This is a genomic window from Paenibacillus ottowii (assembly GCF_006874425.1).
Lineage (GTDB): Bacteria > Bacillota > Bacilli > Paenibacillales > Paenibacillaceae > Paenibacillus > Paenibacillus ottowii.
Genome location: NZ_VIJZ01000002.1, coordinates 1 through 57,671, shown reverse-complemented (window position 1 = coordinate 57,671; position 57,671 = coordinate 1). Strand labels below are relative to the sequence as shown.

The window sequence follows — 57,671 nt, the reverse complement described above, 5'->3', positions numbered from 1 at the left end:
GTCAAGTGGGGGAACAATGAAAGTAAATCCGGCCAGTCATGAAGAAATTAAAACATGGTTGCTATTTCATTGTTGTATCTGCCATCCCGCCATAATAATGCGTACTAGCATGATCCATCGGCTTGGTGTTCAATATGATAGCAATTATCTCCATGCCGAAGACTACGAGCTGTGGAACCGATTAGCTTTCCAGGTACAAATGGCGAACCTGCCCATAAACGTATTGTATTATCGTCAACATAATGGACAAGTATCCAATCAGCATAGAGCTATACAGGATGCTACCGCGCGGAGAATTCGTCAAAGACAGTTTAGCAAGTTAGGCTTGGAATTATCAGATGAAGAGAATCAGATTATGCTGGACATTCTAGGGTTCAAGATTAATCCCTACGATTATAATAGTTACAGCAGAGCCTTAGGTTTTGCCAACTGGGTGCTAGGTCAAAATAGTAAGCATTTGATTTATAACCAAGAAATGTTAAACACGGCGTTTTCACGATGCATATCCCATATTCCGTATTAAGCAAGTAATCCGGTTGGATCGGTGATACTCTTTTGGCACATTAGTTGGTTGAATATAGAATAGGAGGACTCTGCTGGGTATCTGGTATGAGTCTTTTTTGTTTATGGAAGGAATCCCTTTTGTTCTAGTAATTCTTCTGTGGCTTTCCATAGTTTTTGCTGCATCTGAGGATCACTGCCAGGTAACACTGGTTTAATAGATTTCCCGGTTCTGACGTTAAAGTATCCACCTGTTTTTTTATGATATTCCGGCTCTACAATCAATCGGGTGATGATATCTGCTCCTCTTCGCGGATCCCCAAGGCGGAAAAACTTCAGCAATCGTTCCAATAGAGGGGCAAACCAAAGTTCTCGTCCCAAACCGCTAACATTGAATCCTGGATTTAGTGCATTTACACTGATTCCCGTATCCGACCACCGTTTTGCCAGTTCAGCAGTGAACATAATATTCAATAATTTGGTTTTACCATAAATGGGGGATGAGCCCCGAGCATTAAAGGGAGTTGTATCTGTTAAATCCTCAGGGAGCTTTAAAACTCCGTGACGGCGTGAAGCTTCGGAGGCAACATTGACAACTCTGGCCTTACCTACGTTCTGAAGGCACGGTTTTAGCGTATAAGTTAACAGCCACGGCGATAAATAATTTATGGCTATCATTTCGGGTAATCCCTCAGAGGTAATGCGTTGCTCAAAAGCATGGATTCCCGCATTGTTTAACAGCACATCAATTTTAGGGTATGCGGCGGTTATTTCACTCCCGATACGTTGAACATCCTTCAGTACTGATAAATCTCCATAAAAAAAGTCAACTTTTGCTGACGCGTTAACCAGCTCAATCTTTTTTCTTGTAGCTTCAGCACGTTCCTTACTCCTGGCAGTCAAAACAAGATCAAAGCAACCACGTCTTCCCAATTCAATTGCGACTAGCTGTCCAAGGCCACTCGTGGCGCCTGTTATGACAACAACAGCACTTTTGGACATCGTCATTTCTCCTTCATGTGTTACAATTTATTGGAGCAGTCAATCCGGTGAGTTAGCATATTTGATTGACATATGTCCACTATAATAATTTAGTTGATATATGTCAATCAAATTTGTGCTGATGATTTTTTGATCGAGAGGAAGGTGATTGAGGATGAAATATAATAAAGTCAAAGATGAACCGAGGGCGAAATTGGAGATTGAGTTAGGGGAACAGCTTAACGCACTCATCAGTGCTTCACATGCCCTGAATGTCAGAGCTGCTGCGAAATTTGATTCCTCCTTACAACCTGCCGCCTTCCATATTGTTCGTTGGCTGTATTCTTATGGCCCAACGAACGCTGCGACTTTAGCGGAATCAACTGCGATGGATCGAAGTTCAGTGAGTCGTCTTGTCAAACAGCTCCAGTCTTTGGGATATTTGAACAGAGAGACATCCCAAAGTGATGGACGGGGAGTTGTGTTGTCTCTTACCGAGCATGGACAGCAAAAATTAATTGATGCACTTAAGGAGAAAGAGTCGGTTTTCTATGAACGAATTTTGAACTGGAAAGATGAAGAGCTCCATGAATTCATCCAATTGCTTAAGCAATTTAACGGATTCGACCACCGGAGCGGAACATAATCTTAAAGAAATGAACGCCATGTAAACATTCACAAACAATATCGTCACTTTCTAAAGCAATTATTGAGCTAATAGAGAGAGAGAGAACAATGAAATCTACCTGAAAGTGTATTTTTTATGTCAGACAAAGCTCCCCTTACTTTGACAATCATTAAGCCGTATGTTTAATGATGAGGATAAACAATAAGACTCCTTACGGTTCCAGCAACTATGAAAATCTTTCTCAGATAAAGCAAAAAATTGACTCTGATTCACCATGTATATGGTTGGATTCTATTAGAATCCAAAGAGTGGGTTAAAGCAGGATCAGCTATAATTAAATATTAGAAAGTTCCTAATGTGAGTGTAAGTAAACATCGCCGAGCCGACGGTTAGGATCTGCAAATGAAACAGTAACATAATCTCCGTTCGTACCATACCGTGTAATCGAGATATTGGGTCAGTTCCAGCATCTTTAAGGTTAGCTGTATTTACAGTAACAATATAGGACGGGTACTCTGATGTATCATTTAACACAAAACAAGCAGGAAGAATTCTTCCTGCTTGTTGCTTGTAAAGGATTATTAACGTCTACGTTGTCTATCATTCACGCTAAACAGATTAACAGCCAGTGCGTTACCTCTTGCACGCGCAGTGGCTCTTTGATTGGAACGGATGTTTAATCTTCTTCTTCTTAATTCACGGTTGGAGTGTCTTCTGCTCATATTATCACCTCCCTTCAAAGAATGAAGGTGTGGTAGAATCTTAGTGATGTCTATGCTTACGCTTGGAAATTTTGATATTCAATGCATTGGTTGCGAGGGCATTTCCGCTTCCAGTTCTCGCAGCTGCCGCTTGAAAAACTTTAACGACCAGATATCTGTTTTTTCCGATGCGATGCTTATACGTTTTAACTCTATTTCTGATCATCTGCACATCTCCTTTGCTTTAGGTCTGCTTTATACATATGTCAATTGTGCTAGAAATGTATCAGCATAAATCTACTAAAGACGAAAAGAAGCTAGTACCTATGTATCTAAGTGTTTAATAAAAAAGCTCATGCTTGCCTGCGTTCGCCTTCCCACCTTTACGTTATATTAGGAAGGATACAGTGGGTTCACATGAGTCAAATTTCCATATGATTAGCTTATGAAAGGAACAGAAAAGAGCAGACGGAACTGTCTCGAATAATGGGGCGGATATTATAGTGGAACAATGTAAGTTACCAAAAAGGAAAGATTAACTGTTAGACGCATACATAATAAAGATACTAACAATATAAAACCGGCTCACCTAGGTGGCCGGTTTTATATTGTTAGTAGTATAACGGGGAAGAAAGCACGATAAATCAGTGGAAGTCCCGGAAGAGTCCAATAACCTTGCCCAATATGCTGACGTGTGTCAGGCGAAGTGGTTCAAAGGCTGGATTTTCAGGTTGAAGCCGGATATGGTCTTTTTCTTTGTAAAAGGTTTTAACTGTAGCTTCGTCTTCATCTGTCATAGCTACAACAATGTCTCCGTTATCAGCGGTCTGCTGCTGACGTACGATTACATAGTCTCCGTTAGCAATACCAGCTTCAATCATGCTTTCGCCTACAACAGATAACATGAATATTTTATCCTCACCAACAAAGTGTTGGGGAAGAGGAAAGTAATCTTCAATATTTTCTGTCGCCGTAATAGGAAGACCAGCGGTTACTTTGCCGACGACGGGAACACGACTAATGGAGTAATTAATCAAGTTGCTGTTATCCGACTCGTCTTGACCGAGTAATTCAATAGCCCGTGGCTTCGTAGGATCGCGGCGAATGAGTCCTTTTTTCTCCAGACGATCCAAATGACCGTGAACTGTAGAACTGGAGGCCAATCCGACTGCCTCGCCTATTTCGCGTACAGAAGGGGGGTATCCCTTTAGACGCACTTCATTGCGGATAAATTCAAGAATGGCCTGCTGGCGGCTCGAAATCTTAGACATACCGTATCAACCCCATTTAGTAACGTTTGGGAAAATTATAGCATAGAACCTCCGTTCGTACAAACATAAGTTCTAAATAATCCCTAAAAATATTTACGAACTTTTGTTCTCTTTTCTATTGAACAAAACAAACGTTCGTGTTATATTGTGAAAAACATAAGAACAAACGTTTGGAGGACGTGGCCAATTATGAAATATAGCACTTATCAAAGTATTTTCTCGATGAATTTAGAAGATTTACAGGTGACCCGAAAAGAGGGGAAGTTGCGTTTGTTACAGATATATACCAATACTCTTTTACTTAAGCTTCTTGTACTTGTCATTGTCGTTTGGGTTGCAGGGGCAGGTGTACTTACGGTTTTTGCAGCTCCTTCCGTTTCTAAGGAAGAAGTGATTAAGCTAACCGTACAACCTGGAGATACATTATGGGAGATTGCAGTGAATCACAAGCCGGAACGAATGGATACACGGGTATATATTGAAGGAATCGTGCGTATTAACGGTTTGGAAGGTGGAGGAGTACAGGCAGGTCAGGTACTTAAGCTTCCACACTTCTGATTTACAGACTATAGAGCTTGTCAGGGAGCGCCATGCGGGAGCCTTGACAAGCTCTTTTCTACATGTCAAAGTGTATTATATCTTTGCTTTTATGGAGGGGACACAATTTGGATATAGACAGCTTGGTACAGCGCATTAATGAATTAGCGCGCAAAGCGAAAGCCGAAGGATTGACGGAAGAGGAAACCACAGAGCGCGCCAATCTTCGGGAAATTTATTTAGGCAACATTCGTCGTAATTTTCGGCAGCAGCTTGAAACCATTGAATTTGTGGACGATGATACGTCGAAGGGAAATGGCGGGCTGAAGCATTAAGGTCGCTGAAGCCTGCATCATTTGCCTTTTGTTTTAGGTATCTTTCCTGGTATCTATATAGATCAGCTTTAAGGCAATTGTTTTCATGTAATATTTATGGGAAGGGAATTGAGAGATGGCCCGATCATTTGAAAGAAAAGTACGTAAAAACACAGCACATTTAAATAAAATACGCAAGAAACAAGGCATTCAAACCATTAATGGTGCAGGTTCAGCAATGGACATTTTCCGTGGCCGTAATATTACTGTACCAATCATGCTGGCTGGTCTTGCCGTATTGTACATGCTTATGAGTTACTTTTTGACTAAGACCGGCATGCGGGGAATGGATTGGCTTGTATTTGGCTTGTATTTGATGCTGGCTGTGATCTTCTTCATTCGTCGTCCTTATTTAAAGGTAGGAAAAGACACCCTTTATATGTTAAAAGGTGGTAGAGAACGCCCGATGACAGCAGGGGACATGAAAGCGATCAAAATTGAAAAGGGCTACGTTACCGTTGAAAGAAAAGGCAAGGGCGGTAATTTTATCTTCACAAAATCACTGGGACGCTATGACACGGATGCCATTGCAGAACGCCTTGAAAAGTTTGCACTATCCAATCAGATACAGGTAGAAAAGAAATAACGGATTTAGCCTGTAGCTGTAAGTAAGGCCGTATGATGTTATTTTTTTATATAACATGGTGCGGCCACTTGCTTAATATGCGCACATAATGATCTGATACGTGACCAAACAGACAGACCTACATATACAGTGGAAAGAGAGTGGATAATTCATATGACGATTCAGGCGATAATGTTTGATCTTGATGACACCCTTCTGTGGGATGAACGTAGTGTAGAAGAAGCATTTGATGCAGCGTGCCAAACAGGCTACCGAGAAACAGGTACTGATCCCAAAACTCTGGAAGAAGCTGTTCGCAAGGAAGCGCGCGCTTTGTATGAGTCCTATGAAACCTTTAGTTTTACTCAAATGATTGGTATTAATCCGTTTGAAGGACTGTGGGCGAATTTTACAGCAGGTGAGCAACCTGAATTCCGTCAACTGGAACAGTTGGCTCCTGTATATCGAAAGGAATCATGGCGCAGAGGGCTTCAGCAGTTGGGGATAGATAATGAGGAGCTGGCGCAAAAGCTAGCTACCCAATTTGCTTCGGAAAGACGTGCACGTCCACATGTATATGAAGAAACGTTTGAGATACTGGAACAATTGAAGGGGCAATACAAGTTGTTATTGCTGACAAATGGTTCCCCTGATCTACAACAGGAGAAACTGGATGGGGTTCCTCAATTGGCTCCTTTTTTTGATCATATTGTCATTTCAGGTTCATTTGGTCGGGGCAAACCTGATCCTTCGATATTTGAGCATGCCTTGGGACTTTTAGGTATTGAACCTGAACAAGCTCTAATGGTAGGAGATAAGCTGACGACTGATATTCAAGGAGCTTTGGCAGCCGGTGTACATTCGGTGTGGGTGAATCGGAACGCTAAAACCAATAGCACCGAGATTAAGCCTAAGTTCCAAATCAAGCATTTGTCTGAATTGCACGGAATTATTCAATCGCTAAAGTGAGAAATCCACAGTCTTCAAAAAGATATCAAGAAACTCCCTTCGCTCGATATGATACAGAGCAGAGGGAGTTTTCTTATGCGCACCCTAAATTATGATTAAGCTTTAATGAATGTTGGATCTTCGAATGGTTCGGCAATCCAGCCATTTTCTTCGATGAACAAGCGGACTGCGACGATCTTTTGATTTCCCATTAAAGTGAAGAAGTGCGGAGTATTTTCAGGTACGGAAATAACGTCACCTGGTGAAAGCTCTACATTAAAATAGCCGATCTCTTCAGAGCCTTTAATGATGAAAATCCCTTTACCAGCAACGATGGCACGGATTTCATCCTCGGTATGAGTGTGAATTTGCTCGAACTTGGCCAGCAGCTCGTCCAGATTCGGCGTTGCTTCAGATAAGGTGATAACGTCCCATATTTTATATCCGCGACGTGCGGCTAAATCCTTGATTTCGGATTCAAATGTGTTAAGAACAGCGGCTTTTTGATCATCTGTCAGTGTAAAGTTTTCTTGCAGTTCCCCTGACAGCTTGGAAGCATCCCAGTGTTCATACAATACCTGGTGACTCTCCAAAAATTCACGTACTTCTTCCTCACCGCTAATTCGCTCATTCGTGTTACGTATTAAAATTTCTGCCATATATAATTCACCCTTTTCCACTTGGATTAATGTTATATAAAGAATACCATGTCTTGAACTGTTGTACAATATAGGATTAAAACATTGATAAGGGGAACGTCTATAACTAAAAAATACAGTTTAAAGACGTTCGTCTATAACGATGCATACTTTAAAAATAGATCAGTCAAGTCGTTTATGGAAAAGAACAGCCTGTATAAAACGTATGTTTTTACTTCAATCTATCTAAATGATACGGTTTCTGCTAAACTAGGATTTAACGTTTTGCGGGGGTGAAGAAATTTTGGATAAAGTTAGCTTGCAGGATGCGTTACAACGAAGAATACTGCTTCTTGATGGTGCTATGGGCACTATGATTCAGCAAGAGGACCTTACTCCCGCTGATTTTGGTGGGGAAGAACTCGAGGGCTGCAACGAGATGTTGGTCTTAACGAGACCGGATGTCATTCAAGGGATTCATGAAGCATACTTGGAAGCCGGAGCAGACCTGATTGAAACGAATACATTTGGAGCAACGTCCGTTGTTTTGGCGGATTACGATATACCAGAACGTGCCCGTGAAATTAATCTGGTGGCAGCCAAACTGGCGCGTAACGCGGTGGATAAATACAGCACTGCGGACAAGCCTCGTTTTGTTGTAGGAGCTATGGGTCCAACCACGAAAACCTTGTCTGTCACAGGCGGTGTTACATTTGCAGAGTTGATTGAAAGCTATCAGGAGCAGGCTTTGGCGCTTATTGAAGGCGGGGTAGATGTTCTTCTATTGGAGACTTCACAGGATACGCTGAACGTTAAAGCGGGAAGCATTGGAATTCGTCAGGCTTTTGAGCAGACAGGGATTGAGCTTCCGTTAATGATTTCTGGCACGATTGAGCCGATGGGAACAACGTTGGCCGGACAAAATATTGAATCCTTTTGCATCTCACTCGAACACTTAAATCCAATCTCGATTGGACTGAATTGTGCTACAGGTCCAGAGTTTATGCGTGATCATATTCGTTCTTTGTCTGAAATGTCCTCTGCAGCTATTAGTTGTTATCCAAATGCGGGTCTGCCCGATGAAAATGGTCAATACCATGAATCGCCGGATTCATTAGCTCGTAAAATGGCTGCTTTCGCTGAAAAAGGCTGGTTGAATATCGCAGGTGGCTGCTGCGGTACCACACCAGAGCATATAAGGGTTATGAGTGAAAGTATGGCGCAGTACGAGCCTCGTCAGCTCGTAGGTCATCATCCTCCCGCTGTATCAGGTATTGAGCCTGTGTATATTGAACAGGACAATCGTCCATATATGGTTGGTGAGCGAACGAATGTTCTTGGTTCCCGTAAATTCAAACGATTGATCGTGGAAGGCAAATATGAAGAGGCGTCTGAAATTGCTCGCGCTCAGGTAAAAAGCGGTGCACATGTCATTGATATTTGTGTGCAAGATCCGGATCGCGATGAGATGATAGATATGGAAGCATTTTTGAAACTGGTCGTAAACAAAGTGAAAGTACCGTTGGTGATTGATACCACGGATATTAAAGTTATCGATAAAGCTCTTCAGTATTCGCAAGGTAAGGCCATTATTAACTCCATTAACTTGGAGGATGGTGAAGAGAAATTTGAGAAAATGGCCCCTATTATTCATAAATATGGTGCTGCTGTTGTTGTCGGAACGATTGATGAACGCGGACAGGCAATTGCGCGTGAGGATAAGCTTGAGGTGGCCAAACGTTCTTATGACCTGTTGGTGAACCGTTATGGTCTGGCAGCAGAGGATATCATTTTTGATACGCTCGTATTTCCGGTAGGAACAGGGGATGAGCAATATATTGGTTCCGCGAAGGAAACGATTGAGGGCATACGTATCATTAAAGAAGCTCTCCCCGGGGTTCATACCATATTGGGCATCAGTAACGTATCCTTTGGTTTACCGGAAGCGGGTCGTGAAGTACTTAATTCTGTCTATTTATACGAATGCACCAAAGCAGGATTGGATTATGCGATTGTAAATACAGAGAAGCTTGAACGCTATGCATCTATCCCTGAGCATGAACGGAAATTGGCAGAAGATCTGATCTATAATACAAATGACGATACGTTATCTGCATTTGTAGCAGCTTTCCGTAACAAGAAAGTGGAGAAAAAAGAGAAGATATCAAACCTTTCGCTCGAAGAACGACTGGCTTCCTATGTCGTGGAGGGAAGTAAGGAAGGACTGATCCCGGATCTGGAGCAAGCGCTCGCCAAATATTCTTCCCTGGAGATTATTAACGGACCGCTGATGAAGGGAATGGAAGAAGTAGGGCGGCTCTTTAACAATAATGAGCTGATCGTTGCGGAGGTTCTGCAAAGCGCTGAAGTAATGAAAGCATCAGTTGCCTATTTAGAGCCGTTCATGGAGAAAAATGAATCCTCGGTAAAAGGTAAGATTTTGTTGGCTACGGTCAAAGGTGATGTGCATGATATAGGTAAAAATCTGGTGGAGATTATTCTATCCAACAATGGTTACCATATTGTAAATCTGGGTATAAAAGTACCACCAGAACGCATCATTGAGGCTTATCGTGAAGAAAAGGCTGATATGATCGGACTATCCGGTTTGCTAGTTAAATCGGCACAACAAATGGTGCTAACCGCACAGGATTTGAAAAATGCGAACATTGATATTCCAATAATGGTTGGTGGAGCTGCCTTAACGCGCAAGTTCACTAAAAATCGTATTCGTCCTGAGTATGATGGACTAGTTGCTTACGCAAAAGATGCTATGGATGGTCTGGATATTGCCAATAAGCTTATGGACCCTGAATCCCGTAAAAAAATGGCTGAGGAAATGAAGGCTGAGCGTGAGGCCGAAGCGGCAACAGTTGTGGAAACCAAGCCGCTCCCTAAGCTTACTCGGGCTGTACGCTCTAGCATTGCTCAGGATTTGCCTGTGTATATTCCACCGGATACGGATCGCCACGTATTGCGTAACTATCCGTTGAATTATATTCTGCCTTATGTGAATATGCAGATGCTGATGGGGCATCATCTTGGTTTAAAAGGGAATGTTGAGCAACTGCTAGCTTCGGGGGACCCGAAAGCGATTCAGTTGAAGGAAACTGTGGATAGCATTATGTTTGAGGCTGTGACAGACGGAATCATTCAAGCGCATGCTATGTATCGTTTCTTTCCAGCACAATCCCAAGGAGACCAAATTCTGATCTATGATCCGTCGGATGTGAGCAAGGTACTGCACACATTTACGTTTCCGCGTCAGCAGGTAGAGCCTTATCTATGTCTGGCTGATTTTTTGAAACCAGTGGAATCAGGGGTTATGGACTATGTAGGTTTCATGGTTGTTACCGCTGGCCATGGTATTCAGCAGCTATCTACCCAGTGGAAAGACAAAGGGGATTACCTGCGCTCACATGTACTTCAAGCGGTAGCGCTCGAAGTGGCAGAAGGGCTGGCAGAACGGCTTCACCACATAATTAGAGATAGCTGGGGTTTCCCGGACCCCGCCGATATGACGATGAAGCAGCGGCACGGCGCCAGATATCAAGGGATACGGGTATCCTTTGGCTATCCGGCATGCCCGGATCTGGAGGATCAGGGACCGTTGTTCCAATTGTTAAAACCTGAGGACATTGGCATTGAGCTAACGGAAGGGTTTATGATGGAACCGGAGGCTTCAGTATCAGCCATGGTGTTCAGCCACCCTCAGGCGCAGTATTTTAACGTCGAAAAGGTTTAAAAGGTTTAACACCTCTATCAGATGGGATAGCAAATACCCTCCGAGCTTCGGAGGTTTTTTGCTGGTCAGCAGGAAGAAGGTAAATGTCATGGAATTATATTTTCTCGGTACGAATGCAGGGGTACCTACAATTCAGCGAAATGTAACATCCATTGCTCTTCGTTTATTAGAGGAGCGTAGAAGCATGTGGTTGTTTGACTGCGGCGAAGGCACTCAACAGGAAGTATTGCGTTCGCCGCTCAAGCTGAGCAGACTTGAAAAAATATTTATCACTCATTTGCATGGGGATCATCTTTTTGGTCTGCCGGGCCTTTTATCGAGCAGGGCATATCAGGGAGGCACGGCACCTCTGACGGTTTATGGACCGCCTGGGCTCCAGCAATATATCGAGCTATCTTTAGGGATCAGCCAATCTCGTATCAATTATCAACTGCATATTGTCGAGCACACGGGCGGAGTTCTGTTCGATGACGGGCAATTTCGGGTGGAATCAGCATTGCTGGATCATCGGATTGACAGCTATGGTTACCGTATTATAGAAATGGATAAGCCCGGTAAGCTTAACCAAGAACTGCTGGAGCGATATGGGATCAAGCCTGGCCCGGTGTATGGTAAATTAAAGCGTGGAGAAAGCGTGGAAGTAGAGGGCGGAGTTATTCTGCATCCTCAGGATGTATTGGGTTCACCTAAAAAAGGGCGTATCATCACTATTTTAGGTGACACCAGACCTTGTCCAAATACAGTACTGCTGGCACGAGATGCAACTGTCGTCGTTCATGAAGCCACTTTTCTGCATGATCTGGCGGATACGGCGTATGAGTATCATCATAGTACGGCACTCCAGGCAGCGGAAGCTGCAAAAGCCGCAGGTGCAAGCCAGTTAATTATGACGCATTTTAGTTCTAGGTATAAAGATCAGGAGCAGCTTCAGCCTTTGCTGGAGGAAGCAAGAAGCCTATTTCCCAATTCATCGCTTGCGGAGCAGCATGTATTGTTACCGATAGCCGATACCGGTCAATAAACGATTGGAGATACGATATGTGCAAAGGTGCCGGGGCTTGCTCCGGTGCTTTTCTTTTTCACCAGAAATTATTTTCCGGGAAAGCGCAGAATGCGACAAGAGGTGAGACGGTAAGAGAGTAGGGAAGACGAAATTGTTCTACCACATATGGAGGCGTGTCATATTTGAGTTTCTATATATCGAATTTAAAGGATTTAGTTGCTTGAGTTTACTCAGGAAATACAGGAAATTTCCTTTGAAGACGTGGCATCTTCGATGGAATTCGACGAAGAAATGATCTTATGTAATGTGAGACCGACGGCTTTTAGCGAGGAATGACGCTATTTTGGATGGTTTACCAGCAATTCATGGACTTCATATGCATGTTTGACTTAAGATAGATGAGATGAGTGGAAAGGACCTCTATTTAATGATCTAAGTATTTCAGGTGGTTAAATAAAAAGGGAGAGTACCATTCATGGAGTGAATTAATTATGTTCAATGTTATGATGAAATTGAAGTGGGGGAGGGGATTGCAATAAAATCGTTACTAATTGATCTGGATGGAACACTTTATCATGGGAAGCGGATGATCAAGGGTGCGGATCTGTTCATTTCCCGATTGCGTTCGGAGCAGATACCTTATGCATATGTCACAAACAATGCTTCGCGCACACCCGAATCGGTAGCCGAGCATTTGGTTCGTATGGGAATTGAAGCAGTTAGTCATGAAGTATACACTTCGGCGTTAGCAGCTGCACAATATGTTGCCCAGCAAAGTCCTGGAGCTCATGTATATTGTATTGGTGAAACGGGATTACGCGAGGCACTCATGGGAGCTGGCTTGCAGCTTGTTCAAGACCATCCTGATTATGTGGTACAGGGGATTGATCGTCAATTTACATATGAAACGCTGGCAGCTGCCATGCGTTGGATTCGGGAAGGCGCTACATTCATTTTGACAAATCCGGATCTACAATTGCCTTCGGATGACGGACTTACACCAGGTGCAGGTACAATTGGAGCTGCTATTGAAGCTGCGTCACAGGTCAAACCGGTCGTCATTGGCAAGCCTTCAAGTGTGCTAATGAATTATGCACTGAATCGCTTGAACATTAGAGCGGATGAAGCTCTGGTTGTGGGCGATAATATGCTTACAGATATTGCGGCAGGTGCAGCAGCAGGTTGCAAGACAGTTTTGATTCTTTCGGGCGTGACGACCCGCGCTAATTTGGATGAACATATTCGTGCCGTTGGAGTGAAACCTGACCTGATGTTTGAAAATTTGGAAGAACTGCAGGGATGGATGAAAGAAGAGCTAAAGTCATAAAAATATATGTCTTAGAAATGTGTGAGAATTAAAAGCTATGTAGCTACGAAAGGAAAGATGTTGATATGCCGGAACTTCCCGAAATGGAAAACTACAGAATCTTATTATCAAAACAAATTTTGGACATCCCGATTACTGAAGTGACGGTTACCCGTGAAAAGTCCATTAATTCTGAAGTAGAAACCTTTAAAAAACAATTGCTGGGTGCGACTGTTGTATATTTAGAGCGTCGGGGCAAGCAATTGATTTTTCATTTAAACACGGGTAAACGGTTGGTACTTCATCTGATGTTGGGAGGATTATTGTATCTGGGAACGGAGGAGCAACGTCCAAACCGTACAGTTCAGATCGAATTGAATTTCAGTGGAATGAAGCTTTATTTTATCGGACTGCGCTTAGGCTATCTCCATTTGCTGACGGCTAAAGAAACAGATGAAGCTCTGTCAGATCTGGGACCTGATCCGTTAGATCGCCGGATGACATTGGAGAATTTTACAGCACGTCTAAAAGGACGACGCGGAATTTTGAAAACAACACTGGTCAATCAGCAGATCTTTTCGGGGATCGGCAATTGCTATTCGGACGAAATTGCTTATATCGCCGGATTTACCCCGGGTTCCAAGATACAAAACATTGTACAGTCTCCTGAAAAAGTGGAAAAGCTATATCATGCTACTCAATCCGTACTTCGTGAAGCTACTGCGGAGGGCGGTTATATTGAAATGCCTCTGATGGAGGGAGACACACTAACAGGTGGCTTTGATCATCAGTGTCGAGTGTATGACCGTGAAGGAGAAGAATCTCCAAGCGGTGGGAAAATTGTAAGAGTCGAGCTGGCGGGAAAAAAAGCATTTTATTGCCCGGTGCAGCAGCATGATGCCTAAATTGCTCATCGGCTCCCACGTGAGTACGCGTGGTGGCTTTTCCAAAGCTGCTATACGTGCGCGAGAGCAGGGAGGACGTTCATTTCAATATTTTCCGAAAAATCCTCGTAGTCTTAGGCTAAAGGAATGGAGCTCCACAGATGCCGCTGCTTGTAAAGCTTACTGTTCAGAGTACCAGCTTCAATCCATTGCTCACTCGCCATATCCCGTTAATCCAGCTCATGGTCGCGAACGGGGTCAGGAACTTTATGACCTGATGGTTACTTCATTACGCAATGATCTGGATATTGCTGAAGCCTGTGGATCGAAGGGGATAGTTGTTCATTTTGGACATCTGCATTCGTCTGACCCGCTGGAGGGCTATCATAACATTATTAACTGCCTTAATGATGTGCTGGGTGGCTGGCAGGGAAATGCTAAAATATTAATTGAAAACCAAGCTGGGGATCACGGTCCTATGGGAACTACGCTGGAGGAAATGGTCCAAATTCGCCAACTGTGTCGAGATTCTGGCAGCATCGGATTTTGCCTGGACACTTGTCATGCATATGCAGCAGGTTTGTGGAACGGTGGAATAGACGAAGCATTGCTTGAAAAAGGAGATCGTCTTGGCTATTGGTCAGCGCTCTGCGGAGTTCATTTGAACGATTCCAAATACCCGTACGGCTCAAAAAAAGACAGACATGCGCGCGTGGGGCAAGGTTACATTGGTACTGAAGGTATGCGCTGGATAACAGAACAAGAAGCTGTAAGAGGTATTCCCGTCGTTTTGGAGAGTGAAGCGGGATCTGATGGTACACATCAGGAGGATATTCAAATGATTCAAAGCTGGCAGTAAAATGTACAGAGGATAATAGTACTAAGCGACTTATGTAAGCTTACTTTTTGGGAAGAAGGAGGAGAAGTTGATGTATTTGTTTATGGACGATTATCGACCTTGTCCTCCAGGTTTTAAGCTGGCAAGGGACGCGGATGAGTGTCTGCTTCTGCTTCATGAATACCCTATATCGATCCTGTCGTTAGATTATGATTTGGGTCCAGGCCAACCGACGGGAAAGGATGTAGCTGCTGCTATTGCAAGTAAACAATTATATCCGCGCGAAATTTACTTGCATTCCTCCAGTCCACAGGGGCGGCAAGCCATGTATGAACTGCTTTATGCGAATAAGCCGGAGGGAGTCACTGTGCATAACGGACCCATTCCTGAGGCGCGTATGCAAGAGATCATAAGCGAGTCCAAGCGATGAAAGAGGTCGGACAAAAGGAGGCACGCCGTGCCATATGGGAGGGATGCAAGCTGGCTTTGTTTGTATACACTCCCATGTGTGGGACATGCGCGGCTGCCCGTAGAATGTTGGAGGTAGCAGAGCATTTGCTTCCCGAAGGAACAGTGGTACAGAGCAATATTAACTATATTCCTGAACTAGTGCAGGAGTATCGGATTTCCAGCGTCCCGGCGCTTCTTATATATAATGGTGAAAACAAAAATCCTGAAATCATCTACAAAATGGAATCTGTAGAACACTTGCTGAGCAGGATAAGGAGCGTGATGGAATGATATCCATGAAAAACATTACATTACAGCGCGAAGAAAGACGTATCTTGGACGATGTAAGCCTGGAAATACGAGATGGTGAACATTGGGCTATTTTGGGTCGAAATGGTTCCGGCAAAACAACATTGTTGGAAATGATGACAGGGTATATGTTTCCAAGTCGTGGCACAGTTGAGGTGCTTGGGCATACGTATGGTCAATGTGATGTGCGGGAAGTTCGCAAGCAGATCGGATACATTAGCCAGACATTACTGGAAAAGCTGGCGCTAAAAGATCCCGTTTGGGAAGTAGTGGCTACAGGTGCGTATGCTTTTTTACGTTTTTATCAGGAGATTCCGACGGAGGCAAAAGAAAAAGCCGTATCTCTGCTGGAAGGTATGAATTTAGGCGATCTTATTCATCACCCGTTGGGCACATTGTCGCAAGGAGAACGAAAAAAAGTGATGCTGGCCCGCTCGCTGATGGCTGAACCTCGTCTGTTGATTATGGATGAGCCTTGTGCAGGGTTGGATTTATTTGAACGGGAAAAAATGTTGGTCGAGATTGATCGGCTTCGCAAGCGGGACTTATCAGTGGTCTATGTAACTCATCACATTGAGGAGATTGTCCCCCTCTTTACGCATGTTGCATTGATTCGGGATGGCAAGATTGCAGCTGCTGGACCGAAAAAAGAAGTTTTAACGAAAGAATTGATTATGCATACTTATGAAATTCCAGTTGAGTTGGAATGGGATGGAGAACGTCCCTGGATTCGGGTGTGCGCTGGAGGGTAACGTTATTTTGGAGGAACTATACATGAATACAGATGAGCAGGGTGAGTCCACTTTGTCGACATCGAGATTTGTTTGTACGGCCAACCATGGTTTTGCACCCTATGCTCAGGAGGAGCTTAGAAGATTATTTGGCTCTGTGAAAAGCACGATGCTTCTACCTGGTGAAGTTTTTTTAGCAACATTACCTGCTGGAGAAATGGAAACAGTGAGGACGATTGCAGGCCAACCACCGATGTTTCTGCGTCATTTGTTCCCTGTTCATTTTCAGGAGGAAGGAACGGATCTAGTTCAAGTGCAAGAGCGCCTGGTTGCATTTATCCGTAACCGTAAGGAACTGATAGATCAACGTGTTTCTTTGCAAGTACGCAAGGGAACTAATAGCAGTTGGACTGAAAGCGCAGGTGCGCTCAAGCTGGCCTTGAGTGAACAACTAAGTGATCTACCTATGGAGTTGGTAGTGCAAGGCGCCGATGTTATTGTGTCCGTTTTTGCAGATACGGATACGTGGTACGCTGGCGTATCACATCCTCAGGACAACCTATCGGATTGGAGCGGAGGTGCGGTTCGTTTTCAGAAGGAAGAAGGACAGATTTCTCGTGCTAAATTCAAGCTATTGGAAGCAGAAGCGACATTCGGCATTGACTTTAGCGCTTTCCATCAGGGGCTTGATATTGGGGCAGCACCGGGCGGATGGACTTCCTTCTTGTTGGAGCGGGGACTGAAAGTTACTGCTGTTGATCCAGCCAAGATGGACCCCTCACTGATGAAGTACGCTAATTTAACATTTCTGCGTAAAAATGCAAGTGAAGTTAAATTTAAAGAGAATTCGTTCGATTTGCTGGTTTGTGATATGAGTTGGAGTCCAAAACAGATGGCAAGGCTCGTTACTGATCTACTATACAGTTTGCGCAGTGGTGGTACGGCTATCGTAACAGTCAAGCTAATGCATAAAAAGCCTTTGGCGCTCATTCATGATGTGATTGCTTCATTTGAGGAATCCGGCATGCAAATTCAGCGAGCTAAGCAGCTTTTCCATAACCGAGATGAGATTACCCTGTATATGATTAAGTATGGAAAATAATTCTTTACAATAGATTAGGTATGCTATATAATAAGTCCAAATTGTTCCTTTAAAAAATCATTATGTTAAATCAAGGGAAAGCATCCCGCGAATATTGTTTTCATGAACTCATGAAGACTGCATTTTGCGATGGCTTTCCCTTTTTTGCGTTGTCTGCGTATAGAAGGGAGGTAAGAGAATGATGAACCAACCATCACATTTAGAATTTGGGTCAATAGTCGGTGAGCGTTACCGAATTATTCGCACGTTAGGTTCCGGAGGCATGAGCCGCGTGTTCATGGCCGAAGATTTAAAGCTGCCGGGTAAGCAATGGGCAGTGAAGGAGTCGGTAGCCGATGTAAAAATGATGAAGTTTATACGGACAGAAGCCGAAATGTTGATTTCGCTAAGCCATCCACGTCTGCCGAGAATTGTTGATTTTTTTGAACATCCTCCATCCGGTGCGATATATCTGGTCATGGACTATATCGAAGGAATTACACTAGAAGCATACATGAAGGGCTACCAAGGCTATATTCCACAGGAGCAAATCATTCCCTTCGCTTTGCAGGTGCTGGATGTACTTGATTATTTGCATACCCGTCAATTGCCAGTTATTTATCGGGATCTCAAACCGGCGAACATTATGCTGACACCGGATATGGAATTTAAGCTGATTGATTTTGGGATAGCGAGGAGTTATAAGGATGAACTGGATCAGGATACGATAAAGCTGGGCACAGTGGGCTTTGCCGCCCCTGAACAATATGGAACAGGTCAGACAGATGCTCGCTCGGATTTGTACAGTCTGGGGGCTTTACTATTGTATCTATGTACGGGTGGTAAATATAGCGAGTGGACAACAGGAGTTGAAGGGTATATTCGTGGGGAATTGCCTCGGCATTTGATCCCGATAATACGAAAGCTGCTACGGCATCATCCTGAGGAACGATTCCAGTCTGCTGAGGAGGTCATTGGAGAACTGAGGCGCAGTGCAGACTTTAAGTCTGTTCAACCGGGAAAATCTGTTAGTAATGATTCGATCGATTATGCGGGTACAAGGGTAGTAGCTGTACTGGGTGTGTCTTCCGGTTCTGGTGCAACGCACACAGCAATTGCGGTGAGCCACTATTTGGCTCGAAGAACCCGCTCCGTAGCATTAGTTGAACTGCATAGTACAGCTAAGGCATTTGCCCGACTTCATGAAGCCGTAGAAGGCATAGCTGCTGGGCAAGCGAGTTCAAGTCGGCGTTTTGAAGTCGACGGAGTCCATTATTGGCGGCAAACATCTCGTGCGGATGTCATTTCTTTGCTGGGCGGCTCCTACAGATTTATCGTATTGGACTTGGGGAGTGGGCAGGACAATGAACGATTGGAAGAATTTTTGAGAGCCGATTACCCGCTAGTTGTTGGCTCAGGAGCCGAATGGAGAGTTCAGGATATAACGGGTCTAGCCCGATCTCTTCAGCGTCATCCGCAACGCAAATGGAATTACTGCTTGCCATTGGCAACCTCAGAGTCTGTCCGCAGGTTACGAAAGGAGCTGGATCACGATAAAGTATTTGCGCTGCCGTTTCATTCAGATCCTTTCGAGCGTGATGATGAAATGGATCAGGTATTGGACGAACTTTTTCGTGGAGTCATTACAGTTGCTCGTAAAAAACGTTTTAGGTTCCTTAAACGGCAGCGCTAAATCGATAGGTATATATTAAAAAGAGAAAGGGGAGAAGCTGTGTGTCCAAGCTAAGAAAAAGCAGCAAGCAAAAACTATATGCAGGCTGTATTGGGGCAGGAATGGTAGGCATTATCTTTGTGGGCTACCTAATGGTAAATACCCATCAAATGAGTGAGATCAGGAAACAGGCAGAGGTCGAGGCTGAACAGAAATGGAAACTGAATGAACAAGAGCAACGGACGGCGAAAACAGGCTGGGCGGTTGTTCGTGACATTTCACCAGGCGAACAGATTACATCTAAAGATTTGAAGGGAATTAAAGTTCCTGGTTCTCAAGCTCCGTCTAATTTATTAGCAAATAGGAGCGAAGTTTCTGGCACCACAGCCAAGATAGAGCTTAAAAAAGGATCTGTGCTTACAACGGCTATGATTACAGCTGATGAACCTACACCTAAGGATCTACGCAACCGTGAGCTGAAAGTGGTAGTACTACCCAGCAGCCTGAAGTCAGGGGACGAAGTGGATATCCGCATTCAATTTCCAACAGGCCATGATTACATCCTATTATCCAAAAAGAAGATATTCCGACTGGAAGGTTCAATCGTATGGGTCACTATGAATGAGCAGGAAATACTCTCGCTTTCGAGTGCGATTGTAGATGCCTATCTACATAAAGCATCCATCTATGCTTTAACATACGTAGATCCCCAATTTCAGCCCAAGGCAATCCCGACTTATCCACCTAATGCGCAGGTGTTAGCGTTAATGAATAGTGATCCGAACTTGATCCGTGTTGCTGAACAGAAACTGTCCAAGCAGCTACGAGATTCTCTAGAAAATGCTATTAGTTCTTCAAACAATGTGATTTCAACACCTGTGGAGAGAAGCCTTAGTGAGGAGATTGCATCTCAGGATGCAGGCGCAACTATTGAAGACGCAGCAAATGGAATTGTCGATTCAAGAAGTGAAGAACAGGATCACAAAGAACAGACGAAGATTCTAACGCAGGGCGGTAGCTCTGATCCGTATGCCCAATAAATGAGAGAAAAGGAACGGAAGTATGAAAACATGGATATTTGCCGGTCTTTGTGACAAAAGCGATACCTTATTAAACATAAGCAGTGTATTGGCAGCTTCCGGCCAACAGGTACTGCTTGTGGATGCTACACGGCAGGGGCGGTACCGGTATAGCATAGGAATGCTCGATAAACCACTACCTATTACGAAGTTTTGTGGATTTGATGTAGCGATTGGATTTACAGCGTGGGAAGATCTGCATATCGGTATGCTGGCTGATCAAAAGTCAGAACAGACTTATGACATTGTTATCTTGGATATAGAGCTACCTGATTTTTGTCCGATTTCTGTTTGGAAAAAGGCGGAACTGCGAGTTTGGGTTAGTGATTATAGCCGCATGCTCATGCACAACGGACAGAGTTGGCTTGACCATTTGTTTGATCAACCTGACTTTCCCAAAGACCTTGTATTTCACAAGCTATTTATACAGGCAGTGGATTGCGGTGTGGAGGAGTCGTATTTATGGGAATACATGAACCGCTTTCCTGCCTTATGGCAGCAAGAACCGTATGTACTACCATGGGATGAGGGGCAGCTTGCTCTAAAGCTGGAAAATGAGCATAAAAAACAGCTTTTGCTAAAACCTCTATCCAGAATATATAAGAGAGAATTATGTCGTTGCATTGGAGAATGGATGAGTTGGGAGATAAAAGAGAGTCGTCGTGCGCTAAAGCGTGCGGAAAGGAGGAGAGCATGAGCACTATTTTGTTTTGGAGTCCCATTAAGGGAGCAAGTGGAAGTAGCTCATTAGCTGCAGCAGTAGCCATTACACTAGGTAATTTATATAGAGGAAGACTATTATTGACTCATTTGGGCTGTAGGCATACCGGTATTGAATCAGGATTTCCTATCCAGGAGTACAGTATGGACGATCCAAGTCTACAAATTCAGGAAGGAGGCTGGGATGCTGTTTCACGTTTAGTTCTAAGAGGGACGCTGTCTAGAGAAAATATTCGTAACTATACGGCACCAGTACTGGAACACACACTGGATATGCTTGAGGGAACCTCCGGTTTTGGAGCTACACCGCCGCTACTTTCCCCTAATCTTGTAAGGGTGGTGATCGATACAGCGAATCAATATTACGATTTAACGCTGATTGATGCAGGAAGTGGAGTAGGCTGGGGGGCTGTACAACATGAAGCATGCGCACAAGCCAAACTGGCCGTTCTTTCGCTCACTCAGAATATGCGTGAGTTGGACGCTTATTTTGATTCTGTGTCTCCGTTATCCACATATTCGTCATTACCCTTATTAATTGTCCTTGGAAAATATGATGTGCGTTCACAAGCAAATGAAGCGAATATCCGCAGGAGATATGGCTACAAGGGTACTTTGCACACAGTTCCTTACAGCACCAAATTTATGGACGCATGGAACCGAAGGGATGTGATTGGTCATGTGCAGCGCGAGGTACGAAGTGGAAAAGAGCAACAGCGAAAGCTTTTTAAGTCTGTAGGTTGGGCGCAGGGCGTACGGCAAATAAGCAAAGCTATTTTGGAGACGGTGGAGTCCGATCTTCGGCTCAAGGCTTTGGAGAGGGGCGCTTAATGCTGTCTGCTTATGTGATCAACGGATTAATAACTACTTGTATTTTGTTGTTGTGCACCGTACCAATTATTGTTAAATATCGAGGGAAGTTTCACCCGCAACGTTCAGCTCTTCAAGTAGAAGCAAAGAGCGAAGATGCCACATTCGAAGCATTGCTAGAGTATATCAAAAATGCGCTTCATGAACTAAGTCATAGCCAGATGGCGGATGCAGGATTACATGAGGAGGAATATAGGCGACGTATCCATCAAAGGGCGGAGCTACGAAGGGCGTTAAAGAACTGTGCCAATGGCAGCATTGGAGATAAACGCTTTGTTAAAAACCTGATGAGTGAGCTTCTGGTTAACGGTTACGGGTTGAACGAGAAAATCGCCGATACTGTAATGCCATTCTCCAGACCTGAGTTGTTTAGCACACAGGATCAATTCGAAATTATTTTTTACCAATACCAGCAGAAGTTTGGCGCGGATGCACTATCACGTTTATTGGATACCTATGACTTAGCCGAAATGAGGTACTCACAGCCAGGTGAAGAGGATGGAAGCTACTTCGTAACGACAGAGGATATCCGCTATATCTATGACTGTGAATATCGTCCCCTGTCTTTTATGGAGAAAGTGGATATTATTGTGCAACGGATGTATCAGCATTACAAAGGCTTTTCTGTCATTGATGATATTCGCGACCAGAGGATTGATGGTGTAAGTGGGGGTGTCAGTGGTATGCCGGAAGGTGGTATTTCTTCATCACCACATTGGCCTTCGGATAGGTATGTGTTTGAACAAACGTCTGCGCCCACAACGAATGGATATGAGAGCATATGGATTTTCTACAAAGGTAAAACTATCCATCTTTCATTCCTTTCCTTCGGATCGGAACGTGAGCTTAAAAGGGTGTGTCAAAATATTTACAAATACAATTATCCGGGACAGCTTTCTGAAGCGAATGGTTATAAGGTCAACGAAATGAAGGATGGATCACGGGTAGTAGTAGTGCGCCCTCCTTTCTCTGAATCATGGGCCTTCTTTGTCCGTAAATTTGATATTCAAAGCACATCGCTGGAACAGTTAATTAGCGGGGGAAACGCTGATTTTCCAATTCAGCTGCTATCTTATCTAATGAAAGGCAGTCGGATTACTGCAATTACAGGCGTGCAGGGTTCAGGCAAGACAACCTTGTTAATGGCGATGGTCAAACATATTTACGCTTCGTATACGCTTCGCGTTCAAGAAATGGCTTTTGAGCTGCATTTGCGTAGCATTTACAGTCGCCGTAATATTCTTACCTTTCGAGAAACAGATCATATTTCAGGACAACAAGGTCTTGACTTGCAGAAAAAAACAGATGGAACCGTCAATATTTTGGGCGAAGTAGCGAGTGATGAAGTAGCTGCCTGGATGATTCAAATGTCACAGGTTGCCAGTCTATTCACTATTTTTACTCACCATGCTAAAACATTTCGTGATCTTGTATTTTCACTTCGTAATTCACTGCTCAAAACTGGGGTATTTCAGCATGAAGGCATTGCTGAAGAACAGGTAGTGCATGTCATTAATTTTGATGTGCATCTCAAGCGTGATGCGGAAGGGCGGCGTTATATCGAACGGATCACAGAATGTGTGCCGCGTAATCCAGAGCATACGGAAGTAGATCCCAATGCTTCATCAAGCTATAGCTATCGCCATGTCATGGAGTATAGAAATGGAAGCTATATACCCATGGAGCCTTTAACACCTACAAGTGTAGAAGAAATGGGTGAGCAGATGAATGCAAAGGATGCAGCAGATTTCCGCAGCTTTTTGACCCGTTATTGGGAGGAAAACTATGAGTCTTAAAGAAATTATGTTGTGGGTTTTGCTTATATCAGGTGGGGGATTTGCAGTACTATTTATAGCTTTGAATTGGTTGCATAAGCATCAAAGCTATGCAGTACGCAGAGGTCGAATTCATTCTGTACAGGAAGGGCGAAAAGGAAAAGCGTTACTTTCACGGGAACTGCAAACTCTGATGCACAAATTGTACACGCTGTGTATGAGGGTTCCTATCACATCCGGATACATCACGAGTGTACGTAAACGACTAGCTGGTCAGCATGCATACGATGAGTATAAGCTTCGTCTTCAAACCATGAAGATGATATTGTCCGTCTGGTGTGCTTTTGCTTGTAGCAGCGTTGTGCTGTTAATGATGAAACCAGGAATAGAGTTTGCTATATTGGCCGTTCTATGTGGAGTGGTAATTAACAGCCTTATTATAGATGTAGCTACTAGCCAAGTGGAAAAAAGGCTACTTGCGCAAATGATCGAGTTGTTTGCCAATGTACGTCATCACTATCATCAGCACGGTATGGTAGAAGAATCCATATCTGAAGCGGCCGATATAGCAGGAGCAGAGGCTGGAAGACATGCACGACTCATCCATGAGGCATTAACAGATGCTGATCCGCATGAGGCACTCGAAAGATATTATGAATCGGCTCCCAATCGGTTTTTAAAAGCCTTTGCCGGTATCTCGTATATGGTAATGGAGTTTGGTGATCGGATTGAGGAAGGTGGTTCCATCTATTTAAAGGGACTAAGCAGTCTTGCACGTGAAATCCAGTTGGAGTTGCTGCGGAGAAATAGACTGGACTATCTGCTAAAAAGTTTGAACGTGATCGCACTGGCCCCCGTCTTCTTTACTACCCCAATCGAGAGATGGGCGAGATCCAGCTTTCCATCCATGGATGAGTTTTATCAGGGGAAATTGGGCTATATCATCAAATTGATTGTGTACATTGTTATCATCCTATCCTACTTTCTGTTGCAGAAACTGCAACAGTCCGACGAGACAGGATATCGTGCGGGTAAAGGACGGAGAGTGTGGGAGCAGAAGTTATACCGTTTGCCCGTCATTCGAAATATGGTGGATTCTTTAATGCCTCGGCAGCATATGTCATCTTATTTCCAGATAACCCGACTATTAAAGGAAAGTGGTGCGGAGGTAAAGCTCGAGTGGCTCTACATACGCAGAATCGCTCTTTTTATCTTAGGATTAGTGCTTAGCATCGGTACTATATTTGTTTTACATGAAGCTGAAAAAACGCACATCCTTTATGCACCAGTACAATCAGGCCAAATGTTTGGACGTTTAAGTCCGATCGAGGAAAAGGAAGCTTTGAAGCAAAGTGAAATTGACCGCGCAATCATGCAAACACTGAACATGAAAGCGGACAGCACATATGAGCAAACGTACGCTACTTTAGAGAATTTTGCTAATGGCACAGCTACTCCAGAGGAGCTATCCAGGAATACTCAACGAATCCTCCAGGAACTGAAGGAGTGGAATGATGAATACATCAAGTGGTGGGAAGTACTGATTAGTATGGTTGCTGGGTATGTAGCCTATCAACTGCCCATGCTTTTATTATATTTGCAGCGGAAAATGCGTCGTTTGGATATGAAGCATGAGGTATATCAGTTTCAAACGGTTATTTCCATTTTACGGGCCATGGAACGAATGTCTGTTGAGGAAATATTGGAGTGGTTGAACAGATTCTCAGTGATCTTCAAAAGACCTCTGCAAAAATGTCTGCTTCATTATGAACATGGACCAGAGGCAGCTCTCGATTTGCTGAAAGAAGAAGCGCCTTTGCCGGAATTTCAACGTCTAGTGGACAAGCTCTATTTGTCTTTAGGCAAAATTACGATTCGAGAGGCATTTGATGATTTGGAATCCCATATGTCCTACTATTTTGAACAAAGAAAACAGGAGTATGAAAAAATAATAGACAGCAAGGCGATCTGGGGGAGGATGATTGGGTTTGCGCCGATGTATGGTCTTATCTTTTTATATTTGGTGATTCCGCTGATCGGTATGAGCTTTGTTCAAATGGATAGCTATTATGAGCAAATACAAAAAATTCAGTAAGTAATTTCATTGATGATTAATCCAAAATTAACAAGTTGAGGAGAGAAAAAATGAATAACGCATCAACAGCATTAAAGGTAGCTGCTGGGATATTTTTGACCATCGCACTAATTACGATTGTAGTGATACTGTTTATCTCAGCTCAGGAAGCCACTAAAACGGCACAAAACAATTTTGCCGATATCCAGACTGAATTGTCTCAGGCCTCTTTTACGGTATACGACGGCACTACGATTAGTGGTTCCCAGGTAACCAATGCGCTGCGGAAATTTCAGGGAAAGGACCAGTTCGGTATTCAGATTAAAACTGGAAAAAACATGGCAGGACAGTGGTACGGAAATGCTTTGAATATTAGTCCAGACAGTGAGCAGTATGGTGCCGTGAATGGCGGCAGTGATAAGACGGGGAAAATTGCGAATACACTAAATGAGAAGGAGAATGAATACGTAAATCCAAGTGGTAAATTCAAGGCTGAAATTGTTAAAGACAAATCAAACGTGGTACGTGGGTTGCTGTTTACTCAGTCTTAAGTAGTACAGCAAAGATCAATAGTCATAAGGGAGATGTCAGCATGTCTGATCACGCTTCAAGTATGCTACAGCTTGGTGTGTCAGTTATTTTATTTATAACCGCATGTGCAACGGCAGCAAACTTGTCTTGTCAACTGGGAAGTGCACTTGAATTAAGGTCGCAGCAGGAGGAACAATCTGAGGGACGAATATCCCGTACTATTAAAGTGGAGACACCGCAACGGATTAAAGGGACTCAAGTCATCCAAACCATTCGTATGAACTTACAGGAGGGAATCTCTGTTCAAGTTGACGGTTTAGAGTACAATGTGTACTCTGAACCGTTTGAGCCGGATGTATCTGCCTTGGATGCTTCCTCTGCATATGCCATATACCCACAGCGAAATGGGAACGGAGATATAACATCAGTACGTTTTGAAAAATTGGGGGAGGACTAAAGTGGTTCAAACAATATCCAAACTGTTGGGGGCGCTGCTCGCTGTATTGCTTTTGTATATCGTACCCGCAGCTCAAGCTGCTGAACGGCAGGATGATATATCCGGGTTAAATGCATATCATTCAACTGTACATTTTGTTGATATGGTCAGAACCAAAGGTTACATTACACCGACGATGTATAACGATTTTATGCATGATCTGGAGCTGACAGGCAATACGTACGAAGTTAACTTGGAGCATATGCACAAAAAATATGTACCGAACTATGTAGACGCAGCGAAGCCAGACAGTTTTCTGGGTAATTATGAAGCTGTATACGATGGTTACTATAACCCACAAATCTTACCTGCACTGTTTCCAGATCATTCGCAGCCTAAGTCGGAACAGACGCGTCGGTATACCTTGATGGCTGGTGACTATTTTGCAGTACGATTACATAATATGAATCGGACTCCTGCGGATTTATACAAATCATGGCTTCTGGGTGGATTAGATAACGGTAAGCCGGCAGTAGCAGCTTCTTACGGGGGCATGGTTTTGAATGAAGATTACTGATTTTGCAGTTATTTTTATCCTGCTCTTTTTACCCTTTGGTGTGGTTAGTGATATACAGGTGCAGAATCAACGTGAAGTGCAGCAGCTAGAAATGAAATATACGTCTGCTCTTCGTACCGCAGTTCAGGATGCAGGTGTTGTGCTCTCACAGAATGAACGCCAGGAACGTGAGGCAGGATACGGATCAGATAAGTTTTTTCGTGTAGATAAAGAGGAAGCATTGACCACGTTCCTACACACTCTTTACCTTAATATGGGCATTGATGGGGATACAGCGGCACAACGTGCATTATTGGATTACATACCTGTCATTGTGGTTCTGGATTATGATGGTTATTATACGTTTGCTTCAGCAACCTACCAAGACGTGCATGGACAAGCCACCATAGAACACAAGTGGAGCGTAAAAAAATCCTATGCCTATGTCGATTCTGCAGGAAATAGTGTGGGGTTTACCCTGGATAATTATTTACATGCCTATAATGCCCAGAATCATAGATGGATTGAGGGTTTTCAGAAGGAGTTTGAGGGCCAGACCCCCATTTCGTTACTGAATGATTCAAAAACATTTGAGCAAATACGCCGTTCTACCATCGTTAGCAGCGTTCAGGAGGACTTGGCGCGAATAATTAATATCCACAACGAAAAAGCAGCACATAATAGTATTTCCTATACGTTCACCCTACCACTTATTTCACAGGAGGAGTGGTATAACACGATAGATGATGTGGGGATGATTGCATTTATTCAAGGCATTCCAGTTGGAGATAGGTATTACAATAACTACGGGTTTGGTGGTGGGAGAGTCGTCAGAAAAAAACCTATTATCGGGGCCATAGAACCGGATACTGGAATCAAATATTTTTATAGAGATTCATGTCCAGCTCCCTTTAAAGCGGTTGAACATTTTACAGATGAACAATCTGCGGCAGCTGCGGGATACTTCGAATATCCATATGATAATGGCTTAAAATAATCCACTAAAAGCTGCTAGACATAGCACTGAAGCAAAAAACTAAATTCAGCCGAAGCTTCTATCAAAATATCATTTTTGTGGGCATGATTATCTTATTACTTGCTTTTCAGTCTCAACTCGAGATATTGGAGAAACAGAAGGAGGAAATTACACTTAATCTTGCAGGAGTGTATAGCTCAGGTAAGTTCACCACAATGAATAATCGGATTACAAAACGGGGTGCCAAAGCGACTACGAAGAGCAATTTATTTGGCCGTGTAATCTGACCTGCGACAAGGAGCAAGTCAAAAATAAAAGGCTATTACAAAAGAAAAAGAAAGAACACAAGTCTTACAAGGTAGGTGTGTTTGCCTGCGCCAACAACTATATATCACATATACGCCATCCTTAGTAAAAACGAGCCTTATCACTTGTAAAATACCATATTCATTCATTAGACCGGCAATGCGCGATTAAGCTAACGAAAAAATTTAGTTCAATCATGAATCGACGGGAGCTAGCCACAAACGGCTGTCAGTTTTCATTGAAGTAACGGACCGGGAAGGAGTTTAATTACAGAGACGAACAACAGGGCACTCTTCAAAGTAGAGTGCCCTACCACAAAAATGTTTTCATTATATATAACATATTATTACAAGAGTAAAATGATTAGTTTAGTTTCTGTACACCTTTGAACCATACGGCTTTAATGGACAAGGAATCCGAGATGTTGGTTATGGGATCACCGTTTACTAGTATAAGGTCAGCGCGCGCACCCTCGGCAATACGGCCGCGATCGATAAGACCAAAGCAACGGGCTGGTTTCGAGGTAGCCGACTGAAGCGCTTCTATCGGAGTAAACCCAGCCTTCACCAGCAATTGCATTTCATGATGGACGCTGGCTCCATGAGCAAGGCCTCCAAGATTCGGAATGGGAACCGGAGCAACATCCGTCCCTACCAGAATATCAACTCCGGCACGGTGTAGGTCCATCACATTCTTAAAACTGTCCTCCATATTGCCTTGTGGAAACGTATTGAAACTGGAGTTTAAGATATCGATCCAATCCGGGCTTAATTTGGAGTGAACACGTGGATCATTCGCCAATTCCGATGCCGGATTTCCAGTAATCGATGAATTCAACACCAAGCACGGTGTAACAAAAGCGCCTGAACTCGCTATGGATTTCACTAACTCGGACGTGTACTCGGGTCTGTCAATAAACAAGTGGCCCAAACCGTCGACTCCAAAATCGATGGCTTCTTGCGATGAACGAGCCGTTAAGACGTGGGCGATGACCAACTTATCGAACTTGTGTGCTTCTGTCACGGCTGTTTTTAAAATCTCGTCGCTTAGTACAGGCAGACAAGGTGCACCCATGACCGTTCCTTCTTCAATCATGATCTTAATATAGTCAGCTCCATTTTCCATTTGAGTATGCACATGTTTAATCGTCTCTTCCACCGTGGTCACTTGTGGTATTTCTTCGTGATCGTGAGCGTATGCAGCCAACATCGCTTCCCGGTCTTCTTTCGATAACTTCTCTAGTTCCTTTAATACGAATTCCGGTATTTCGTCTCCATCCGGCAGTAATTCATCTGGGTGTCCGCCCGGAGCGGTGATCGCTATGCCAGCAGAACGGACGTCTGCGACGTCATTCACATTTTTTAACTGAATCTCGCGCCCTCTTTTAGTAAAATCGCCGTTCATTTCGAGTTCTGTTGTAACGCCGAATTTTAAGGCATCGCGTAATCCTCCGATTGAGGTATGGACATGGGCATCAATCAGACCAGGCATTAGGGTCGCATTTTCCCCATCGATAATCGTTGCATCGGCCGGAATGTCTCCACCCACTGAAATAATGGACTCCCCTTTAATGACAACATATCTGGGGGTAATAATTTGATGTCCATCAAAGATACGTACATTTGTAATCGCCGTAACTTGGTCTAATGCAGCATTTTGAGCTACCTTCTCCATTTGAATTCCTCCCAAGTGTTTGCTGTCCAACAATTCGAAGTATAACTGTTAGATATCTAACTGTCAATAAACTAATGTTTGTTTGACACGAAAGTTAGATCTCTGTATAGTTTATTTACTTACAGTTAGCTTTCTAACAATATGGGGAGGTACAATCATGAAGCCTCGCAAGTATACGCCTTATCTGGATTTGTTTCAGGTTATTGGCCTTAAGTTAAAGAAAAAAGCGGACGGTAGCATAAAAGAGTTAGGATTAACCGCTCAACAAGGAAAAATAATTTTGTATATTTACGAGAATCAAGAGACTGGATTGATTCAGAGGGAGCTTGCTGATCGGTTCCATCTGCGCGGGGCTAGCATTACAAGTGTGCTTCAAGGTCTTGAGCAAAGAGGATTTATCGAGCGTAAAATCCCAGCTAATAATGAACGACAAAAAAATATTTATGTTTTACCAAAGGCCGTTGAATTGATTGAAGAATTTAATGACTCCTTCCAAAAGGTGGAGGACGAAATCGTTCAAGTCCTTACCGAAGAGGAGAAGCAAACCTTGAAGGAATTGTTGACCAGAATTAATGAACGCTTATAATTGCGATTGGATCTGCATCGAAGGTCACCTGGATTCTCTATTTCATTAGGCTATGTAATATTGTCCAATAAGCGGAGATTAAGGCTCAATAGTGAATACAATGAATGATTACGCTATCGGAAGAAGATAGTTGAATGAATGACAACAGCGGCAGTCTAAGACTTTATTTATCAAGTCTTAGACTGCCGCTGTTTCTTTAATTGGATCAGTCTAATACTTTATTTTCTGCTGACAACGGGGTTGTATTGATAGGATTAACAGTTAGCAGTTCCCAAGCATTTAGCATTAATCCCATAGGTATATTACTCTAGTGAAGGGGGGAGTATATATACTAATATCTGCAATTTTTTAACAAGGAGGCTTTTGCATGAATGACCATCTCGTTATTTTAATCAGAAGTTTTTCAGCATTCTTTATCTTAATGATAATTGGGAGAATATTAGGGAAGCAAACCCTTTCCAATATGAACTTTCATGAATTCGTAACGGCAGTTATATTAGGAGCTATGGCGGCTAACTTTGCATTTAACGAAAAAATAGAAGTTATCCACCTATTAATAGCCCTGTCCGTTTTTACAATTACTTCTTATGTTTTAGCCAAGCTTTTTTTGAAATTCAGAAGCTTTAAGATGTGGACAGAAGGAACCCCCACCGTTCTCATCGAAGGAGGGCTCATTCTCGAAGATAACTTGAAAAAAAATAATATGACATTGGATTCTTTAAACCAACAGCTTCGCGAGAAAGATATTTTTAATGTAGAAGAAGTGGAGTACGCCCTACTTGAGATTAACGGAAAATTGTCTGCCCAAAAGAAGAAGGAACTGCAAGCCGTGACATTAAAAGACCTACAGTTGAATGCAGGCAATGCCCCACAGTTCCCAATTGAGCTTGTAATCGACGGACAGCTTTTGCATGGCAATTTAGACTCCAACCATATTTCTGAATCCTGGATGAACTCCCAACTCAAAGCACGCGGCAAAAAGTTAGAGGATGTATTCTATGCCGTTAAAGGCAGCAACGGCCAACTTTATGTGGATGATTATAAGGATAATATTCAGCATCCAATTGATATGGAATAGTATTGATTTTCAGAAAATAACTACTTGAGATTCAATGTAATCAGATAATTGTATTTGGCAGCGTGCTTAAGCTCATCCAAGATGATACCGTACACCGTGTCCTTATAGATGCCAGTAGGCAATCCAAACCAGATGTTGCGGTATCGTTCTACCGCACCCAGCTCTCCCATCAAGGCGCGCTGCAGACCTTCGACATAGGAGTGCACCTTTTCATATTTCTCACTACTGATACCTGTAATCTCCTGTCCTGTTAAAGCCCAATACATCTCTCTGAACATTTTGTTATGGGCGCGCTCATCGTTACGGATGCTTTCAATAATAGCCACCTGCTCCTGTGAGGGAGCCAAATTGATCAATTCACTGTAGAACAACTCATCGTTACGCTCCCCTTGTACCGCTTCCTTTATCATTTGTACTGCTTCCTGAAAGCTTGTGTTCCAGATCGGTACAAAATCGGCCCGCATATAATATGAATTTCCCCAGTAAAAAGGTACTTGATACAAGTTTATTCCTCCCAATGTTAGTTTTTAGAAAGTATATGCACATCTGCCCATGTCGGTTCCAACATTAGAAAATGGATGTTCCGCACACTCCTAGTCGCTCTTTTCTTGTGAAGTAATGCTGGCGACTATTTGACTTACTAACATACTGGGTTGATCATACTGATGACCATATGAAAAACCTTAAAATTCGCTGTTTTCATATTCCGATAAGGTGACTGGATGTGCTACAATAAAGCTTTGAAAGAAATCAAATGTATTATATAAGAACAGTCGGCAGCGCCGATGACAATAAGGAGCCAAAAACAGCTTATGAGTTTATTGACTGTAGAAAATGTATCCCACAACTTTGGGGACCGTGCATTATTTAAAAATGTTTCCTTTCGATTGCTTGCGGGGGAACGTGTAGGATTGGTAGGAGCTAACGGTGTTGGTAAATCGACACTCATGAACATTCTGACTGGAAAATTGCTTAAGGATGAAGGCAAAGTGGAATGGACTCCACGTGTGCGTTATGGTTATCTGGATCAGCACACCAAGCTGACACCAGGTAAAACAGTACGTGATGTGTTAAAAGATGCTTTTCTTCCTCTGTTGGAGCTGGAAAAGGAAATGATGCAGATTACGGACAAAATGGGAGATGCTTCTCCCGAAGAGTTGGAAGTTCTGCTGGAACAGATGGGAGAAATTCAAGAGCAACTGGATATGGGGGATTTTTATCTCATTGATGTGAAGGTTGAAGAAATGGCGAATGGATTAGGGCTTTCTGCCATCGGACTGGATCGGGATGTAGCTGCACTTAGTGGTGGACAACGGACAAAGGTCCTGCTTGCTAAGTTGCTGTTGGAAAAGCCGAATGTATTGCTGTTGGATGAGCCTACCAACTATTTGGATGTGGAGCATATTGAATGGCTTACGAGATATTTGAAGGATTATCCTTATGCTTTTATCCTAATCTCACATGATACTGAATTTATGAACCAAGTCGTTAATGTCATCTACCATCTTGAATTTGCTAAGATGACCCGTTATTCAGCTAACTATGAAAAGTTTCTTGAAATGGCGGATCTGAACAAAGCCCAGCATATTGATGCATATGAGAAGCAGCAGGAATATATTAAGAAACAGGAAGATTTTATTCAGCGCAATAAAGCGCGCGCATCTACATCAGGGCGTGCAAAAAGCCGTGAAAAGCAGCTTGACCGGATCGAACGTATTGATAAGCCTGAAGAAGCTGCAAAGCCAACCTTTCAATTCAAAGAAGCCCGTGCGAGCGGGAAAACGGTTTTTGAGGGTATTGATTTTGAAATAGGTTATACACATGCCCTTCTGCCTAAAATGTCCATGACGATCGAACGTGGCGAAAAGATCGCAATTGTCGGCTGCAATGGTGTCGGTAAGTCTACGTTGCTCAAAACCATTTTGGGAAAAATTCCGCCAATCAGCGGAAAGACCTATCAAGGTGATTTCTTGCAGCCTGCTTATTTTGAACAGGAAGTAAAGGCTGGAAAAATTACGCCGATTGACGATGTGTGGAATGAATTCCCACATTTGAATCAGCATGAAGTACGTGCGCATTTGGCACGCTGCGGTTTGAAGAATGAGCATATTACACGGCCTCTATCTGCGCTTAGTGGTGGAGAGCAGGCTAAAGTCCGTCTTTGTAAACTATTAATGCGTGAGAGCAACTGGGTACTGTTTGATGAGCCAACAAACCACTTGGACGTCAAAGCAAAGGATGAATTGAAACGCGCATTGAAGGAATACAAAGGGACCGTATTGCTTGTATCCCACGAACCGGACTTTTACGAAGATTGGGTAACCAAAACGTGGAATGTGGAAGAGTGGTCTAGTAAAGTAAACTAAAATCCAGTTCTAGCATATTTCACACAATATAGGGTTTGCAGAATTAGGAAAATATGCTAAGCTATCGTTAGCTGATACAATAAAATAGTCACACTAGGGGAGCCGCCCATGCGGCTGAGACGGAATAAATGGATTTCGGACCCTTTGTACCTGATCTGGGTTATGCCAGCGTAGGGAAGTGAGCACCGTACAAACAAGAGACGCTCTTTACTTTTGTTCGTGCGGGGAACGATATACGTTTACGGATATATTAGTCCGTTTGATTTTGAACGTTCGTCTAACCACTTCCTTAGGGAAGTGGTTTTTTGTGTTTCGTTCTTTTCATTAGTTCGATCTTCCGTAGACGAATTTACATAGGGTCTCCTTTCATTATTGCTGGCACATGTGGCTAGCTCTGTATGATATTACCTATATGGAGCTGCAACAATATAAGTTCAGCTAATACGATTATATTTTTTAGCTCAAGTGAGGTGAAATTGAAATCGAATTACACGTAATCACGATGGAAAGTGTGTCCTGTGTAGATGTCCCTCAAGTGGCTGCCGCTATTTATCCTTACATTCACTATGTACACGTACGTTCAAAACAGAAAGGCGCGTCTGCTTTGCTTTCTTTGACTCGTAGCATGCTGGAGCAGAAAGTTCCTTTGCAGAAAATTGTAGTAAATGATCGTGTGGACGTAGCTTTACTTACCTTGGCAGGAGCTGTCCAGCTACCGGCTAATGGGTTATCTGTAGTAGATGCAAAAAGTCTACTGCTAGAGGGCACACGCTGTGGAGTATCTGTTCATTCATTGGAGGAGGTACAGGCTGCCGAGCAGGCAGGAGCGGACTATGTACTGTATGGTCATGTATATGAGACCTCTTGCAAGGCCGGACTTGTACCGCGAGGGATAGCACAGCTAGAACGCATATGCGGATTGTCGGACATCCCCGTGATTGCGCTCGGCGGCATACAACCGCACCATGTTCCAGAGCTTTATCATGCAGGAGCAAGCGGAATTGCCGTGATGTCTGGTATTTGGGAAGCTGAGTCCCCCATTGCAGCAGCGATGGAATATAGGCGAATGGTGGATCTTGTAATTCGCGAATCTGAAGCTAGAAAACGGACTAAAGAAAGTTGAATACTCACCAGATAGGAGACAGGGGATAAATGTCAGAGACACATACAGAGACCAAAGCGATAGCACACGCTGAGTGTTTGGTCATAGGTGGAGGCGTGATCGGCAGTTCCATTGCTTATCATGTGGCCAAGGAGGGACGAAGTACAATTATGCTGGAACGATGGATCCCCGGTGAGGGAGCATCTGGAGCAGCGGTGGGAATGCTGGCAGCGGAAAGTGAAGAATTCACAGATCATGAGCTGGCGCGATTTGCCCGTGCAAGTCGAGATGCATTCCCTGAACTTGTCAGTGATTTGGAGCGTTTATCGGGTATTTCAGTGCAATTTCGTACAGAAGGCTTTGTGACTCCTTTTCGTTCGGAAGCAGAGGGGCAAAAACGCTGGAATGCTGCTAAGATGCGAGAGGATGATTGTCACGTTTGGTGGGATGCCAGGGAAGTGGCGCGACGGATTCCGGGCTTGGCAGATCAAGTAATTGGTGCTATCTATCGTTCGAAGGAGACACAAGTGGCCCCTGTCCAGCTTTGCCGTGCTTATGCAGGGGCAGCTGCGGTGCTGGGAGCAACAATATGGTCTGGAACTCAAGCTAAGGAACTGGTCATACAGGGCGGTCGAGTTTGCGGTGTGCGAACGGACATTGGTTTCTTTTCCTGCGATCAGGTCGTGATTGCCGCAGGTTTGGACAGCTCAAAATTGCTAGGGCAGATTGGATTTGATTATCCACTTTATCCGGTCAAGGGCGAAGCGGTAGCTGTATCTTTGAAAGATCATCCGTTGGATTATACCATTTATGCCGACGATGTTTACCTCGTACCTAAACAGAATAACGAGCTTTGGATTGGCGCCACGAGTCTTCCACATCAATATGACAAAGAGGTGACCGCGGGAGGATTAAAGGGGCTGTTGGAACGTGCATCTGTTTGGTTACCGTGTGTACACGAAGCTGCTTTTATACGTGCTTGGGCAGGCTTACGTCCGCAGGCAGCAGCGGAGCGACCTTTTATTGGTCCTGTTCCTGGGGTGGAGGGCGCCTATGCTGCAGTCGGGCATTATCGCAACGGTGTCCTGCTTAGTGATGCGACTGGGCGAGCGATGGCCGCTATGCTTAAAGGGGCAGATGCGGCTGAACTTGGAATAAGCAAATTTCCTTCTGAACTTCTCAAGGAGGAAAGTTTATGAAGCTGACCATTAACGGACAGAGCATGACCATTTCTAATCGAATCACTCGTGTAGATCAGTTGCTGCATGAACTTGATTTAAAGGTGAAAACCGTAGTGGTAGAGCTGAATCGGCATATATTGACCCGTGAAGATCATCATGAAACGGTGCTTAAGGATGGAGATTGCTTGGAAATTGTACATTTTGTAGGAGGCGGTTGATCATGTTAACCATTGGAAAAGCATCTTTTACCTCTCGGCTGTTACTGGGAACAGGGAAATTCTCGGATCTGGACATCCAATTCCAAGCTGTAGAGGCTGCTGAGACTGAAATATTAACGTTCGCCGTACGCAGACTGAATTTGGAGGAACGGGACAAGGAGCATTTTCTCGATACACTGGATTTGAGCCGGTATACACTTCTTCCCAACACAGCAGGAGCAACTACAGCAGAAGAGGCAATCCGTATTGCCAAGTTGGCAAAAGCCTCCGGCTTGTGCGATATGATTAAGGTGGAGGTCATTGGGGATAGCAAGACGCTGTTGCCTGACCCTTTTGAAACGTTGAAAGCTAGTGAAAAGCTGCTAGAGGAAGGTTTTGTTGTACTGCCCTACATATCGGATGATGTGATACTAGCGAAGAGGTTACAAGAGCTCGGAGTACATGCCGTTATGCCTGGGGCGTCACCCATTGGTACAGGACATGGGTTGCTCAATCCATTTTCATTAGAGTTGATTATTGAACAAGCGGAAGTTCCGGTCATTGTCGATGCTGGTATTCGCTCACCTGGTGACGCAGCAATGGCAATGCAGTTGGGAGCAGATGGTGTTTTGCTGAATACAGCTGTCTCGGGAGCGAAGGATCCTGTGAAAATGGCTGAGGCCATGAAGCTGGCTGTACGTGCAGGTAGATATGGTTTTGAGGCAGGGATGATTCCTGTAAAACGTTATGCTTCAGCAAGCAGTCCGATAGAAGGTATGGTTCAGGGATGAGGATAACTGAAAAATCCGGTGCTGAACCATCACAAAGTGACCGTTATTCCAGACAGGAAAGGTTTGCACCCTTTGGACCGACAGGACAACGCCGGCTTGCTTCCTCTCATGTACTAATCTTAGGTGTTGGAGCGTTGGGTACAGGTATTGCAGAAACGCTAGTTCGTGGAGGAGTAGGTACGGTAAGTCTCGTAGACCGGGATTATGTGGAATGGAGCAATTTGCAGCGCCAGCAGCTTTTTCAGGAAAGTGATGCTGCGCAAAGATGTCCCAAAGCAATAGCTGCCCAGCGAAGATTAAAGGATATTAATTCGGAAACAGTCATACATGCACATGTCTTGGATGTTGGGGTAGAAGAGCTGGAAGAGTTGATCCAAGGAGTGGATCTCATGATGGACGCAACCGATAACTTCGATACCCGGCTTCTTATGAATGATATGGCACTCAAGCATCGTATTCCTTGGATTTATGGAGGATGTGTGGGTAGCTACGGTGTAACTTACACTTTTTTACCGGGTCAAACGCCTTGTCTACATTGTCTGATGGGAACTGTACCGTTTGGAGGGGAGACTTGTGATACGTCCGGCATTATTCCGCAGGCGGTACAAATGGTCACGGCTAACCAGACTACAGAAGCTTTCAAACTTCTTGGTGGATATCCCGAGGAATTGAGAGGGAAGTTGCTTTCGTTTGATTTGTGGAAAAATGAGTATGTAGCAATAGCAGTGGATCGTCTTAAAAAGGCGAATTGTCCTTCTTGTGGTAGCCAACCGACGTATCCCTATTTATCGGTCTCTCATCGGCAGAAAACAGATATTTTGTGCGGCAGGGAGACCGTTCAAATCAGACCCGCGAACCGGGCACATCTAGATCTCGCAGAGATAGCAGATAGATTTGCAGCATTGAGCGAGGGGAACGTAGAGTGGAATTCGTATCTGGTTTCCTTTAGTGTAGACGAGTATCGCTTGGTTGTTTTTGCGGATGGCAGAGTATTGATTCATGGGACAAAGGACGTGGCGAAAGCAAGAAGTCTGTATCATCGCTATTTGGGCTAAAAACTATATAAACCATAAGCAGAAAACCATTCTTCAGGGAATGATTTTCTGCTTTTTTGTTACACTAATACAAATATGTTTAATGGCTTATAACAAACTTGTTCGTGTTCAAATATGTAACGCGATGTCCAAATCAGGTCGGTGAAAAGATGAGCCCGTTAATTGTACTTGTAGATGAAAATGAAGCGCCCGCTGTAATCGTTCGTCCATTGGAGCAGGCGGGTTATCAGGTGGTTCATGTTCGCAATATGTCATACGTAAGCTCTTATGCAGCTCAGAATCCTGTAAGTCTGCTACTCCTGAACATTAAAAATGAACAGGCGGATAGTCAAGGCTTGATTCGCGTTTTGCAGCAGAGCTATCCTCATGTACCGATCCTTGCAATGATTTCTTCAAATGAGGAGGCACATATTGTCTCCTGCTTTGAACAAGGAGCACATGATGTAATGGTAGTGCCCTTTTATCCTAGAGTTCTTCAGGCTAGAATAGCTAATTTATTACGAATTTTTGGTGTTGAACGTGATGTGAAGAAGGCAATCGAAGCAGGAGATTTACATATAGACACGGCAAGCAGAACGGTGAGGAGAGGGGAGCGAAAACTGGAGTTAACTCCGAAAGAATTCGATCTTTTGCTGCATCTGGCAATACATCTTAACCAAGTTTGTAGCAGACAGCAAATATTAAAGGACGTTTGGAAACATGATTATATCGCTGATACGAACGTAGTAGACGTGTACATCAGACATCTGAGGGTTAAAGTAGATAAAGGGCAAAAATTTAAAATGATTCGAACCGAACGAGGCATTGGCTATTCACTCAGAACGCCAACCGAAGCAAATTAGTTAGCATAAATGATATAAAAAAAAGCCGGAACGTTTCGTTCCGGCTTACCTATTTCTAATGAGTTTTACATTACAGCACGCGACGTGCTTTAATGTATGTTCTTTTCCAGTTGCCAGAGTTCAAATCGGAGATGGTTACGCCAGGTCCGCCGTAGGTGTGTAAAATTTTACCCCCGCCCATATAGACTGCCACGTGAGTAATGTTGTGTCCTGTGGCACGACTACCGCTTGAAAAGAACACCAAATCGCCTTTTTTCAAATTGGATTTGGATACGGCACGTCCGACTTTAGATTGTTCAACAGAAGTGCGCGGCAAATCGACTCCGTATTTCTTGAAAATGTGCTTCATAAAAGAAGAACAGTCAAAATTGCGAGTGGTGCTGGTAGAAGCTCCAAACTTATAGGGAGTGCCCATATATTTTTTACCATAGTCAATTACTTTTTGACCTACAGAAGTAGTTGCAGTGGCAGCTTGTACTGTATTTGTTCCCTCAATGGCAAAAGTACCAAAGCCGATCGTGGCAGCGACTCCTGCGATAATTACCTTTTTTATGATTTTATGCATATTCATGTTGTAAGTACCTCCAAAAAATGATTTGTGCAATATTTTGCTGAGTTGCTAACTAACTGACAGCGTTGAGTATAACAGTTTTGAAGCCGCCTAATAGTTGGAAAACGATGCTCAAATGCTTGTGGGACAAGGCATACATCGTGATTATTAAAAAACGATTAAAAATTACAATTTGTAAAAAATAAATGGATTCTTGAACATGGGTAAACGGAAAAACCCTTGATTAACAAGGGTTTTGAGTGGTTGAATAGTCTTTGTAATAGTTACAACAATGTCATAATTAATCTTTGCTTTGAATAACCAGTAGCAGACCACTTTTGATGGAGATCGTGCCTTTTTCAGCTGTTAGCTTATTACTTACACCACGTGATTGTCCCATTTTAAGGGTGGCATTGTGAAGTGGATACATAAAACCTTCCAGTTCTATACCTGTTACTTCGGGAGTCAAAGGAATGAGCGATGTATATGTATAGCCCATAGGCTGGATTTCCAGCGTTGATCCGGTGAGCTCAATAAAATTATGTTCGTCCATGATAGCGCAACTAATGTGATGCTGCATGGCCCGTACTAATATTTGAACATTGGCTAAGGTGTGGTCCATTCGAGTGCCAGTAACACCGAGCAAGAGTACATGATCTGCTTGTTCTTCCATAGCAATTTCTAAAGCAAGCTCTGTATCAGTTAGGTCCTTATGTACTGGATCGCAGGCAATCATACGTTGGCTTGCTGATTTTACCTGTTCTTGTTCCTCAGGTGTGATCGAATCAAAATCTCCTACAGAGACATGTGGTGTAACACCGTGCTTTATCAGAAAAAGAGCGCCTTTATCTGCACCTATAATAAAATCATCGGGTTGTATTTGTTGTAAATCTTCTTCAATAAGACGACCGCCTGAAAATACAATGGCTCGTTTTTTCGTCATGTCCAACATCCTTTCTTTCTGTATACGGTCCCATATATACGATCATTTTAAGTATACCGCTTTAAATATGGCTTGCACAATTTTGGAGGAACTGGCTACAATGGAACAGAAAAAAGAAGTGTAACGTGAATAGGAAGGGGAATGAAATGATTAACGTTTTGTTTGTGTGTCTAGGCAATATTTGCCGCTCTCCGATGGGGGAGGCCATACTGAGACATAAGGTAAAGGAACGGGGACTAGACGCAGAAATCCAGGTGGACTCGGCTGGAACAGGCGACTGGCATATTGGAAATCCTCCGCATGAGGGAACGCTAAAGCAACTTAAGCTACACGGAATTAGCGAGCAAGGTATACAGGCACGACAAATAACAGAACGTGATTTTGATGCGTTTGACTATATTGTGTGCATGGATGACTCTAATGAACGAAACATGCGCAAACTTACAGGTGGAGCAGATGCTGATATTCTAAAATTCATGGATTTGCTTCCTCAAGAAAAGTTAAGAGAAGTACCTGACCCGTATTTTACTGGTAATTTTGAGGAGACCTATCGATTAATGGACGCGGGATGCAATGCCTTGCTGGACAAGATCATAGAAGAAAAGCTATAATGTGAACGACAGATAACGGCAATCGTTGCCGTTTTTCGTTATACATTTTTGAAAGCGCAACCAAAATGCGAGAAAGAGGAAAGAGCCTCATGACCTCGAAGGTCAATGCTCCATTCCTCATCGTTGCCTGGGATCTTTATTATTCAGGCGTGATCCAAAAAATACATTAGTGCGTCAGGCAGCTCGTTTTGCCAAAAGCCCCACAAATGTTTGCCATCCTTTTCACGGTAAGAAACTTCGGCGTTCCGCTCGCGCAGCAAATCTGCGCATTGTCGGTTCAGCTCTACAAAGTTGTAAATGCCGGTATCACTCTCAAATGCATCTTCCTGAAGGCCAACTGTCATCCACACACGCAGATGAGACAGTTCTTTCTCACGGGCAATAATTTCTTGCGAAGCTTCATAGTAGGCACCTGAAAGGCTAATAATGCGGTTAAACAGCTCGGGATACAACAGTGCCAAGTGCAGAGACACACTGCCACCCAGTGAATCTCCAGCTAGAATGCGGGACGCTGCATCTTTTCTTATAGGATACTTTTGTTCCACATAGGGAATAATCTCTTCTGCAAAACAGGCAGTGTATGCCGCAAAACGATTACCGAAGGGAGCGTACTCCTGAGTTCTGATCTTGGTGTTTACTTCCACACCTACAATAATGAAGGGTTCTACGCCTTCATCCAGTATGAGCCGGTTGGCGTGTGTTGCAATGCGTCCAAAATTGAAGAATTCCTCTCCATCCTGACAATAGACAACTGGGTAGCTTAAAATTTCATTATAGCCGGGCGGCAAATAAATCCGGAGAGTTCGTGTTTCGCCAAGTAAGCGGCTCTCTACTTCGTCTTTAAGGATGGTTCGTTTTAAATACCGAGAATCCGTCATTTTTCGTCACCTTTCTTGGGTATTATTTTGCATTAAGGATCACAATAAGTTAAGATTACCCTGATTGCAATAGATGTTTAAAATTTCAATCATGTACTAAGCTGTTATAGTAAAAAACACACCCTGTTACATACACAAAAATGTGCTAAACTCAAAAAAAATAACTAAATCTTTGACGCGAGCGATATAACAGGTGTATAATAATCCTATAACAGCGGAACTTGATATTCAAATTTTTTTGTTGAGGTGAAGAAAATGAGCAAGGTTCCTTATGAAGTTTACACAGAGGAAGTTGAGGCTCTGTCCGTGCTTTCTCCGGATGGTGAAATTATCAATAAAGATAAACTGCCTAAACTTACAGATGATCAATTGAAAGAAATTATGTATCGTATGGTATTTACACGTACTTGGGATGACCGTGCTGTTAACTTGGGCCGTCAAGGACGTCTCGGCTTCTACGCTCCGGTATCCGGACAAGAAGCAACAATGGTTGGTAGCGAATTTGCGCTCCAAAAAGAAGACTTTATTGCACCAGGCTACCGAGATATTCCGCAACTCGTTTGGCATGGCCTGCCATTATATCAAGCTTTCTTGTATTCCCGTGGTCATCAACACGGTGGTCAAATACCGGACGGCGTTAACGTATTGATGCCGCAAATCATCATTGGTGCGCAAATTCTGCACGCTATGGGTATTGCAATGGGCTACAAACTGAAAAAACAAAAACAAGTCGTCATTACATATACAGGCGACGGCGGTTCTTCCGAAGGTGATTTCTACGAAGGTCTGAACTACGCTGGTGTATACAAGTTGCCAGTTATTTTCTTTGTGCAAAATAATGGTTACGCGATCACAACGCCATTCTCAAAACAAACGGCTGCTCTTTCGATCGCTCATAAAGCAGTAGCTGCTGGTATTAAAGGCGTGAAAATTGACGGTATGGACGTGCTTGCAGTTATTAAAGCAGTTCAAGAAGCTGCAGAGCGTGGACGTAATGGTGAAGGTGCCACATTGATTGAAGCGGTTACTTACCGTTTCCGTCCACATTCCCTTTCTGATGATGCGACGAAATATCGTTCTAAAGAAGAAGAAGGCGAATGGAATGCGAAAGATCCAATTGCCCGCTTTGCGAAATACCTGGAGAAAAAAGGTCTTTGGACTGAAGAAGACACAGCTCGCGTAAAAGAAGAAGCGAAGGCAAAAGTCAATGAAGAGATCAAAAAAGCTGAGAAAACGGAAAAAATGACAATTCCTGGCTTGATCGATAGTATGTTCGAAACTACGCCTAAGCACTTGGAAGAGCAAAAAGCTGATTTTAAATAATTGAATTTGAGAGAGACCGGGCGGCAACCCGATCCGGTCTGCTTTTCGATTGACCTGAACTGAAACTGATCTGTCAATGTTTAAGGAGGAAATGAAGCAAATGGCACAAATGAACATGAAAGAAGCGATTCGTGACGCACTGCGCGTAGAGTTGAAACGCGACCCTAACGTCCTGCTTTTCGGTGAAGACGTAGGTCATGTAGGTGGCGTATTCCGCGCTACAGAAGGTCTGCAAAAAGAATTTGGCGAAGAACGTGTATTCGATACTCCGCTGGCGGAATCCGCAATCGGAGGTCTTGCTGTCGGTCTGGGTATCCAAGGTTTCCGCCCTGTAGCTGAAATCCAGTTCGTAGGCTTTATCTTTGAAGCGCTCGATCAAATGGCAATTCAAGCATCCCGTATGCGTTACCGTTCCGGTGGACGTTACAATTCTCCAATCGTATTCCGTACACCTTTCGGTGGCGGTGTTAAAGCAGCTGAGCTGCACACAGATTCCCTGGAAGGTCTTTTGACTCAAACACCAGGTATTAAGGTTGTTGTTCCTTCCAACCCTTACGATGCTAAAGGTCTTATGATTGCGTCTATTCGCGATAACGACCCAGTATTTTTCATGGAGCATTTGAACCTGTACCATGCATTCCGTGCTGAAGTTCCTGAGAATGATTATACAGTTGAACTGGGCAAGGCTAATGTAGTTCGTGAAGGTTCCGATGTGACGATCATTACTTACGGTATGATGGTACACACTTCGGTTAAGGCTGCTGAAGAGCTGGAAAAAACAAAGGGTATTAAAGTGGAAATCATTGATTTGCGTACAATCAGCCCGATTGACATTGATACCATTGTTGCTTCCGTTCAAAAAACCAATCGTGCGATCGTTGTTCAAGAAGCGCAAAAGAGCGCAGGTGTGGCTGCTGAAGTTATTGCACAAATTAACGAAAAAGCAATCCTGCATCTGGAAGCACCAGTTCTGCGTGTAGCAGGTCCGGATACCGTTTATCCATTTGCTCAAATTGAAGATACTTGGTTGCCAACGCCAACACGTATCATTGATGCGGTTAATAAAGTAATGGAATTTTAATTAAAGCACACCGTAAATTTGGGAGGTTTTAAACGTGGCAAAATTTGAATATAAATTCCCGGAGCTGGGTGAAGGTCTTCACGAAGGCGAAATCATCAAGATGCACATCAAACCCGGCGACAAAGTAACTGATGATGATATCATCATGGAAGTACAAAATGACAAGGCTGTAGTTGAAGTTCCATGTCCGGTTAATGGTACGGTACAAGAAGTATTTGCCAAAGACGGAGACGTTTTCAACGTAGGTCAAGTCGTGGCTGTCATCGACGCAGAAGGAGAACTTCCTGAGCAAGAAGATGCACCAGAAGCACCAGCTGCTAGCCCTGAGCCAAGTGCTGCTGCACAAAGCGGAGCTGCAGGTGCAGCTAGATTTGAATATAAATTCCCAGAGCTGGGTGAAGGTCTGCACGAAGGTGAAATCATCAAGATGCATATCAAACCCGGTGACAAAGTAACTGATGACGATATCATCATGGAAGTACAAAACGACAAGGCTGTAGTTGAAGTTCCCTGTCCGGTTAATGGTACAGTACAAGAAGTATTTGCCAAAGACGGGGACATCTTTAACGTAGGTCAAGTTGTGGCTGTCATTGCTGCTGAAGGTGAACTTCCAGAACAAGAAGAAGCACCAGCTGCTGTTAAACAAGAAGAGGATGCTGCAAAAGGTGGAGCGAACACGAAACCAGCAACACCAGCTGCTTCCAACAAAGACGTATTAGCTACTCCTAGCGTACGTAAATTTGCTCGTGAGCAAGGTGTTAACATTGCTCAAGTGAGTGGCTCCGGCAAAAATGGTAAAATCACTAAAGAAGATGTAGAAGCTTTCAAAAATGGCGGAGGCCAAGCGGCTGCACCAGTAGCAAAAGAAGCTGCAAAAGCGCAAGAGCCAGCTAAAAAAGAAGCAAAAGCAGCAGCACCATCCGCACCAGCTGCAGATCCGCGTGCTGAGGAAGAACGCGTACCATTTAAAGGTATCCGTAAAGCTATTTCCAATGCGATGGTTAAATCGGCTTACACAGCTCCACACGTTACAATTATGGACGAAGTGGATGTAACTGAGCTGGTTGCTTTCCGTACTCGCATCAAACCAATTGCAGAGAAGAAAGGTACAAAAGTAACTTACCTGCCATTCATCGTAAAAGCTTTGGTTGCCGCTTCCCGTCAATTCCCGGCTCTGAATGCCTCGATCGACGAAGAAGCTAACGAAATTGTCTACAAAAAATACTACAACATCGGTATCGCTACAGATACAGACAACGGCTTGATCGTTCCTGTTATCAAAGATGCTGATCGTAAGAGCATCTGGATGATCGCTGATTCCATCCGTGATCTGGCTGTACGTGGTCGCGATGGAAAATTGGCTGCCAATGAAATGAGAGGAAGTACAATTTCCATCACTAACATTGGTTCCGCAGGCGGTATGTTCTTTACTCCAATCATCAACTTCCCTGAGGTTGCAATTTTGGGTACTGGCCGTATCAGCGAAAAAGCAGTCGTGAAAAACGGTGAAATTGTTGCCGCTCCAGTAATGGCTCTTTCCCTGAGCTTTGACCACCGTATTATTGACGGTGCAACTGCTCAAAACTTCATGAACTATATTAAACAGCTGCTCGCTAACCCTGAGCTGCTTGTAATGGAGGTGTAATCAATGGTAGTAGGAGACGCTTCTCTGGATATTGACACATTGGTTATCGGTGCGGGTCCTGGCGGCTATGTAGCTGCCATCCGTGCCGCACAATTGGGACAAAGCGTATTGATCGTTGATAAATCTGAGCTGGGCGGTGTTTGTTTGAACCGTGGATGTATTCCATCCAAAGCTTTGATCTCTGCGGCTCATCAATACGAAGCAGCTAAACATGGCGAAACTTTCGGTATTACAGCTGAAAATGTAAAAGTTGATTTCGCTAAAACACAAGAATTTAAAAATGGTGTTGTTAAGAAAATGACAGGCGGCGTAAGCGGCTTGCTCAAAGGTAACAAAGTTGAAGTTTTCAATGGTGAGTGCATGTTTATCAACGAAAACGAAGCGCGTGTATTCAACGAACATGAATCACCACGTTACCGTTTTAAAAATGCAATTATCGCAACAGGTTCCCGTCCTATCGAATTGAAGCCATTCCCATTTGGCGGACGTATTCTGTCTTCTACAGAAGCATTGAACCTGCCTGAAATCCCGAAAAGCCTGATCGTTATCGGTGGTGGATACATTGGTGCAGAGCTTGGACAAATGTATTCCAAATTCGGTTCCAAAGTAACGATTATTGAAGGTATGGATACTGTTCTTCCTGGCTTTGACAAAGATATGACTTCCATCGTTTCGAAAAGCATGAAGAAAACAGGTGTCGAAATCTTCACTGGCGCTAAAGCGGAAAGTGCGGAACAAACTGATAAAGATGTGACAGTGAAATTCTCCGTTAACGGTGAAAGCAAAGAAGTAACTGCTGAGTACCTGCTGGTCACTGTTGGACGTCGTCCAAATACAGACGGAGAATTGGGTCTGGATCTGATTGGTGTAGAACTGGATGAACGTGGATTGGTGAAAGTTGATCACCAAGGACGCACTAGCATCCCTCACATCTTCGCAATTGGCGATATTGTTCCTGGTCTTGCTCTGGCTCACAAAGCTTCATATGAAGGTAAAGTAGCTGCTGAGGCAATCGCAGGCCAACCATCTGTAGTAGACTACAAATGTATTCCGGCTGTAGTGTTCACAGATCCAGAATGCTCTAGCGTAGGCTACACAGAGGCACAAGCCAAAGAAAAAGGCTACAATGTCAAAGTTGGCAAGTTCTCTTATGGAGCAAACGGCCGTGCTGTTTCCCTGAACGCTGCTGAAGGCTTTGTAAAAATCGTTGCTGACGCAGATACAGGTCTGGTCCTGGGTACGCAAATCGTAGGTTTGGAAGCTTCCAACCTGATTGCTGAGCTGGGTCTGGCGATTGAAATGGGTGCTACACTCGAAGATATCTCCCTGACTATCCATGCTCACCCTACACTGGGTGAGCTCGTGATGGAAGCAGCGGAAGTTGTAATGGGTCATCCGATTCATGCATTGGCGCCACGTCGCTAATTCCATTTCACTTATCTTGTTTTTGGTTTTCATACATGAAAAAAGAGGCAAGGAGCGCTTTATCTGCGCTCTTTGTCTCTTTTTTTCAGACTTTAACATTATGGGGCTAACATGAAAATTCACACAGTACATGGTCAACAAAGTACCGTACATGATAAACTAAATATAGATAATGGTGCAGATTGAGAAATTTCAAATTTCAAAATTAAAATCGACGATGCTGTTTTTTATTCATGCTCAAAGGAGAGAAACAACGTGCGCAACTACTTGGAATTGCTAGAGGATATTTTAGAGAACGGAGTGGAGAAAGAGGATCGGACAGGGACGGGGACAATTTCTGTTTTTGGAAGACAACTTCGTTTTGATCTGGCCAAGGGCTTCCCGCTGGTGACGACTAAAAGAGTGCATTTGAGATCCGTTATACACGAGCTGTTATGGTTTTTGCGAGGGGAAACCAATATTGCTTATCTCAAGGAAAACGGGGTTAGCATTTGGGATGAATGGGCAGACGAGCAGGGGAATCTGGGGCCTGTATACGGGTCGCAATGGCGTGCCTGGGAAACAAAGGACGGACAACATATTGACCAAATTGCGAATGTCATTGAGGCTATCAAAAACAATCCGGATTCACGTCGACATATCGTCAGTGCCTGGAATGTGGCTGAAATTGAATCTATGAAGTTGCCACCATGTCATTTTGTATTCCAGTTCTACGTAGCTGGAGGAAAGCTTTCCTGTATGTTGACGATGCGTTCAGTGGATACCTTCCTGGGGCTGCCGTTTAACATCGCCAGTTATGCATTGCTAACGCATATGGTTGCACAGCAGTGCGGCTTGGAGCCAGGAGAGTTTATTTGGTCAGGCGGCGATGTGCATATTTATTCAAATCATATACAACAAGTGCATACGCAGCTGAAACGTGATCCGTATCCCTTGCCACAGTTGAAAATTCTGCGCAAGCCAGAATCCATTTTTGATTACACTTATGAGGATTTTGTTTTCGAGAATTACGAACATCACCCAGGGATCAAGGCGCCTGTCGCCATCTGATTAGAGGAGGTGGAAAGATGGGCATTTCAATGATATGGGCTATGGCACAAAATGGTGTGATTGGCCGGGATAATAGGCTCCCTTGGCGCCTTCCCAGAGACATGGCCTTCTTCAAAGCGCAGACGATGCATAAAACGGTACTCATGGGACGCAAAACATGGGAGTCCTTTGGTGGGAAATGCCTTCCTAACCGACGTAACGTCATTTTGACTCGAGATGAGCACTATCAGGCGGAAGGTGCGGAAGTGATCCATACACTGGCGGAAGGGCTCCAGCTAGCACAAGACGAAGAGCTGATGGTCATTGGCGGAGCGGAGATTTACTCGCTGTTTTGGCCACATGCTGATCGGCTGATTGTGACTCGAATCGAGGAGACTTTTGAAGGTGATACGACGTTCCCTGATCTGGATTGGAGTGGTTGGAATATAGTCAGTGAAACGCCAGGTATTAAGGATGATAAAAATCCATATAACTACCGTTTCGTTGTTTACGAGAGAACGGAATAAGAACAGGTAAATTCGACCTAGCTCATTTGAAAAATTAATAAACCATATAAAAAATCCTTTTGGCTGTAGATGCAGAAAGTTGCATAAGTTTTCATTACTTTTACGCTGTATTGTGATACAATAAATCAAATTCAACGAGAACAGACCCTTTCATAACACAAACAGACAAGTTCGAATTTGACTTAAATTCTGAATGGATGATCGGGGTTCATAAGCGAAGAGATGGGGGAACGTAACATGTCTACACCAACTGGATTTATGGAATACACACGACAGCTTCCTGCAGACCGGGACCCGGCGGAGCGTATTAAGGATTGGGAAGAATTCCATAAGCATATGTCTGAAGAAGAGCTGCGTACCCAAGGGGCACGTTGTATGGACTGCGGAACTCCTTATTGTCATACGGGGATGGATCTGATGGGAGCGACTTTAGGCTGCCCGGTTCATAATCTTATTCCGGAATGGAACAATCTCGTATATCGTGGTTTGTGGAAGGAAGCGTTAGAGCGGTTACACAAAACGAATAACTTTCCCGAATTTACGGGGCGTGTCTGTCCTGCACCATGTGAAGGTTCATGTACTGTAGGCCTTATCGGGCAGTCTGTTACCATTAAGACCATTGAGGAAGCGATTATTGAAAAGGGCTTTGAGGAAGGCTGGGTTGTTCCTAATCCGCCAGAAAAACGTACAGGCAAACGAGTGGCTATTGTTGGCTCAGGTCCTGCGGGATTGGCAGCAGCAGCACAGCTTAATAAAGCAGGGCACAGCGTGACTGTGTATGAGCGTGCAGATCGTGTAGGCGGGTTGCTGATGTACGGAATCCCATCTATGAAGCTGGATAAGAAGGTTGTACAGCGCCGTGTAGATTTGTTGGAGGCTGAAGGTATTGAATTCATTACGAATACGGAAATTGGCAAGGATATCCCCACTGAGCAGTTGGTTGCTGATTATGATGCAGTTGTGCTATGTGGTGGATCTACAAAGCCGAGAGAATTCAATATTGAAGGCAGCGATTTGAACGGCGTCCATTATGCTATGGATTATTTGAATGGCACCATCAAAAGTTATCTGGATTCCAATCTCGAAGACGGCAACTATTTGTCCTCCAAAGGCAAGGACGTTATTGTTATCGGTGGCGGTGATACAGGCTCGGACTGTGTAGCTACTTCCTTGCGGCATGGTTGCCGGAGTGTCACTCAATTTGGCACACATGCCAAAGCTCCACTGGAACGTGATCCAATCGCGAATCCTTGGCCGCAGTTTCCGAATGTGTACTCTCTCGATTATGCACAGGAGGAAGCCAAAGCACTGTTCGGGGAAGACCCGCGTGAGTTCTCTATCATGACAACCAAATTTGTGGGTGATGAGAATGGTAATCTGAAAGAACTGCATACCATTCAAATTCAACGTATTGTTGATGAAACAGGACGTAAAATCTACCAACCGATTCCAGGTACGGAACGCGTATTCCCGGCACAAATAGCACTGATTGCGATTGGGTTTGATGGACCTGAGCAAACGATTGTGAAGGAAATCGGTTTGGAAACGGATCGTCGCTCCAACGTTAAGGCACGTTATGGGAAATATGTGACGAATGTGGATAAGGTTTTTGCTGCCGGTGACATGCGCCGCGGACAAAGTCTCGTTGTGTGGGCTATTAATGAAGGCCGAGAAGCTGCACGCGAGGTTGATAAATACCTCATGGGTGCTACCGTTTTGGTATAATTATAAACTTTAGGTTATAAATCAAGTAAGGGCTCCATCTTAGGATGGGGCTTTATTTGTGTTTCAAACTTGTAGACTACTTGTTCAATCGAATTGTATAGAATGCTACATAGAATGTTGTTATTATAATGTCATATAATATTACCTGATTTTGATTACTTAATCATTTTGTTGTTATCTACAGTGATCATAACATAAGAAGTAGGGCTGTGTGTAGCTTTTTTATAGAAAAATGTACATTTATTTAACAGAAAATTAGAATAATCTTAACTATATGTCATATTAAATTACATAAACATGACTCGATTTACTTTGAATGTAGTTTCGATTTGCTTTTACTAATTTCATATTACTTTAAAGGAGGAAGATATGATCTTTTCTGAGGTTACATAAAATCATGACCTGAGAGAACCATGATATCTATGGTATAATAGACGTATATTGTTGAAGCGCTAGACGAAATAAATTTACAAAGGAGCTTTCGCCATGGAGAAGGCTCCTTTTGCATGAGGCCGGGATACCTGTTTTCATTTGTGTTCCATGTATTTTATGGTTCATGGAGGAGAAACAGAAGGCCGTCAGGAAGGAATGGAATGAATGAAGACGTTGATTATTGCTGAGAAACCAGATATGGGACGGACGATTGCTGCTGTAATGGAGCCGCGTGCTAAAAATAACCGTACTTATTTGGAAGGGGAGAAATACATTGTAACGTGGGCGATCGGTCATTTGTTGGGCCTGGCTGAGCCGGATGCTTACGATACTAAGTACAAACGATGGAGTATTCAAGATCTTCCGATTATCCCTGAGCAATTCAAAATTGTACCCAATCCGAAAACAAAAGATCAACTAAAAATAATTGGTGAGCTGGCCAAGCGCTGCAATGCCATCGTGAATGCTTGTGATGCTGGGCGTGAAGGACAGTATATTTTTGCGTTAATTCAGCAGCAGCTAAAGCTCCGACAGCCGGTTAAGCGTTTGTGGATTTCGGACTTGACGGCGGAAAGTATTGCGACAGGCTTTGAACGATTAAGAGATGCCTCGGAGTTTGAATTCCTGACTCAAGCTGCGCGGGCACGAAGTGAAGCGGACTGGCTGATTGGCATGAACGCCTCCAGAGCGTTTACAACCCGACATAACACACTGCTGTCAGTAGGACGAGTTCAGACTCCCGTGTTGGCATTGATTCATGATCGAGAAAAGGAAATTGAAGCATTTCAGTCTCAAACCTTCTATGACGTGTGGGCTGAGTTTAAACAAGATCAGATTAAGTACAAAGGGGCATGGCAGGGAGATCGGCTGACGAAACCGGAAGAAGCCGAGGAAATCGCTGCAGCGGTTCGCGGAAAAGAAGGGAAAATCACCAAATATGATACGAAGCAGACAAAGGAGTATCCCTTTAAGCTGTACGATTTGACGCTGCTTCAGCGCGAGGCGAATGCCAAGTACGGTTATTCAGCTAAAAAAACACTGGATGTGGCACAAGCGCTTTATGAGCGTCACAAGGTCATTTCCTATCCGCGTACGAACTCTAACTATGTGACAGAGCAGAATATAGACGGTATGCATAAGGCATTACGGATGCTGGGAACAGGTCCTTATGCTGAGCTGGTACAACAAGCAAACCCTAATTTGGTCCATAAACAGAATAAATCGGTCTGCAATCCGTCTCGTGTTGAGGATCACCATGCTATTTTGCCGACGCTAAAAAGACCAGGAACGCTCAGCAAAGAGGAACAAAATGTTTATGACCTGGTTATTCGTAGGTTTCTGTCGCATTTTTTTCCGCCGGCTGAATATAAAATGCATACGGTAATGACACAGGTCGACAAGCATCGGTTTAAAACCAATATTAAGGAGCTTCTGTCCTTGGGATGGAAAGTGGTTTTAAACAAGGCTGATCAGGATAAAGGTAAAAAGGGTAAATCATCTAAAAAAGAGGATGAAGAGGAAACCGACGAGTGGACGGACAAGAAGTTTGAAATTGATGCAGGGCGTGCGGTGGATTGTGTGCGCGCTGAGATGAAAGAAAAGGCGACTCAGCCTCCTAAAAGCTATACGGAGGGCACATTGCTTAAAGCGATGGAAAGCGCGGGTAAGCAGATGGAAAATGAGGAATTGCGTGAGGTTATGAAGGATGCCGGCTTAGGTACACCTGCGACCCGAGCTGCCACAATTGAACGATTGAAGAAGGTCGGCTACATTGAAATGAAGGGCAAAAAGATTCTTATTACGGATAAAGGAAAGATGGCTATTAATCTGATTCGTCATGCCGGTGTAGATCTATTAGCCTCACCGGAGATGACGGGTCAATGGGAACGCCGTCTCCATCAGATCTCGAAGGGTGAGGCAGCTCAGGAGAAATTTATGGATAATGTTAAAAGATTCACGTTGTCCATCATTGATAAGGTAAGGCAGCAGCCGCCTGCTCCAGCAAATGCCTTTGGCGAGGAGACCAGGAACAATCGCTCGGGAGGGAAGGGAAACGCCCGCAGTGTAGGTGCGAGTGGAAGTGCAGCCGCCAAAGGAATGGGGCGCACAACCTCAGGGGGCCGTAGCAGTGCGGGAAGTACTGTGCTGGAGCAAGCAGCGTCATCCATAAGACGCGATTCGGCTACAAAAACTGTGCGAAGCTCATCTGATGGACAATCAGATACTTTAGCGAGTCAAAGGAAGACGTTGGGCAGCTGTCCGTGCTCCAATTGCGGTGGAAGCATAATTGAAGGCCGCAAAGGGTATGGGTGCAGCCACTATAAGCAGGGTTGTGGTTTTGTCATTTGGAAGGAATACGCCGGCAAGCAGATTACTGAAACCATGCTCAAGTCCCTGCTCGCGAAGGGGCAGACACAATTGTTGTCTTTTAAGCGTAAAGACGGATCGACCGTCAAAGCGCGGATTGTTCTGGATGCACCAGAAACAGGAAAACTTAGCGTTCGTGAGGAAAATTGAAGCATGAATAGCGATAAATTATCATGAAATCAAGATGATTACTTTTTTGGCTGTGGTCAGATGGCTTCTGAATTCATCAGGAGTCATCTTTTTTTATGCCTACTGGTGCCAAATTAAGTTATAGCAAGATTATACATCCTAAAAATCCCCATAAAAAATAAATAATTAACATTAGATTAAACATTTGTAAGGTACCGACCGATAAAATAATTAAGGGTTTATGCAAGATAAATTTTTTCATTAGTTTATAAGCACCACTCTACATCTTGCGTTCATGAGAACTTCCCTTAATGAATTGTACAATTCAGGGAGTAAAGCACTTAAAAATTAATTTTTTTACAGGAGATAGGAGATGGTGAAGGATCGTGGAAGCAAAAACGGTAACTGTGGCAGACTCAACGCAACTACGCAAACTGGGCAACTCGGATTTAATGCTGTCACCGCTTGGGCTTGGCTGCTGGCAGTTCAGTAACGGAAAAGGGATGATCGGGAAATTCTGGCCGGTGATGTGTCGGGAGGATATACAGCAAATTATCAAGACTAGTTTAGAAGGTGGAATTAATTGGTTTGATACTGCTGAAGCATACGGTGGCGGACAGTCTGAGCAGCTACTGGCCGATACGCTAAATGAGATTGGAGGGCCGCTCGCGGGACAGGCAAATATCGCGACGAAATGGTGGCCGGCCTTTCGCACTGCAGACAGCATCACAGCAACGATTGATGTACGTATTCACCATTTGGCTCAACGGACGATTCACCTTTACCAGGTGCATTCGCCATACTCCTTTGCTTCGGTTGGCGCGACGATGAATGCGATGGCTAAATTGGTCAAGCAAGGTAAGATTAAATATGTGGGTGTAAGCAACTTCTCCGCGCAACAAATACGTGAGGCCGATCGTGTGTTGCGAGAGCACGGCCTTCGACTGGTTTCGAATCAGGTAAAATACAGCTTGCTCGATCGTAGAATCGAGCAGAATGGAATTTTGGATACGGCCAAAGAGCTCGGCGTGGCGATCATCGCATACTCCCCATTAATGCAGGGGATCTTAAGCGGAAAATTTCATAAAAATCCTGCTCTGGTCAAGTCGATCAAGGGTCCTCGTAAATGGACGCCGGCATTCCGGAATTCAGGGCTGCAGAGATCGAAGCCGCTGATTGAAGTGCTGGAACAGTTGGCTCAGCAATATAATTCGACACCAACACAGATTGCCCTGAATTGGCTAATTAATGCTCACGGCGAGAGGGTATTTGCGATACCCGGGGCTTCAAAGGTACATCATGCCCAGGAGAATGTAAAGGCGATGAAGTTTACCTTAACAGCCAGTGAGATTGAGATGGTCAGCCATGTTTCCAACCAAGTGCTCAGATCCAAGTAATCGTAGGCTCACGTTCACCAACTGTCTCCACTCCCCCTAAACTTACAACGCCAATATCGGCGAAACACCAAATGCGAGAGAAGCCTTCAAAGTATTATGGTATTATTAGAAACTTAGAAGTTATTGACAAAATTATATTTTTTTCATATGATACAATTAATTTTATTAATTTCATAATATGTACAAATACTAAAGCCGATTGAGCGAATCATAAAAAAACGTAGTCGCCAAGGTTGTGCAGGCTGGTATATCTGAGTTTTGGGGGTGGAGATTAGCAGGAATGAAATAAAATACATTGAAGCTGTCGGAAGACGGCAATTTAATGGCTTACTGGAACATTTTACTCGGCATCTAACAACGTGTTTTAAACCCTTCCGAAAGGCTTGTGTTGCAGCCTCAGTGTGGGCTGAGTCCTGATATAGACTATAGAAAGTCTAATTTTTTGAATGTATAAAGCCTGGTGTTTTAAAAATATGAAAAAATATACTTATTTATTTCCCGTTAATCGTAAACACCTCGAAAGTGGTGGACACAAAGCCATGGGTCTAAAGCTGAATTAAACAGCCATGATTGCCAGGTTGCCGAAGGAAACCGGGCGAAGTCTGCTGCCTGTTCCTGTGCTTTTATATGGGAACAGGCTTCTTTTATTTACAGCAGTAAAGCATTTATGTATATAGGTAAAGTGTATGGAATGATAAACAACAGGAGGTAATTTTATGGAAACGAGCATGATAACTATTAAGGAGTATCCGTTGAGCTCCTATCAGAAAGACATATGGTTTGAACAGTGCATGTACCCTGACAAACCTATTTACAATATTGGTGGGTATGTTGAGATCAAAGGAAGCCTGGATACGACTATCATGAAGGAGTGCTTGCATTTACTAATCAGACAGAACGATTCTCTTAGTGCCCGTTTTATCGGTAAAGAGGGAGAACCCTATTTAACATTCTTGCCGGAAGTCGAATATGAAGTTCCGTTATATGATTTTTCGATGAAGGAAAATCCAAATTCTTTTTGTATTAACTGGATGAAAAAAGAGTTTTTGAAGCCTTTTCAATCAGATCGCTATTATTTTCAATTTGATTTATTGCAAGGTGCTCCCAATACCTATTTCATTTTACTTAAGGTTCACCATTTGGTGATCGACGGATGGGGATTTGCTCTCTTAATCAATCAAATCTTTGACAATTATAATAAACTCACGCAAGGAATTGACGAGATGAACAGAACGGTCTATTCCTATGCTGATTTTATCTCCGATAATCAGGATTATCTGAATTCTCCGGCCTTTTTGAAAGATAGGGAGTTCTGGAAGAACAAATATCAAACTATTCCCGAGCCTCTATTGAGCAGAGGGGTGAACCTCGATGAAGGTGATTCCGCTTGGAGTGATCGGCGAACCTTAACGATAAACAAGGCCTTATACAATCAAATGATTGAATTTTGCAAAGCGGAAGGGTGTTCGTCGTTTCATTACTTTTTAGGCATACTGTTCCTTTATTTCAGCAGGGTTTGCAACCGAAACGAAATGGTCATCGGCGTCCCGGTTTTTAACCGGGGTAAAGCAACATACAAGCAGACAATGGGGCATTTCGCTAATGTGCTGCCGCTGCGCATCTGTCCTGAAGAGGATATAAGCTTTAAGGAGCTGCTAAAGCGCATTAAACGTGAGCTCATGCAATGCTACCGACATCAGAAAATGTCCTTTGGTGAAATTTACCGGGCAGTTAACGAGCATAGTAATGAGAAAGGTAAGCTGTTTGATATATCGCTTTCTTTCGAGGAACAGGAAAATAGAGAAACGCTGATCGGTGCAGCAACCCGGATTATGAGCATACCGCATCATCATGAAAGGAATGCGCTCAATCTCCTGATATGGGGACAAGAAGGTGAAGCGGATGTAACTATTAATTTTGACTATCAAATACAGATTTTCGAAAGATTCATCCCCATTGAGAACGTTATCTCCCACTTTGAGCATTTATTTGCTCAAGTCATGGAGCAAAGTGAAACTCTTATTTCGCAAATCGAAATCGTGCCAGACGAAGAAAGAAGTATGCTAGTCCGCGATTTTAACCGCACAGAGTTGGAATATCCGAAGGAACAAACGATTCACGGGCTGTTTGAGGAACGAGCGAAGCAAAGAGCGGAGCATCCGGCCTTGGTCTGGGGAGAACAAACGCTGACCTATCGGGAGCTGAACGAACGGGCCAATCGACTGGCCACTGTCTTGAGGGCACGTGGAGT

55 protein-coding genes and 2 riboswitches (1 of these 57 running past the window's edge) are annotated in these 57,671 nt (G+C 43.7%); of the genes, 45 read left to right on the top strand and 10 right to left on the bottom strand.

The annotated features are described in order from the left end of the window. Nucleotides 1–523 carry the 3' portion of a glycosyltransferase family 2 protein gene (locus FKV70_RS04240; protein WP_142611932.1) on the top strand. 359 nt of this gene lie to the left of the window's left edge, so 523 of the gene's 882 nt are visible here — the last part of the coding sequence; its start codon lies off the left edge, out of view; the stop codon is at nucleotides 521–523. A 101-nt stretch (nucleotides 524–624) separates the two neighbouring features. Here FKV70_RS04240 and FKV70_RS04235 read toward each other — a convergent pair whose 3' ends face one another. After that, nucleotides 625–1,503 (bottom strand): SDR family NAD(P)-dependent oxidoreductase, encoded by an 879-nt coding sequence (locus FKV70_RS04235; protein ID WP_142611931.1) that lies wholly within the window; start codon nucleotides 1,501–1,503, stop codon nucleotides 625–627. A gap of 154 nt (nucleotides 1,504–1,657) precedes the next feature. On the opposite strand from FKV70_RS04235, the gene FKV70_RS04230 reads away from it, so the two are divergent. After that, nucleotides 1,658–2,128, top strand: coding sequence for a MarR family winged helix-turn-helix transcriptional regulator (locus FKV70_RS04230; RefSeq protein ID WP_063212611.1), 471 nt, complete (start codon nucleotides 1,658–1,660; stop codon nucleotides 2,126–2,128). A gap of 563 nt (nucleotides 2,129–2,691) precedes the next feature. Here the strand turns inward: FKV70_RS04230 and FKV70_RS26030 are convergent. The 3 genes from FKV70_RS26030 to lexA all read right to left on the bottom strand — a co-directional run bounded on the left by FKV70_RS26030 (nucleotide 2,692) and on the right by lexA (nucleotide 4,082). Then, nucleotides 2,692–2,832: a hypothetical protein gene (locus FKV70_RS26030; RefSeq protein ID WP_167347010.1), complete on the bottom strand. Its 141-nt coding sequence runs from the start codon at nucleotides 2,830–2,832 to the stop codon at nucleotides 2,692–2,694. 40 nt (nucleotides 2,833–2,872) lie between these two features. Beyond that, the gene (locus tag FKV70_RS26025; protein WP_167669708.1) at nucleotides 2,873–3,037 is read right to left on the bottom strand and encodes a hypothetical protein; all 165 of its coding nucleotides are present in this window, start codon (nucleotides 3,035–3,037) and stop codon (nucleotides 2,873–2,875) included. 418 nt (nucleotides 3,038–3,455) lie between these two features. Beyond that, complete coding sequence (gene lexA / locus FKV70_RS04225; protein ID WP_063212612.1) at nucleotides 3,456–4,082, bottom strand: transcriptional repressor LexA; 627 nt, start codon at nucleotides 4,080–4,082, stop codon at nucleotides 3,456–3,458. A gap of 189 nt (nucleotides 4,083–4,271) precedes the next feature. Here lexA and FKV70_RS04220 point away from each other — a divergent pair, with 189 nt between their 5' ends. From FKV70_RS04220 to FKV70_RS04205, 4 genes are all read left to right on the top strand, one after another. After that, entirely contained in the window at nucleotides 4,272–4,640 is a 369-nt protein-coding gene (locus FKV70_RS04220; RefSeq protein ID WP_142611930.1) for a LysM peptidoglycan-binding domain-containing protein, read from the top strand. 107 nt (nucleotides 4,641–4,747) lie between these two features. Continuing rightward, entirely contained in the window at nucleotides 4,748–4,954 is a 207-nt protein-coding gene (locus tag FKV70_RS04215) for a DUF896 domain-containing protein (RefSeq protein WP_016821948.1), read from the top strand. A gap of 115 nt (nucleotides 4,955–5,069) precedes the next feature. After that, complete coding sequence (locus FKV70_RS04210) at nucleotides 5,070–5,579, top strand: hypothetical protein (RefSeq protein ID WP_142611929.1); 510 nt, start codon at nucleotides 5,070–5,072, stop codon at nucleotides 5,577–5,579. A 153-nt stretch (nucleotides 5,580–5,732) separates the two neighbouring features. Continuing rightward, nucleotides 5,733–6,527, top strand: coding sequence for an HAD family hydrolase (locus FKV70_RS04205; RefSeq protein WP_196771847.1), 795 nt, complete (start codon nucleotides 5,733–5,735; stop codon nucleotides 6,525–6,527). 95 nt (nucleotides 6,528–6,622) lie between these two features. Here FKV70_RS04205 and FKV70_RS04200 read toward each other — a convergent pair whose 3' ends face one another. Continuing rightward, complete coding sequence (locus FKV70_RS04200; RefSeq protein ID WP_142611927.1) at nucleotides 6,623–7,165, bottom strand: 1,2-dihydroxy-3-keto-5-methylthiopentene dioxygenase; 543 nt, start codon at nucleotides 7,163–7,165, stop codon at nucleotides 6,623–6,625. 283 nt (nucleotides 7,166–7,448) lie between these two features. On the opposite strand from FKV70_RS04200, the gene metH reads away from it, so the two are divergent. The 19 genes from metH (at nucleotide 7,449) to FKV70_RS04105 (ending at nucleotide 28,201) form a co-directional block, all read left to right on the top strand. Continuing rightward, complete coding sequence (metH, locus tag FKV70_RS04195; protein ID WP_142611926.1) at nucleotides 7,449–10,889, top strand: methionine synthase; 3,441 nt, start codon at nucleotides 7,449–7,451, stop codon at nucleotides 10,887–10,889. An 88-nt stretch (nucleotides 10,890–10,977) separates the two neighbouring features. Beyond that, entirely contained in the window at nucleotides 10,978–11,910 is a 933-nt protein-coding gene (gene rnz / locus FKV70_RS04190; protein ID WP_142611925.1) for a ribonuclease Z, read from the top strand. A 499-nt stretch (nucleotides 11,911–12,409) separates the two neighbouring features. After that, a complete protein-coding gene (locus FKV70_RS04185; RefSeq protein ID WP_142611924.1) occupies nucleotides 12,410–13,219 on the top strand; it encodes a TIGR01457 family HAD-type hydrolase in 810 nt (269 codons plus the stop codon). Nucleotides 13,220–13,284: 65 nt separating this feature from the next. After that, entirely contained in the window at nucleotides 13,285–14,103 is an 819-nt protein-coding gene (locus tag FKV70_RS04180) for an Fpg/Nei family DNA glycosylase (RefSeq protein ID WP_142611923.1), read from the top strand. Continuing rightward, a complete protein-coding gene (locus tag FKV70_RS04175) occupies nucleotides 14,093–14,941 on the top strand; it encodes a deoxyribonuclease IV (RefSeq protein ID WP_196771842.1) in 849 nt (282 codons plus the stop codon). The genes FKV70_RS04180 and FKV70_RS04175 overlap by 11 nt, the downstream gene beginning before the upstream one ends. Before the next feature lie 70 nt (nucleotides 14,942–15,011). Then, nucleotides 15,012–15,350: a cyclic-phosphate processing receiver domain-containing protein gene (locus FKV70_RS04170; RefSeq protein WP_063212621.1), complete on the top strand. Its 339-nt coding sequence runs from the start codon at nucleotides 15,012–15,014 to the stop codon at nucleotides 15,348–15,350. Then, nucleotides 15,347–15,661 (top strand): thioredoxin family protein, encoded by a 315-nt coding sequence (locus FKV70_RS04165; RefSeq protein ID WP_142611922.1) that lies wholly within the window; start codon nucleotides 15,347–15,349, stop codon nucleotides 15,659–15,661. The genes FKV70_RS04170 and FKV70_RS04165 overlap by 4 nt, the downstream gene beginning before the upstream one ends. Beyond that, nucleotides 15,658–16,431 (top strand): ABC transporter ATP-binding protein, encoded by a 774-nt coding sequence (locus FKV70_RS04160; RefSeq protein ID WP_142611921.1) that lies wholly within the window; start codon nucleotides 15,658–15,660, stop codon nucleotides 16,429–16,431. The genes FKV70_RS04165 and FKV70_RS04160 overlap by 4 nt, the downstream gene beginning before the upstream one ends. A gap of 22 nt (nucleotides 16,432–16,453) precedes the next feature. Continuing rightward, the gene (locus tag FKV70_RS04155) at nucleotides 16,454–17,512 is read left to right on the top strand and encodes a 23S rRNA (cytidine(2498)-2'-O)-methyltransferase RlmM (RefSeq protein WP_142611920.1); all 1,059 of its coding nucleotides are present in this window, start codon (nucleotides 16,454–16,456) and stop codon (nucleotides 17,510–17,512) included. 178 nt (nucleotides 17,513–17,690) lie between these two features. Next, on the top strand, nucleotides 17,691–19,184 hold the full coding sequence (locus FKV70_RS04150; protein ID WP_142611919.1) for a serine/threonine protein kinase: 1,494 nt from the start codon (nucleotides 17,691–17,693) through the stop codon (nucleotides 19,182–19,184). Between the two features lie 41 nt (nucleotides 19,185–19,225). Then, nucleotides 19,226–20,203, top strand: a complete 978-nt coding sequence (locus FKV70_RS04145) for an SAF domain-containing protein (RefSeq protein WP_142611918.1) — start codon at nucleotides 19,226–19,228, stop codon at nucleotides 20,201–20,203. A gap of 22 nt (nucleotides 20,204–20,225) precedes the next feature. Further along, nucleotides 20,226–20,939 (top strand): hypothetical protein, encoded by a 714-nt coding sequence (locus FKV70_RS04140; protein WP_142611917.1) that lies wholly within the window; start codon nucleotides 20,226–20,228, stop codon nucleotides 20,937–20,939. Continuing rightward, complete coding sequence (locus tag FKV70_RS04135) at nucleotides 20,936–21,793, top strand: P-loop NTPase family protein (protein WP_142611916.1); 858 nt, start codon at nucleotides 20,936–20,938, stop codon at nucleotides 21,791–21,793. The genes FKV70_RS04140 and FKV70_RS04135 overlap by 4 nt, the downstream gene beginning before the upstream one ends. Beyond that, the gene (locus FKV70_RS04130; protein ID WP_142611915.1) at nucleotides 21,793–23,628 is read left to right on the top strand and encodes an ATPase, T2SS/T4P/T4SS family; all 1,836 of its coding nucleotides are present in this window, start codon (nucleotides 21,793–21,795) and stop codon (nucleotides 23,626–23,628) included. The genes FKV70_RS04135 and FKV70_RS04130 overlap by 1 nt, the downstream gene beginning before the upstream one ends. Beyond that, complete coding sequence (locus FKV70_RS04125) at nucleotides 23,618–25,702, top strand: hypothetical protein (protein WP_142611914.1); 2,085 nt, start codon at nucleotides 23,618–23,620, stop codon at nucleotides 25,700–25,702. Before FKV70_RS04130 ends, FKV70_RS04125 begins: the two co-directional genes overlap by 11 nt. A 50-nt stretch (nucleotides 25,703–25,752) precedes the next feature. Next, nucleotides 25,753–26,232, top strand: a complete 480-nt coding sequence (locus FKV70_RS04120; protein WP_007430644.1) for a hypothetical protein — start codon at nucleotides 25,753–25,755, stop codon at nucleotides 26,230–26,232. Nucleotides 26,233–26,273: 41 nt separating this feature from the next. Next, on the top strand, nucleotides 26,274–26,669 hold the full coding sequence (locus FKV70_RS04115; RefSeq protein ID WP_142611913.1) for a hypothetical protein: 396 nt from the start codon (nucleotides 26,274–26,276) through the stop codon (nucleotides 26,667–26,669). Nucleotide 26,670: 1 nt separating this feature from the next. Further along, on the top strand, nucleotides 26,671–27,225 hold the full coding sequence (locus tag FKV70_RS04110; RefSeq protein WP_063212632.1) for a hypothetical protein: 555 nt from the start codon (nucleotides 26,671–26,673) through the stop codon (nucleotides 27,223–27,225). After that, a complete protein-coding gene (locus FKV70_RS04105; RefSeq protein ID WP_142611912.1) occupies nucleotides 27,212–28,201 on the top strand; it encodes a hypothetical protein in 990 nt (329 codons plus the stop codon). The genes FKV70_RS04110 and FKV70_RS04105 overlap by 14 nt, the downstream gene beginning before the upstream one ends. A gap of 648 nt (nucleotides 28,202–28,849) precedes the next feature. Here FKV70_RS04105 and FKV70_RS04100 read toward each other — a convergent pair. Further along, nucleotides 28,850–30,160: an amidohydrolase family protein gene (locus tag FKV70_RS04100; RefSeq protein WP_142611911.1), complete on the bottom strand. Its 1,311-nt coding sequence runs from the start codon at nucleotides 30,158–30,160 to the stop codon at nucleotides 28,850–28,852. A 157-nt stretch (nucleotides 30,161–30,317) separates the two neighbouring features. Between FKV70_RS04100 and FKV70_RS04095 the strand changes: the two genes are divergently transcribed. Both FKV70_RS04095 and FKV70_RS04090 read left to right on the top strand, forming a co-directional pair. Next, on the top strand, nucleotides 30,318–30,746 hold the full coding sequence (locus FKV70_RS04095) for a MarR family winged helix-turn-helix transcriptional regulator (RefSeq protein WP_063212635.1): 429 nt from the start codon (nucleotides 30,318–30,320) through the stop codon (nucleotides 30,744–30,746). 367 nt (nucleotides 30,747–31,113) lie between these two features. Further along, complete coding sequence (locus FKV70_RS04090; RefSeq protein WP_063212636.1) at nucleotides 31,114–31,824, top strand: DUF421 domain-containing protein; 711 nt, start codon at nucleotides 31,114–31,116, stop codon at nucleotides 31,822–31,824. Nucleotides 31,825–31,844: 20 nt separating this feature from the next. On the opposite strand, the gene FKV70_RS04085 is transcribed toward FKV70_RS04090, so the two are convergent. Then, complete coding sequence (locus FKV70_RS04085) at nucleotides 31,845–32,288, bottom strand: ferritin-like domain-containing protein (RefSeq protein WP_063212658.1); 444 nt, start codon at nucleotides 32,286–32,288, stop codon at nucleotides 31,845–31,847. A 348-nt stretch (nucleotides 32,289–32,636) separates the two neighbouring features. Here FKV70_RS04085 and FKV70_RS04080 point away from each other — a divergent pair, with 348 nt between their 5' ends. From FKV70_RS04080 to FKV70_RS04050, 7 genes are all read left to right on the top strand, one after another. Then, nucleotides 32,637–34,190, top strand: a complete 1,554-nt coding sequence (locus tag FKV70_RS04080) for an ABC-F family ATP-binding cassette domain-containing protein (RefSeq protein ID WP_064796511.1) — start codon at nucleotides 32,637–32,639, stop codon at nucleotides 34,188–34,190. Between the two features lie 85 nt (nucleotides 34,191–34,275). Next, nucleotides 34,276–34,384, top strand: a riboswitch (TPP riboswitch). 308 nt (nucleotides 34,385–34,692) lie between these two features. Beyond that, entirely contained in the window at nucleotides 34,693–35,313 is a 621-nt protein-coding gene (locus FKV70_RS04075; RefSeq protein WP_142611910.1) for a thiamine phosphate synthase, read from the top strand. A gap of 29 nt (nucleotides 35,314–35,342) precedes the next feature. Further along, on the top strand, nucleotides 35,343–36,491 hold the full coding sequence (gene thiO, locus FKV70_RS04070; protein WP_142611909.1) for a glycine oxidase ThiO: 1,149 nt from the start codon (nucleotides 35,343–35,345) through the stop codon (nucleotides 36,489–36,491). Further along, nucleotides 36,488–36,691 (top strand): sulfur carrier protein ThiS, encoded by a 204-nt coding sequence (thiS, locus tag FKV70_RS04065; protein ID WP_013371465.1) that lies wholly within the window; start codon nucleotides 36,488–36,490, stop codon nucleotides 36,689–36,691. The genes thiO and thiS overlap by 4 nt, the downstream gene beginning before the upstream one ends. Before the next feature lie 2 nt (nucleotides 36,692–36,693). Further along, entirely contained in the window at nucleotides 36,694–37,461 is a 768-nt protein-coding gene (locus FKV70_RS04060) for a thiazole synthase (protein WP_142611908.1), read from the top strand. Continuing rightward, nucleotides 37,458–38,516, top strand: coding sequence for a ThiF family adenylyltransferase (locus FKV70_RS04055; RefSeq protein ID WP_142611907.1), 1,059 nt, complete (start codon nucleotides 37,458–37,460; stop codon nucleotides 38,514–38,516). Before FKV70_RS04060 ends, FKV70_RS04055 begins: the two co-directional genes overlap by 4 nt. A 149-nt stretch (nucleotides 38,517–38,665) precedes the next feature. Further along, complete coding sequence (locus FKV70_RS04050) at nucleotides 38,666–39,358, top strand: response regulator transcription factor (RefSeq protein WP_142611906.1); 693 nt, start codon at nucleotides 38,666–38,668, stop codon at nucleotides 39,356–39,358. Between the two features lie 70 nt (nucleotides 39,359–39,428). Here the strand turns inward: FKV70_RS04050 and FKV70_RS04045 are convergent, their stop codons facing one another. Together FKV70_RS04045 and FKV70_RS04040 are read right to left on the bottom strand one after the other, a co-directional pair. Continuing rightward, nucleotides 39,429–39,929, bottom strand: coding sequence for a C40 family peptidase (locus FKV70_RS04045; RefSeq protein WP_063212643.1), 501 nt, complete (start codon nucleotides 39,927–39,929; stop codon nucleotides 39,429–39,431). A 280-nt stretch (nucleotides 39,930–40,209) separates the two neighbouring features. Then, entirely contained in the window at nucleotides 40,210–40,851 is a 642-nt protein-coding gene (locus FKV70_RS04040; RefSeq protein WP_142611905.1) for a thiamine diphosphokinase, read from the bottom strand. Nucleotides 40,852–40,997: 146 nt separating this feature from the next. Between FKV70_RS04040 and FKV70_RS04035 the strand changes: the two genes are divergently transcribed. Continuing rightward, the gene (locus FKV70_RS04035) at nucleotides 40,998–41,462 is read left to right on the top strand and encodes a low molecular weight protein-tyrosine-phosphatase (RefSeq protein WP_142611904.1); all 465 of its coding nucleotides are present in this window, start codon (nucleotides 40,998–41,000) and stop codon (nucleotides 41,460–41,462) included. 143 nt (nucleotides 41,463–41,605) lie between these two features. On the opposite strand, the gene FKV70_RS04030 is transcribed toward FKV70_RS04035, so the two are convergent. Then, entirely contained in the window at nucleotides 41,606–42,340 is a 735-nt protein-coding gene (locus FKV70_RS04030) for an alpha/beta hydrolase (protein WP_142611903.1), read from the bottom strand. Between the two features lie 255 nt (nucleotides 42,341–42,595). Here FKV70_RS04030 and pdhA point away from each other — a divergent pair, with 255 nt between their 5' ends. The 10 genes from pdhA to FKV70_RS03980 all read left to right on the top strand — a co-directional run. Further along, on the top strand, nucleotides 42,596–43,663 hold the full coding sequence (pdhA, locus tag FKV70_RS04025; protein ID WP_013371457.1) for a pyruvate dehydrogenase (acetyl-transferring) E1 component subunit alpha: 1,068 nt from the start codon (nucleotides 42,596–42,598) through the stop codon (nucleotides 43,661–43,663). A 100-nt stretch (nucleotides 43,664–43,763) separates the two neighbouring features. Beyond that, entirely contained in the window at nucleotides 43,764–44,744 is a 981-nt protein-coding gene (locus tag FKV70_RS04020; protein WP_017427718.1) for an alpha-ketoacid dehydrogenase subunit beta, read from the top strand. 34 nt (nucleotides 44,745–44,778) lie between these two features. Then, the gene (locus FKV70_RS04015) at nucleotides 44,779–46,389 is read left to right on the top strand and encodes a 2-oxo acid dehydrogenase subunit E2 (protein ID WP_142611902.1); all 1,611 of its coding nucleotides are present in this window, start codon (nucleotides 44,779–44,781) and stop codon (nucleotides 46,387–46,389) included. A 3-nt stretch (nucleotides 46,390–46,392) separates the two neighbouring features. After that, the gene (gene lpdA / locus FKV70_RS04010; RefSeq protein ID WP_142611901.1) at nucleotides 46,393–47,814 is read left to right on the top strand and encodes a dihydrolipoyl dehydrogenase; all 1,422 of its coding nucleotides are present in this window, start codon (nucleotides 46,393–46,395) and stop codon (nucleotides 47,812–47,814) included. A gap of 255 nt (nucleotides 47,815–48,069) precedes the next feature. Further along, nucleotides 48,070–48,864 (top strand): thymidylate synthase, encoded by a 795-nt coding sequence (gene thyA / locus FKV70_RS04005; protein WP_063212649.1) that lies wholly within the window; start codon nucleotides 48,070–48,072, stop codon nucleotides 48,862–48,864. Nucleotides 48,865–48,881: 17 nt separating this feature from the next. After that, on the top strand, nucleotides 48,882–49,370 hold the full coding sequence (locus tag FKV70_RS04000; RefSeq protein ID WP_142611900.1) for a dihydrofolate reductase: 489 nt from the start codon (nucleotides 48,882–48,884) through the stop codon (nucleotides 49,368–49,370). A gap of 237 nt (nucleotides 49,371–49,607) precedes the next feature. Continuing rightward, nucleotides 49,608–51,095, top strand: coding sequence for a glutamate synthase subunit beta (locus tag FKV70_RS03995; RefSeq protein WP_063212651.1), 1,488 nt, complete (start codon nucleotides 49,608–49,610; stop codon nucleotides 51,093–51,095). A gap of 597 nt (nucleotides 51,096–51,692) precedes the next feature. Further along, nucleotides 51,693–54,044 carry a type IA DNA topoisomerase gene (locus FKV70_RS03990; RefSeq protein ID WP_142611899.1) on the top strand — a complete coding sequence of 784 codons (2,352 nt, stop codon included), beginning with the start codon at nucleotides 51,693–51,695 and terminating at the stop codon, nucleotides 54,042–54,044. A gap of 365 nt (nucleotides 54,045–54,409) precedes the next feature. Next, nucleotides 54,410–55,420 carry an aldo/keto reductase gene (locus tag FKV70_RS03985; RefSeq protein ID WP_142611898.1) on the top strand — a complete coding sequence of 337 codons (1,011 nt, stop codon included), beginning with the start codon at nucleotides 54,410–54,412 and terminating at the stop codon, nucleotides 55,418–55,420. A gap of 496 nt (nucleotides 55,421–55,916) precedes the next feature. Next, nucleotides 55,917–56,006, top strand: a riboswitch (cyclic di-GMP riboswitch). 130 nt (nucleotides 56,007–56,136) lie between these two features. Then, the coding region (locus FKV70_RS03980) for a condensation domain-containing protein (protein ID WP_142611897.1) at nucleotides 56,137–57,671 on the top strand (1,535 nt) is incomplete at its 3' end.

Bases quoted from the DNA above. Each gene is read 5' to 3' on its own strand.
- FKV70_RS04220 (WP_142611930.1), top strand. From the start codon at position 4,272: ATGAAATATAGCACTTATCAAAGTATTTTCTCGATGAATTTAGAAGAT.
- lpdA (WP_142611901.1), top strand. From the start codon at position 46,393: ATGGTAGTAGGAGACGCTTCTCTGGATATTGACACATTGGTTATCGGT.
- FKV70_RS04100 (WP_142611911.1), bottom strand. From the start codon at position 30,160: ATGGAGAAGGTAGCTCAAAATGCTGCATTAGACCAAGTTACGGCGATT.
- FKV70_RS04085 (WP_063212658.1), bottom strand. From the start codon at position 32,288: ATGCGGGCCGATTTTGTACCGATCTGGAACACAAGCTTTCAGGAAGCA.
- FKV70_RS04160 (WP_142611921.1), top strand. From the start codon at position 15,658: ATGATATCCATGAAAAACATTACATTACAGCGCGAAGAAAGACGTATC.
- thiO (WP_142611909.1), top strand. From the start codon at position 35,343: ATGTCAGAGACACATACAGAGACCAAAGCGATAGCACACGCTGAGTGT.
- FKV70_RS04140 (WP_142611917.1), top strand. From the start codon at position 20,226: ATGAAAACATGGATATTTGCCGGTCTTTGTGACAAAAGCGATACCTTA.
- FKV70_RS04055 (WP_142611907.1), top strand. From the start codon at position 37,458: ATGAGGATAACTGAAAAATCCGGTGCTGAACCATCACAAAGTGACCGT.
- FKV70_RS04075 (WP_142611910.1), top strand. From the start codon at position 34,693: ATGGAAAGTGTGTCCTGTGTAGATGTCCCTCAAGTGGCTGCCGCTATT.
- FKV70_RS26030 (WP_167347010.1), bottom strand. From the start codon at position 2,832: ATGAGCAGAAGACACTCCAACCGTGAATTAAGAAGAAGAAGATTAAAC.
- FKV70_RS04135 (WP_142611916.1), top strand. From the start codon at position 20,936: ATGAGCACTATTTTGTTTTGGAGTCCCATTAAGGGAGCAAGTGGAAGT.
- FKV70_RS04200 (WP_142611927.1), bottom strand. From the start codon at position 7,165: ATGGCAGAAATTTTAATACGTAACACGAATGAGCGAATTAGCGGTGAG.
- FKV70_RS04030 (WP_142611903.1), bottom strand. From the start codon at position 42,340: ATGACGGATTCTCGGTATTTAAAACGAACCATCCTTAAAGACGAAGTA.
- FKV70_RS04205 (WP_196771847.1), top strand. From the start codon at position 5,733: ATGACGATTCAGGCGATAATGTTTGATCTTGATGACACCCTTCTGTGG.
- FKV70_RS04150 (WP_142611919.1), top strand. From the start codon at position 17,691: ATGATGAACCAACCATCACATTTAGAATTTGGGTCAATAGTCGGTGAG.
- FKV70_RS26025 (WP_167669708.1), bottom strand. From the start codon at position 3,037: ATGATCAGAAATAGAGTTAAAACGTATAAGCATCGCATCGGAAAAAAC.
- FKV70_RS04115 (WP_142611913.1), top strand. From the start codon at position 26,274: ATGTCTGATCACGCTTCAAGTATGCTACAGCTTGGTGTGTCAGTTATT.
- FKV70_RS04050 (WP_142611906.1), top strand. From the start codon at position 38,666: ATGAGCCCGTTAATTGTACTTGTAGATGAAAATGAAGCGCCCGCTGTA.
- FKV70_RS04170 (WP_063212621.1), top strand. From the start codon at position 15,012: ATGTATTTGTTTATGGACGATTATCGACCTTGTCCTCCAGGTTTTAAG.
- FKV70_RS04210 (WP_142611929.1), top strand. From the start codon at position 5,070: ATGGCCCGATCATTTGAAAGAAAAGTACGTAAAAACACAGCACATTTA.
- FKV70_RS04090 (WP_063212636.1), top strand. From the start codon at position 31,114: ATGAATGACCATCTCGTTATTTTAATCAGAAGTTTTTCAGCATTCTTT.
- FKV70_RS04180 (WP_142611923.1), top strand. From the start codon at position 13,285: ATGCCGGAACTTCCCGAAATGGAAAACTACAGAATCTTATTATCAAAA.
- FKV70_RS04095 (WP_063212635.1), top strand. From the start codon at position 30,318: ATGAAGCCTCGCAAGTATACGCCTTATCTGGATTTGTTTCAGGTTATT.
- FKV70_RS04165 (WP_142611922.1), top strand. From the start codon at position 15,347: ATGAAAGAGGTCGGACAAAAGGAGGCACGCCGTGCCATATGGGAGGGA.
- FKV70_RS04155 (WP_142611920.1), top strand. From the start codon at position 16,454: ATGAATACAGATGAGCAGGGTGAGTCCACTTTGTCGACATCGAGATTT.
- FKV70_RS04175 (WP_196771842.1), top strand. From the start codon at position 14,093: ATGATGCCTAAATTGCTCATCGGCTCCCACGTGAGTACGCGTGGTGGC.
- FKV70_RS03990 (WP_142611899.1), top strand. From the start codon at position 51,693: ATGAAGACGTTGATTATTGCTGAGAAACCAGATATGGGACGGACGATT.
- FKV70_RS04060 (WP_142611908.1), top strand. From the start codon at position 36,694: ATGTTAACCATTGGAAAAGCATCTTTTACCTCTCGGCTGTTACTGGGA.
- FKV70_RS04000 (WP_142611900.1), top strand. From the start codon at position 48,882: ATGGGCATTTCAATGATATGGGCTATGGCACAAAATGGTGTGATTGGC.
- FKV70_RS04105 (WP_142611912.1), top strand. From the start codon at position 27,212: ATGAAGATTACTGATTTTGCAGTTATTTTTATCCTGCTCTTTTTACCC.
- pdhA (WP_013371457.1), top strand. From the start codon at position 42,596: ATGAGCAAGGTTCCTTATGAAGTTTACACAGAGGAAGTTGAGGCTCTG.
- FKV70_RS04125 (WP_142611914.1), top strand. From the start codon at position 23,618: ATGAGTCTTAAAGAAATTATGTTGTGGGTTTTGCTTATATCAGGTGGG.
- FKV70_RS04040 (WP_142611905.1), bottom strand. From the start codon at position 40,851: ATGACGAAAAAACGAGCCATTGTATTTTCAGGCGGTCGTCTTATTGAA.
- FKV70_RS04230 (WP_063212611.1), top strand. From the start codon at position 1,658: ATGAAATATAATAAAGTCAAAGATGAACCGAGGGCGAAATTGGAGATT.
- FKV70_RS04130 (WP_142611915.1), top strand. From the start codon at position 21,793: ATGCTGTCTGCTTATGTGATCAACGGATTAATAACTACTTGTATTTTG.
- FKV70_RS03995 (WP_063212651.1), top strand. From the start codon at position 49,608: ATGTCTACACCAACTGGATTTATGGAATACACACGACAGCTTCCTGCA.
- FKV70_RS04045 (WP_063212643.1), bottom strand. From the start codon at position 39,929: ATGAATATGCATAAAATCATAAAAAAGGTAATTATCGCAGGAGTCGCT.
- FKV70_RS04120 (WP_007430644.1), top strand. From the start codon at position 25,753: ATGAATAACGCATCAACAGCATTAAAGGTAGCTGCTGGGATATTTTTG.
- FKV70_RS04080 (WP_064796511.1), top strand. From the start codon at position 32,637: ATGAGTTTATTGACTGTAGAAAATGTATCCCACAACTTTGGGGACCGT.
- FKV70_RS04020 (WP_017427718.1), top strand. From the start codon at position 43,764: ATGGCACAAATGAACATGAAAGAAGCGATTCGTGACGCACTGCGCGTA.
- FKV70_RS04235 (WP_142611931.1), bottom strand. From the start codon at position 1,503: ATGTCCAAAAGTGCTGTTGTTGTCATAACAGGCGCCACGAGTGGCCTT.
- FKV70_RS04035 (WP_142611904.1), top strand. From the start codon at position 40,998: ATGATTAACGTTTTGTTTGTGTGTCTAGGCAATATTTGCCGCTCTCCG.
- thiS (WP_013371465.1), top strand. From the start codon at position 36,488: ATGAAGCTGACCATTAACGGACAGAGCATGACCATTTCTAATCGAATC.
- rnz (WP_142611925.1), top strand. From the start codon at position 10,978: ATGGAATTATATTTTCTCGGTACGAATGCAGGGGTACCTACAATTCAG.
- lexA (WP_063212612.1), bottom strand. From the start codon at position 4,082: ATGTCTAAGATTTCGAGCCGCCAGCAGGCCATTCTTGAATTTATCCGC.